Genomic DNA, 57,671 nt, shown 5'->3' on the forward strand with positions numbered 1-57,671 from the left:
CGAGGAGCACAGGAACGGGATCAAACAGCCTTGTGGAGCGCGAGCCGATTGCCGAATGCTCTGCCGCCTAATCGTCCGAGCGCGGCATTCATCAGGGGCGAGCCGGTAACCGTCACCTTCAGGCGGTTCAGAATGGGGGCGAGGGGGCGGGGGTCGACATCGCGGAGCGCCTCGGCGAGCAGGCGGACGGGTTCGGTGCAGGAGTCGTAGCGGTCACCGGGGGCCTTCGCGAGTGCCCGGTGCAGGATCGCGTCGACATCGGGCGGGATCCAGCGGTGGCGCGCGGAGAGCGCCGGAGGCGGCTCGTGCAGCTGAGCTTCGGCGGTGGCCATGAGATTCCCGCGCGAGAACGGCGTGTGACCGGTGAGCAGTTCGACGGCGGAACACGCCAGTGCGTACTGATCGGTCGCCGGGGAAACTGTCTCCGCCCGCAGCAGTTCCGGCGCGGCATACGGCACCGACACGACGACGAACCCGTTAGTGGCCAACGGCGGTTCCGGGCGATCCAGCCACCGGGCCGAGTCGAAGTCCGAGATCTTGACCGTCGCGGGCTCGTCCGTCCCGACCAGCACGTTCGCCGGTTTCACGTCGAGATGGACCACGCCGTTGGCGTGCGCGAAATCCAATCCCGCGGCGACATGCTCGAGCACATGGAGCACCCGTCGCAGGTCCGGGTACCGATGCGGCGAGCGGACCAACGTCGAACCCGTCGCGCCAGCCACGTACTCGTGGGCCGACCACAACCTGCCGTCGGTTTCCCCGTGCGTGTACATCCGCACGATGTCGGGGTGCCGCAATGCCGACAAGATGTCGAACTCGTGCACGAATCGAGCGCGCGCTTCGGGCGACCGGCTGTCCTCCGGTCCCAAGATCTTCAGTGACACCGGCCGCGACCACTCCGGATCCTCGGCCAGGTACACCTGGCTGCTGCCGCCGTGTCCCAGCGGGGCGCGGACGACGAAACCCGCAAACTGGTCACCTGGTTCGAGCAGCACCGCCTCACCATAGTGCGATGCCCTCGGTCGCACGCCGGTGTTTGCCTTCGGTGTGCTCGAGGGCACTGCGTTAGCGGAGGCGCGATGGTGCCCGCTGCTCGTCGACTCGGAGCCCGCGGGTCACGAGACTTCTCCCCGCCGGCCTGAAGGTCGTGACACGACACGCCAGGCCGGCGGGCAGGAAGGGGTGCGTCAGATGATGGTGACCTTGAGGGTGTAGCCCGCCGCCGAGCCGTCGGCGGAGGAGACGAGGATCTGGTAGTCGTTGCCGTCGGCGACGAGATCGGCATGCGGCACATCGGCGGCGACCTGCGGTCCGATCAGCGGGGCCACCGAGACGCGGGCGTTGCCCGCGACGTCGAAGCTGAGGCGCTGCCCCGGCGCCGTGGCGATGGAGTAGCTGTCGGCCTTGCCCTGCGCGACGTTGCCGCTGGCCTCGATGCTGTTCTGGCCGGGAGCGATCTGCAGGCGTTGCACGACGCCGGGAACCGAAGGAATGCCGGGCGCGGCCTGGGCGGTCGCGACCCCTCCGGCCAGGGTGAAGCTGGCGACGGCGAGCACCGCGGGCACGGTACCCACCAACGAACGAATCAGTCGAGAAGCGGTCATGGGCACCATCTTTCCTCAGCGCGTGTGCGATATCTCATGCGGCTGCGATAAACCGGTGGGAAGGCACGCTCAGCGACTGATCACGGAAGGAAACAGCGGACGAAGCGAGGCCGGAACATGTCGGTGCCCCGTGTCACACTGGCGTCGTAGTCACCTGGCCAGAGGAGAACGAATTGGCCGCCATTGATGACCGCCCCATGGTGCGATTGGTCGCGCATTGCCGTCGCTGTCACGGTTGGCTGCTGTCGCCGCAATCGGTCGCGGAAGGAATCGGCCCGACGTGTGCGATCCGTGAACGCGCGGAAATGCGCGCCCGATCCGCGCAGGAACTAACTCTTTTCGACGTCGCGGCGTAATCCGAAGCACGAGTCCACCATCGATTCGGTCCAACCAAGGCACCGCGTTCACCGCGCGGGCATGCTCCGGTCGCTCGCGAAGCCGCGTCGCGCGGAATCCGATCGGACCGTCCCGCATCGAGTCCATCGCCGTGTTGTGGCATGGGAAGCGGGACGGCCCGGGACCGATGCGATCAGGTCGTCGCGATCAGGATCTGTTCCGATTCGGCCGGTCGTAGTCCGTCGGTCCGGTCGGCGAAGTAGCGGTCGGTCAGCTCGGTGGCCGAGATGTGCCGGGCGGCGGCGAAGCCCGCGTCTTCGGCCAGCTCGACTATCTCCTCGGGACGGAAGAAGCTGAGGAACGGGGTGCCGGATCGGCGGGCGCCTTGCTCGGCGAACCGGCGCAGTACCTGTTCATCGGGGTCGACGAGTTCGAGCGGCAGCAGGAAGGTCGTGGCCACGGTGGAGCCCGGTGCGAGCGCCGACAGCTGTTGCAGGGTGGCGATATTCGCCGCGCGGGTCAGGTACATCGAGACACCGGCGGAGGCGACGAGCGCCGGGCGGGTGGGGTCGAAACCGGCCTCGATGAGCCGCTGCCACCACGCGTCCACCTCGAAATCGACCGGAACCAGCCGCAGCCACGGCGGGATGTCGAAGCCGAGTTCGGCCAAGCGCTGCCGTTTCCATGCCTGCGGTCCGGGCTGGTCGACCTCGAAGACGGTGAACCGTGCGGCGAGTTCGGGCCTGCGCTGTGCGAAGGTGTCCAGCCCCGCGCCGAGGACGACGTACTGATCCACGCCGCGCTCGGCTTGCTCGGCGAGGAGATCCTCCAGGAAGCGCGCGCGTGACACGATGCCCGCCCGCATAGGTCCGGTGGCTTGCGGATCCATATCCGGACGGTGCCGCCAGCCGTCCTCGGGGGAGGCCAAACGCAGGCCGACGCGGTCGTCGAACACGTGCGGAGGCGGGTCGTCGAGTACGTGCACGGCTCGCCACAGCGCTACCCGGACGGCGGTGCTGTCCGGCGCGATCGTCTGGTCGGCCTCGATATCCTCGGCGGTCATGCTAGCAAACTAGCATGCTAACGACATGGGTGCCAGTGTCGACCGTCGGTGATCGGGTGATGCCTGGTCGAACACATGCCATGGCACCAGAGTTCGGGTGCGACGCCGCGTGCTGCGGTTAAGATGAGCGACGCTCATTTTCAGTGGACGGGCGGGAGGAAATCATGCCGCCGAAGGCTGTCGGTCAACGTCGTCGCCCCTCTCAGGCACGCGCCAAAGCGACCAGGGAGCACATCCTGGACACGGCGGCGCGATTGTTCGGCGAGCGCGGTATCGCCAATACCTCCACGAACCGGATCGCGGCGGAAGCAGGCGTGAGCATCGGCACGGTCTACCGCTACTTCGCTGATCGAAGCGTCCTGGTCGAAGAGTTGCTCGAGCGGTTGCTGGAGACGGTGGAGCGGCGTTTCACCCAGCGCGTCTTCGACCTGTCGGGAAAAACGATGCACCAGGTAGCCGCCGACATCCTGGGAGTGATCACCGAAGAGTTGGTGGCCAACGCGAAGCTGGTGCGCGCGCTGGTCGCGGGTGTGCAGTTCTACAGCAGTGGCATCCCCGAGTTCGAGCCGCGGCTGCGCCTGCTGGTGAAGGTGATGCTGATCCAGGTGCTCGGTCCCGGCGACGATCACGAGTACGACGTGATGACGTTCGTGGTGATCAACACCGGTTTCGCGGCGGTTCTGCGCGCGTCCGCCCTCGAAGTCGACGATCCGGCGCGGGCGGAGGCGATCGACATGACGGCGCGGATGATCGGAGCGTGGGCCGAAGCCGAGGCCGCGGCGCGCGCCGCCGTGTGAGCGGGTGTGGCGCCGCGCGCAAAAAAGTGAGCACCTGACCATGTATGTGGTGTGGACGAGCTTCCCAAATCGGGCGCTTCTTCATGATCTTTCCTGATCAGCGCCCATTCCTCGGTTGCGTTTCCGGTCGCACGAAGCGGAGTAGCAGCTGAGTTGGCCTGCGGTTTACCGTTTTCCCACGGACCGAACGGCATTCAGCGCCGCGGACACCGCGAGGTAGTCACGGTCGCCGATCGCGCGCGAACCCGACGCACCCTCGGCTCCACGGCGACAAGGAGGTCACCAGTGACGATCGAGAGCATCGCCCACCTCGAAGCGAACAACGCGCGGCAGGTCACGCCGCTTTCCCCGAAAACCCACCGAACGGCCGCGAAGGTCGTCGCGCATCTCATCGATTCCGCCGCCCTGCCCGGCGGCGCGGCCGAGGCGGAAGTCGCTGCCGTGGTCGGGATGTGCTTGGAGTGGGCCGTCCAGCGATTGAACGGGCAGGCATCGACCGGACGGACCGACATCCTGCGGACCGCGGCGGCGGGATGGGCCAGGAAGGGAATCCCGATCGACGGCGTCCTCCACGCGATTCATGCCGGGTTCAAATTCGGACTTGGCATGCTGTTCGCCCACAAAGGCTCGGCGGATCGCGCCGATCTCGTGACCGGCACCGCCGTCACGCTCGAGCTGTTGAACCTGATCACCGCGACGGTCAGCAAAGCCTATGTGCGCGAGTGCAAAGCCGTGGTGGCCGAGGACCACACCGCGACGCACACTCTGACTTCGGCGCTGCTCGGCGGCCACGCGTCCTCGATGATGGCTCGCGAATGCGGAATACCGGTCGCCGACGAGTATTTCGTGCTCGCGGTCGCCGTACCGGCGCATCCCGACGAAAGTCTTCCTCATCTCGACAGCCGGGTCGTCGCCCGGCGTAAACTCCGCCGCCTCCAGTCCGGCCTCGCCGACCTCTTCGATGGCCGAGCGCTGTCGCTGCTGTCTGTCGACGGAGGAACGATCCTCATCCCCACCACCCAGCTCAGCACCCTGGATCTGGACCGCGTGGTCGAGAAGCTGTCCGCGGCGGCGCGAGTGCCGCTCACGGCCACCGTCGTGACCGCAAGACCCAGGCAGGTCTCCGCCGCCGCTGCCCAAGCCCACGAGTTGCTCGACACCGTGGAGCAACTCGGACGCGAGCCCGGGTTGTACAGATTCACCGAACTGGCGCTGCAATACCAGCTCACCCGCCCCGGTATCGGCCGCGATGTACTCGGTACCCAGGTCGCGCCGCTGATGGAGCACCCGGACCTGTTGGAGACCCTGCGGATCCACATCGACAACGACCTCAACCGTCAGCGCACGGCTCGGCAACTCCATGTGCATCCGAACACCGTCGACTACCGGCTGCGCCGAATCGCACAGCTCACCGGCCTCGATCCGGCCGATGCCAGGGGGCTGTGGTACTTGCGCTCGGCACTGATCGTCTGGACCGACGACGGTCCCCGGCGGCTTCCGGCCGATGCCCGGCGGATGGCCGACTCCCGGTAGGTAGTCCCCGTCGCACCCTCGACAATCCGCGTCGGAAGTGCGAAGAATATCCGGACGTGCGACGCACGCCGCGCGGATGCTCATGGAGGTGCATGCGGTGGCCGATCGAGTGCCCGGAGGACGTCTGTCCAGAAGCGGCAGGCTGGGCCGGTTGGCGGCGGGCCAAGCCGTGCGCGGGGTCGGAACGCGTTTGGCGATGATCGGCAGGACCGAAGAGGCCCGGCGAGTACTCGCCGAACGTTCCACACTCGCGACCGCGCAGCAGGTTGTCACGGTGCTCGGCAGCATGAAGGGCGCGGCGATGAAGCTGGGTCAGATGTTGTCGGTCCTCGACGTCGATCTCGTTCCGGAATCGCATCGGGAACTGTTCCGGACCAAGCTGGCCGAACTTCGCGATCAGGCGCCGGCCGTTCCGTTTTCGGCGATGCTGAAAGTGATCGAGGACGATCTCGGGCCGCCGGCGCGAGTCTTCGCCGACTTCGACGAGACGCCGATCGCCGCGGCATCGATCGGCCAGGTCTATCGGGCACAGCTGCACGACGGGCGCACCGTCGCGGTCAAGGTGCAATATCCCGGCGTCGACCAGGCCGTCCACGCGGACATGCGCAATCTGGAAATGCTCAGCAAGCTGTGGAAATCCATGCTGCCCAGCGCCGCCGACAGCGCCGTGCTGGAGGAGATCGCGCGCAACATCGGTAACGAACTGGACTATCCGCGGGAAGCCAGGACCCAGCATCGCGTCGCGATGCGGTATCGCGGCCATCCTTTCATCACGGTGCCCGACAGCATCGAAGAATACTGCGCGCGAAAAGTTCTCGTGACGGAGTTCGTCGAGGGTGCGACTTTTCGTCAGCTCCGGACGCTGCCCGACGCCGAACGTGATCGGCTCGGCGAGCTGATCTACCGCTTCTATATCAGTTCGTTGTTCTGCGACAACGAATTCTGCGGTGATCCTCACCCGGGAAATATTCTGCTCGCGGCCGATGGCAGGCTCGCGTTCGTCGATTTCGGTCTGTACGACCGGATGGACCCCGTCCATGTCGACTTCGAGCGCGCGTGTCTGCGGGCTGCGGGGGAACACCGCGCCCGGGACCTGTACGAGGCTTGGGTGGGACGCGGCATCATCGACCCGGATGCGGGCGTCACCGCCGAGGAATGCATGGAATACGTATGGGCCGCCGCAGGGTGGCATCTATTCGACGAGCGGATAGCGATCACCCCCGAGTTCGCGACAGGTGCGGTGATTCTCGCTGTCGACCCTCGCGCCGCGGAGTTCAAAGGCATGCGGCAACAGCAGCTTCCGTCGGAGCATGTGTTCTCACGACGCGCGGATCTGTTCACTTTCGCCGTGCTCGGTCAGCTGCGGGCCACCAACAATTGGCATCGGCTCGCGCGTGAGTGGCTCTACCAGGAACCGCCCGTCACCGAGATCGGACGGGCCATCGCAAAATGGCGGGATGGTCTGTGACATCCGGTGTCGCACGATAAATCCGTGATCGTCGCTCGCATGGACGGGCAGTTCCTGGCTCACATTTCGCTGATGCGCTGAATCCGGGGGGTCACTCCGGTACTTCACCTTTCGGATTGTCGGTTCCGGAAAGAGCGGATAGCGCGCCGCGGTGTCCCGTCCCCTCACTCCCATTCTTCCGTTCTGTGGCCGCTCATATACGGAACTGCGTCTTCGCAGTGAGCCGCCCAGAATCCATTGCTGACCAGCAGCTTTCATCGATTGCCGCTCTATCGTTACTGCCGTTCGACATGCGAGGCGCGCCTGCCGACAAGGACAACCATGCCGAAATACGGAAAGGCATTCGATGAGATCAAACGTCAGTCGGCGAATACTGCGCATCGCCGTATTCACCGTAACCGCGACCATGACAATGGGGCTGGGCGCACTGACGGTGCACGCGGCGCCGGCGGCGGAGCCGACGGAGCAGCAGTTGGCCGATTACATCGCGGCGGGGCGTAAGACCGCGCCGGTGGCGGATTCGGGGAGTGCGGGGTCGGGTTCGGCGTGTACCTCGGGGAGCGGTGCGGGGTCGGGGAACGGATCCGGTGACTGCTACGGCGGTTCGGGCAGTAGTTCGGGGTCGTCGGGCGGTTACGCCAGTGACACGGTGGGGTTCGGTCCGCCGATGACGTCATGGTTGGCGGCGTTCGGGTACGGGCTGACCCATCCGGATGTGGCGCCGCCGGGAGCGAACGACTGGAACTGTAAGCCGACGGCGGAGCATCCGCGTCCGGTGGTGTTGGTGCACGGGACGTGGATGAATGCCTACAACGGGTTCGCGTTCATGGGGCAGCCGATCAAAGATGCGGGATTCTGCACCTTCACGTTCAACTACGGGCGGTCGAATCTGTTGGAGGGCGGCGGTCTGGGATCGGTGTTGCCGGGGGTGATGGGCACCGGTTACATCCAGGACTCGGCCAAGCAATTGGCGGTGTTCGTCGATCGGGTGCTCGCGGCGACGGGGGCGTCGGAGGTGGATATCGTGGCGCACTCCCAGGGCGGGTCGATGTCGAACTGGTACACGAAGTTCGAGGGCGGTGCGGCGAAGGTGAAGAATCTGGTCACCTTCGGTGCGACGCATCATGGGACGAGTTTGGACGGGATCGGCGCGTTGGGGCGGGCGATCAACAACTTCGGGATCGATGTGCTGGGTTTCGTGGAGATCTTCGTGGGACACGCGGGAATTCAGCAGACGATCGGTTCGGACTTCGTCAACAAGCTCAACGAGCACGGTGACACGATCACCGGCGTGGACTACACCGTGGTCGGTACCCGGTACGACGAGATCACCAATCCCTACGACCTGACGTTCCTGAAGGCGGCGTCCGGGGTGTCGGTGCAGAACATCACGTTGCAGGACGGGTGCGAGCAGGATGTGTCGGACCATCTGACGATGATGTATTCGCCGCGAGCGCTGTCGATCGCGCTGCGGGCGTTGGACCCGGTGGGTCACCCGAATCTGGAGTGCACGTTCAACCCGTGGCTGCTGGGCGGCGGCGGCTCACTCTGACCGCCTTCGCAGACGTGCGCCGGAGACGGCGGCTTTCGCGGAGCTTTGCCCCGGCTCCGGCGCACTCCCGCCGCGTAGCGCGAGCACCGAAACGTTGCCCCGTGCGGTGGCTCGCGCCGCGGCGAAGTGCCCATCGAGCGACCTGGACCCTCGCTCGATGGGCACACCTTTGGGATCAGCCGAGATGCTTCGGCCGCGAGGGGAGCGACGCATTCCGCGACCGGCTCAGACCGCAGCCTCCCAAGCGAACCCGTCCGGGTCGACGAAGGGACCGAGATTGCCGCGGATGGCGATCCGATGCGAACCGGTGCCTTCCGGTGCGATGCCCGCGTCCTTGGCCGCGGCGCGGCGCCCATACAGCGCCAGTTTGACCGAAGCGGCCGGGGTGGTGAACTCCACGTACTTGCTGCCGAAGCTCTTCCCGACGGCCAAGCCGCGATCGACGTAGAACTGCTTGGTCGCTTTGACGTTGTCGACCCCGAGGAGCACCACGAAATCGTCTACTTCCCGGGTGGCCGGTCCGGTGTCCTTCTTCGACGACGTCGCCACCTTCCAGAGGGCGCCGTCCGGCGCCTGGACCACGCCTCCGTAACCCCAGAAGCTCTTCTTGACCGGCTTCAGCGTCGTCGCTCCCGCGTCGACCGCGCTGCCGATGAGGCTGTCGACGGTGCTCGGCTGCGACACCACCAGCGACAGCACGTAGCCCCGGAAACCGCTCGTCGGAGCCTCGGAGGCGCGCAAGCGCAGCCTGTCGCCGAGTCCGAACGCGGCGGCGTAGAAGGCTTCGGCGGCGGCCGGGTCGGCCACCTCGAGGACAACGGAGTCGATCGCGGCCTGATCAGTGGTGAGGTTCATGACGCCAACGCTAGGCGTCGCGCGGCGAGCGACGCTTCTCGATTCCTGACCGGTCGATTCCGGCGGCCCGGGACTCGGCTCGAGAACAGCCGCTGCCGACGTCATAGAAGTCGCGCTCGCCGGATGCGTCATACGTTCCATTTCGATCTGTTGTGCCGCCTCCGGGGCGGGAACCCCGAACTCGCGCAGGGGATCGCGGTCGGGGTTCCGTCGCCGGCTCTCGGCAGTTCACCCCATGGGGGCGGTGACCAGTGTGCGGATGGTCATCGGCTCGGCGAGCACGAGTTCGAGCACTTGCTTCACGTGTCGGAAGTGCGCGGTGGTGAGGTGGCGGGCAAGGGATTGCGCGCTGGTCCACTCCTCGACGATCACCATCCGGCCGGCGTGGTTCGGGTCGAGGTAGGGGCGGTAAGCCAGGCAGCCGGGCTCCTCCAGCGAAGGCTCGATCATCGCTTCCAGCGCGGTGCGCAGCCTATCCTCCTGTCCGGGCGCGGCCAGGCACTCGGCGATGACGGTGAGCGACATGATGATCTCCTGCGCGGTCGAGGTTTTCACGGCTTCGTGGGGCCGGTGCCCGCGCCGGAGTCGGTGATCGCCGCGGCGATCTCGGCCAGGTCCGACGGCGTCAGAGCCACCGAGTCCGCGCCGATCCACCCGTCGACCTGGTCGGACTTGCGCGCACCGACGATGGCTCCGGTGATACCGGGCCAAGCCAGCACCCAGGCGATGGCCACCTCGGCGACGGTCACGCCGTGTCGTGCGGCGATGGGGCGCAGCGCGTCCGCCAACCGGAGGTTGGCGGTCAGGCCGGTGGTGAAGTCGTGGTGAGCGGTCCGCCAGTCCTCGGCGGGCAGACCGGCCACACGCTCGGCCGAAAAAGTGCCGGTCAGCAAGCCGGACTGCAACGGCGAGTAGACGATCACGCCGGTCTCGTGCGTGTGTGCCCAGGCGATCTCGGCGGCGGACGACCGATTGATCGCCGAGAACGGCGGCTGGATGACGTCGACATGAGCGATCCGCTCGGCGGCGTCGAGCAGGTCGGGCGTGTGGTTCGACAATCCGATAGCCCGGACCTTGCCCTCGGCCTTCAGGTCGGCCATGACCTGCCAGTACTCCTCCAGCGGAGTGGCGTTGGGCGACACCGCCCCGAAGCCGCCGCCAGCGTACTCCAGCGATTCGCCGGTGTCGGGATAGTGCACCTGGTACAGGTCGATGTGATCGACCCCCAGCCGCCGCAGGGAGTCTTCGACCTCGCGGCGCACGCTGGCGGGTTTCATGATCCGCCGAGGCGCGGCCGACGGGTTCTCCGGGTCCCAGACCAGGCCGACCTTGGTGAAGATGTACGGGCGGTCGGCTTGCGGCAGGCCGGCGATGGCCTTGCCGACCAGTTCCTCCGAATGGCCGAGGCCGTACACGGCGGCGGTATCGATCCAGTTGACGCCCGCATCGAGCGCGTGGCGGATCGCGGCGACCGATTCGGCGTCGTCCGTGGCGCCCCAGCTGAAGGTCCAGCCCGATCCTGAAACGGCCCACGAACCGAAGCCGAGCCGGGTGATGTCCATACCGGTGGCGCCGAGGGGGACGGTGGTCAGGGTAGTCATTGCGCAGTGCTCTTCTCTTGTCGGTGTTTGTTTCCGGTGCCTCCAACCTTGGCGGCCATGTGCCGGGCTACCCAGTGCCAGCCGGAGCCTGGGCACCGCATGACCAGGCTCGCTTCCGGCGGGCGCGGGGATACTGGCCGCATGCCATTGGACAGACGGGCGGAACTAGGCGAATTCCTGCGCTCCCGGCGGGCCCGCTTGCGGCCCGAGGAGCTCGGACTGCCGGACTACGGCGGTCGGCGCCGCGTTCCTGGGCTGCGCCGGGAGGAGCTCGCACAGCTCGCCGGAGTGAGCGTCGACCACTACGTGCGGCTGGAACAGGGGCGCACCCTGCACTTCTCCGAAGCCGTACTGGATGCGGTCGCCCGGGCGCTGCGCCTGAACGACGTCGAGCGGCAACACCTCTACCGGCTCGCACGACCTTGGTCGGAAGGCGACCGCGCGGATGCGCCGCAGCGGGTCCGGCCGGGGTTGCGGCGGCTGCTGGACTCGGCCGCCGACGTGCCCGCGTACATCGTCGGCCGCAACACCGATGTGCTGGCCTGGAACCGACTCGCCGCCGCGCTGATCACGGACTTCGGCGCACTGCCACCCGCGCAGCGGAACCTGGCCCGTCTCGTCTTCCTGGACGAAGGCATGCGCAGCCTCTACGCTGATTGGCCGGAAAAGACGCGCGACGTGGCCGCCTACCTCCGACTCGACGCCGGGCGTCACCCGGACGACCCGGAAACGGCGGCGTTGCTCGACGAGCTTTCAACGCGCAGCGCGGAATTCCGGAAAGCGTGGGCAGAGCACCAGATCAAGGACAAGACCCACGGCCGGTACGTCTACCGGCACCCAGTGGTCGGCGAACTGGACCTCGGCTTCGAAACCCTGCGCTTCCCGGACGACCCGGACCAAGCGCTGATCGCGCACACAGTCGAAGACGGATCGGCCTCGCAAACCGCCTTGCGGTTACTCGCGAGCTGGGCTGAGGAAACGCGGCCGGTGAGCTGAGACCACTCGCGTCATCGCGAGTTCCCCCCGTCGAGCAGCGCGCCACCACCGCCGTCGGGAGTCGATGGCACGCCGGATCTTGCGCACCGTGGGTACCTGTGTGAGCAGGTGTAGCTGAAATCGCCAAGGCATTTGTGGCCCGTGCCGAGCCGCCATCGCATAGGCGAACCGCACGGGGCTGCGGTCGAGATACCGGTCGGCATGTTCGAACCAGATCATGCTGGTACGGGCGGCCGCCTGTATCGGGCGCAGCGCGGCGCGCCGCTGTGCATCGTAGGTCTCCAGCGCGTCGGCGACCTCGGCATGCTCGTACAGGTTCTGTGCGAGCACGACGGCGTCGACGATAGCCAACCGGGTGCCGGAACCGATGGTGAAGTGCGTCGTATGCGCCGCGTCGCCGAGCAGCACCACGTTGTCGTGATACCAGGTCTTGTTGGTCACCTCGGGAAAGCGGCTCCACCTTGCGGCTTCGCCTCGTGTCGTGCTGAGCAGGGAGTGACCGTCGAGAAGGCGCGAGAATATGGTTTCCAAAACACGCAAGCTCTCCGCGTTGTCCAGGGAATCGAATCCCAGCCCATGCCAAGTCCGCGGTTGGCACTCGACGATGCAGGTGCTGATTTTTCCGGCAACCGACGGGTAGGCATGGAACCAGATCCATCCGGCCGAGGTGTGTTCGAAGGCGAAGGTGAAGCGGGTGAAGACCTTGTCCGTACCGAGCCAGACATATCGATTGTCGCCCAGTGTTACGGACGTGCCGAAATGATCGCTACTCAGCCGCCGTATCCGGCTGCTCGCGCCGTCGGAGGCGACGATGAGATCGATGTCGCCGAAGCCGGACAGATCGTGCACCTCTCGCCCGTGCTGGACATCGACGCCCAGGTCGCTCGCCCGCCGGGAAAGTACGTCCAGCAATGCCGCGCGCCCCATGCTGAACCCGTAGCCCCCGAAATACGCGGCTCGGTCGTCGCGCACATGAATTTCCTGCTCACGCCATAGAACCGACCCGGCACGCACCGCCTGGGCGCTGTCGGGGTCGTTCCGATACAGAATGTCGAGCAGGTCGTCCCAATACACGACGCCCCAGCCGTAGGTGGACCCGGTGGGATCGCGGTCGATCACCGTGATGTCATGAGCCGGGTCGCGCCGCTTCATCGAAATCGCGAAGTACAGCCCGGACGGCCCGCCACCGACGCACACAATCTTCATCTCGTCACCAGCTCCAGCACGGTCGGTCGAACTCGGGCTTCACATGAGCCGTGCTCGATGCGACCGAGCCCGGCACGCTGTACGTGTCCGGGCTCGGTCACCGGCGCTAGAAGCTGCCCCAGCCACCCCAGCCGGGGTTCCACCACCCCCAGCCACCGTTACCCCAGCCACCGCCCCAACCCCAACCCCAACCGCCGCGGCCCCAGCCGCCGCCGCCCCACCCCCAGCCGCCGCGGCCCCAGCCGCCGCCGCCCCAACCCCAGCCGCCGCCGTGACCCCAACCAGGGCTGTCGACGAGCTGGGTCGCAGACGTGGGCGTCGTTGCGCGGGCGGTAGGCGCTTGCGCCGCGGCTGCGACGACCGGAACTGCGGCAACTGCGGCTATACCGGCGGCGGCCGCTAACCGGGCGAACTTTGTATGTGAATTCTTTCTGTCGAACATGATAGGGCTCCAGGGACAGTCCCGACCTGCCCGAATTGTACGCGTTTTCGCACAATTGTAGAAGTTGTCGCTTCCACTGATCTATAATGCCCGCCGCATTCCCCGCTGTAAGCCAAATCCGAGGGTGCCTGCGTGCCCCGTGGCGCTAGTGCATCGACATCGCCGTCGAGATTTGCCTCTTGGCCGGAACGGAACCCGGCAGTTCCCTTCCCACCCTCCGTCATGGCAGTCCATCTGGATCTGGACCGGCAGTACTCCGGCCTCCGGGCGGGTCGGTTCCAGATGAGGTCCCAGGGCGGCGTCGGACCACAGCGGTGAAGGCGAGCTGGTCGAGATCGCGACCTTCGTCGCCGACAGTGCGGACTCGGTAGACGACGTCATCGTCGAGGGGACGGACCACGCGGTTCGTGACCTGCGGTCTGTGAACACGTTCCTGCAACGGCGACTGTGGCGGGATGACCGGCGCGATCACGGCTGATCACCACCGCCAGCAAACTTTTCGCAGAAGGCGGATGTGTCGCGATCCGGCACTTGTGGCATGGATCGCAGCAGGTCAGAGCGTGTTCAGCTGGTCGGCTCCGTGTGGGCGCGTGTGCTCCCACACGCTGCTCGGGAAGGTGTCACGTATGACGTGAATCTGTGCGCGAGAGGGGACTTGGCCACCGAAATACGCCGTGTTTGACGCAGATTCGTGTTGGAGTGGCATCTAATGCGTGCCGCTAGAGCATAGCACAGGCTCGATAATGATGGGGTGTGTGTCTGTATTCTGTTGAACTGCAGCCAGTTTCAGGAATTTCGCGAAGGTAGCTGAATGCTTAGCGGTCGTCGTGGGCCGCCCTCGGTTCGGATGGTTGTGTCTCGGTCATTGCGTCAAAGGTGTTGGGGCGTGCGTCGGATCAGCTATCGCGTGCAGCGTGTGGTGGTGCCGGTCGCTGCAATCTGGCGACCGGCACCACGTTCACTGGTGTGTGGGGGAGGGTGCGTGGTTGGGTTGGTTGGTGAGTAGTAGTGGGTGGGGTTCTCGGGTGAGTGCGGAGAGTGCCGCGGCGATTTCGTAGAGATTGGCTTTGACGTAGGTGGCGGTGGTGCCGTGAGTTCGCGTGTGGTGGCCGGCGTATGCGCGGGCGGTGGCGTAGCCGAAGGTGCGTTCTACCCAGGTGAGGGTGGTGTGGCGCAGCCAGTGGGTGCTGATGTGTTGGGTGGCGACCCAGGGGAGGTGTTCACCGAGGCGGTTCCAGAGGTGGTCGTAGCGGCGGGCGGTGATGGGTTTGCCGTTGCGGTAGCGCAGGAGTTGCCCGTCGCGTGGGCTGCCGCGTTGTTCGGCGTGGCGGAGTAGGTGTCGCATGAGTGTGGGGGAGATGGGTTGCCACCGGTCGATTCCGCTTTTCTCACGCAACAGGATCAGGCAGTGGTGTGGGTCGAGGTCGCAGGGGCGTAGGCGGAGGGCGCCGTCGCGGCGGCAGGCGGTTTCGATGTGTAGCCGCAGTATCAAGGTGCCGAGTTCGCGGTCGTTGCCGGTGAGGGAGGCGACTTGGCAGATCTCAGCGAGGAGCGGGGAGGAGATCGCCTGTCGGTGTGACGGTGGTCGTGTGGGTATTGCCAGGTGGCGAGCGGGGTTTCGGGTGGGGTGGATCCAGTTGTTGTCTTCGGCGTAGCGGTAGAGGCAGCGAACAGCGCTGATGAAGTGTTCTCGTGCGCTGGTGCCGTTGCGGCTGCCGCGGCTGGCGACTTGTACCGCTCGGGCTTTCTCGTCGAGGTCGGCTTTGGTTACCGCGTCGAGTGGGTGGTTGTGCCAGGTGTTTTCGAGGTTGTTGAGGTGGGTGTTATAGGTGCGCAGGGTGCCTGGGGTGAGGGTGGCGCGGAGTTTCGGGATGATTTGGCCGAAGGTTGGTGCTGCGGCGGTGTCGGTGAGTAGGTCGATGGCTGTGATGCCGATCTGCGACAACAGGATTCGTGTGACGTCGATGGTCGTTGGATTCGCGACGGTGCGAACAATCGATGTCATTGGCTACGACTCCAGCGCACGTACGTGGTGGCCGAAGAACGCGTGCAGTACTGGTGGTGGGTAGATCGCGAGTTGCCGCCGGGTTGGGTCGGCGACGAGGAGGACTTTGTCGCCGATGTTGAGGTCGACTTGGCGTCGTTGCCGGAAGGGGATGCGGAAGTAGCCGCCGGTGACGTGTGCTGTGCCGTGGTCGGTTCGGTGGGCGAGCAGATCCCGTCATTGCCGCTGCGGATCCCGAGTCGGGTGTCGGTGGGCCAGTCGAGAGTGTCGAGGACTGCTCGGTCGTGGATGCGTCCGGCGGCGCCGACGGTGCACATGCTGTAGACGATGCCGGGATCTATGGGTGCGGCGACCGGTCGTGGCGTGGTGCGCATAGCTTCGATGAGCTCGTGCAGAGCTGTCTACGGTGGGATGACTGGTGCGATCAGCACGAGGGCCACCGCCCTGCGGTCCTACCCGGGTGTTCGGGTTTGGAGTACTCGACTTCATTGTGGGCCAAGGGTTTACCTCCGCGTCGGGGCACCCGACCGCACGGACCCGGTGCGATCAGCCGCACCGCTGGGCGCGTGAACGATGTCGGGAAGCATTCGACCACGCGGGCGAGGGGGTGCCGCGTGTGCATGCGTCCGCCGCAGGTTCGTGCCCTCGGCGGAGCTCCGTACAGATTAGAATCGTGCCGATCAAACTGATTTTGCGCTTACGGACGGTTTCTGGGTCTCGTGCCCCACACCCAGCAACTCGACGACCACCCTCGTCGCGGCCCACTCCAGCTCGAGTCTGCAAGTGTTGGAGGTGGCCCGGCCACGGGGCTGGCGGACAAGAGGGCACGGATGCGTGGGCGATGCTAATTGGCAACCTCGGCATACATTCGCACCGCCCGCTCACGCAGCTCGGCCGCGTCCTTCCTCCTCGACGACACGACTCCTTCCTCTCCGGCAGATGATGAAGCCTCCCGGACGCTTCGCCGCCAACTCCGCGTGGGTGCTCTGCGCCGCGATCGCCCACAACCTGCTACGCGCCGCAGGAACTCTAGCCGGCGGCCCGCACACCCGTGCTCGCGGCGCCACCCTGCGCCGCAAACTCGTCAACATCCCCGCCCGGCTCGCGCGGCCGCAACGCCGCCCCGTCCTGCACTCGCCCGCCCGATGGCCCTGGGCCGATTCCTGGCTTGCCTTGTGGCACAACATTATCGGCCACACACCACCACAAGCCGTCGCCGCCTGACCACCCACCCCGAACGGGCCGAACCGACACCGAAGTGGAAAAGCTGGGCAGACCAGCGGCTACCCCCTACCCATACTCCGGTTGTCCGCACGCCACAGGCGCGCGGACAACCGACAACCTCACTCCACGGATCGAGGCTTAGGGTGCGGCCGGGCAATCCGCTGAGAAGATTTACTGCCCAACCCATCTGAAGCCTGTCGGAGTCGTGCCGGCCGGTTGCGCCTGCTTGATGGTCAGGCATACGCAGCGCTATGAGCTGTGATGTCCCGAGCGCGCAAGCCTATGTTCGAGGTCGGTGAGGTACAGCTCCAGATTGGAAGAAATCTTGCCCAGCACCTTTGGGGCGTAAGCAGCAATTTCCTCGAACGACGACTCAGCCGAGACTGGCCTGCCATGGTACTGCCGAAGATACCGCGCAATGTCCTCGCGTTCCTCCTGCGGCAGGCCATGAAACGGGTCGCGCGAGTGGTAGTCGTGCAGATTTGACAGGTGGATGAAGCTGCAACCGAAGCGGTACACGAGTTGAGTCCACCCATCATGAAGGTTCTGTGCAAGTTCGACCATGTCCCGGTCTGTCACCCTTCTCGACCTGCCATTGCTCGTGGGCAGCGTCCATATCTCGCCAGAGACGGATTGTCGTAGAAGCTGCGCCCGTAGCCGGGGATCGTGTTGTTTCAGAAGGAAGATGACTCGGACCATGGAGTCCAGCTCCTGGCGCAAGATCCCGACAGCGATGGACAACCATGTCCGTTGAGCCGCAACGGACATGGCTTCCTCGTGCTCCTGCGACCGTGCGCGCACCTGTCGGCAAAACCAAGCCACATCGTCGGCAGACGCTTCCTCGCCCATGTAGTGACGATAACGTTCAGCCCATGATTAGCGGAACGCGAATCCCGGGGCCCAGTCATCAGCACAAGCGGTTTCATTTCGGCCAACATCCAGGACGGAGCCGCCCAGGCAGCCGACATCGGCGCTAGGTCGACAAACGTCGTGGTGGACCAGCACACCAAGGTTGTCGTAGAACCACGCGAGGTCTCGGACCATTGCGCTTGGCGGATAGCGGCGCCTGGTCAGCTCCCGTCGTAAGCAACCTGCACTCGTATGGTGCCCTTGGCCGTGTGCAGGAAGGCGTCGCCCTGTCCGGCCAGAGCTTCGGCGCCGGTCTCGTCCAGAATGATGCGGCTGTCGGTCGCGGTCTTGACCCGCAGGGCGAGTTGGGCGGGGAAGTTGGAGCGGATGGTGGTCGAGATAACGTCCGCGCTGGGGCGCTGCGTGGCTGCGATGACGTGGATGCCCGCAGCGCGGGCCTTCTGCGTGAGGCGCTTGAGTAGCGCTTCGATTTGCTTTTTCTCCTCGGGATCGCTTGTGAGGTCGGCGTACTCGTCGAGGACGATGACGATCCAGGGCTTTCGGTCTGCTTTGTCTACCTTGGCGTTGTACTCGACGAGCTTGCGTGTGCGGATTGCCTTCATCTCCCTATAGCGCACAGCCATCTCTTCGACGGTTTCCTTGAGAATCTCGATGGCGTCGGCGGCATCCATGCCGATCATGCCATCGAGGTGAGGGTCGTCCTCGAAGTCGATGAGCTCGGTGCCCTTGGGATCGACGAGGCGAAGTCGCAGGGTGTTCTTGTCGTACCGGACCAAGCCCTTAAGGATCGTGTCTAAGGCGACGGACTTTCCTGATCCAGTCGTGCCAGCCACCAGCAAGTGCGGTGAGTCCGCAGAGGACAGGTCGATGGTGACCGGGTTGCCTTCGATGTCGGTGCCCAGCGGGACGACGAGGCTCTCGGGATCGGTCGGGCACCGCTGCCACAGTGCCTTGGCGTCGACCCCGTACTTCTCGTCGTCGATCTTGGGGATCTCGAAGAGCACGGAGCCGCGGTCGCTGCGGGTGCGGATGCTGAACCCGGATGGCAGTGCCAGAGCGAGGAAGATCTCGTCGCGTCGATTGGTCAGCTTGTCCACGGTGACCCCCGGATTGGGAATGAACCGGAAGATGTAGAAGCCGGGTCCTTCCTGCCACTTGCCGACCTTCGGAGCGGCGACCCCGACCTTGTGGCGGGCGAAGACGTCGACGACCTTGTTGTATCTAAGCCTCATCTCCTCCTCTGGGAGCCCACCGCGGCGAGTCTTCAGAGAGACAGGGTCTACCTCTGCTTTAGGAGGATGCTCAACTACCGCTCGCGGCGCAGTTGTGGGCGCTGTCGCTCCGAAATCCGCGACAGGTGCAGTCGGCACTTCCGCTGTGGACAGTTCGGCGGATATGCCTCTTGAGGAGGTCTTGGCGACAGTATCAGGAACCTCCACGGTCCCCCTGAGGTTCCTGCCAACAACAAGGGGGTCGGCATTGGTGGGGTCATGGTTGGCGCGCAGAGCGCCGATGAGGTTCAGCAACTCGTGCTTGTTCAGCCTCACCAAAGTGTGCTTACCGAGGCTTCCGACTGCCGGGGCTGGCTGATGGTCCTCGGCGGAGATGGCCACGGCGACGCCGGTGACTTGACCAAGTAGGACATCCTCGGAGCGCAGGGCGTCAAGGACCTTTGCCTCGACTTGACGGCTGTCGTCGTTGCCGATAACGGTACGGGCTGGAAGATCCGCGGCCTGTACGGTGCTTCCACTGGTCTGGGTGATCGCGGCGGCGAGCTCGTCCAGCCAGAAGGGACGGTCATCGCGGGCCTCGCCGTCCGAGCGGAAGGCATCCGCACACAGGTCGGTGGTACGATTGAGCTGTTCCTCGGCCGATCCGACGTCGAAGGTCTGGCGGAACTTGGACTCGGCGACCAGGATATCCAGTTGGACCGTGCCGTCGTCCTGGACGGTCAGCACGAACCGGCCTAGATCGGCACGGGTTTTATGCCCGCGGCCGAACCAGCGGTGGTGCTCATCGAAGCTGATCCAGGTGACCAGGCCCATTCGCTGCCGAGGGACTGGAAACTGCTGGTCGATGACAAACCGTGTGGCGACCAAGCCGACGACTTCGTTGACTGTGGTGCCGATACCGAGAGAGCGCAGCACGGCGCCAGGAGCCACATTGCGACCGACCTCGTAGATGCGCTTGGCGGTGCCTTCGGAATCCTGCGGGGTGACGACCCCGATCTGCTCCAGTCGGCGCCGCAGTCGCTGGACAACGAACTGCTGACCGGTCTGCGAGCTGACAATAAGGGTGTAGGACTCGTTCTTGCCGACACTGGGCTTGACGAGGATCACGTCAGGGCGGTTACGCAGGGCATCGATCTGCTCACGGCCGATGAAGCTGTCGAGGGTGACGACCCAGTGGGCTACGCTGTGCAGGGTGGCGAACAAGTCCTGGTGCTGGTCGAACTGCACCTGCATCTCGAAGTAGTCGATTCCGTCAACGCTTTCCCGGGAGACCGGGGAACGGCGGTCGTAGCGCACGCACAAGGTGGACCAGGACTCGAGAGTCTCGTCAGCGGTTTCGGGCAGCAGTGCTCTTACGACGTTCTCGCTGGTCTGCGCCAGGTTGTGTGAGGCTGGGTGTTTCCATGAGTTGAATGCGCCGGACAGGGATTCCTTCTTGGTGCTCTCCTTGATAGTGGTCTGGGTGCCGAACAGCGCCGGAGCCAGAGCGAGGTCGATGGTGTTCTCCAGCTCTGACAGGTCTGCTTCCTGGTCGGGCTCCCATGCCTGCAGGATGAGTTGGACGTCGGGCAGGAAGCTGTCCTCGGACATCTCCGCGCTGGAGAACTGTAGGTCGAAACCCTGAATGATCTCGTGATGGGTGGCTTGGGGAGCCAGCACGACCAGATCAACCTTCAGGCGAGGGTTCTTGACCCGCATCTGCATTGCCACGCGCATGGGCAGGACAGGGTCGCCGTTGCGGTCCAGAAGCAGTACGCGTAGACCGTCGAGCTTGTGGGGGTAGGTCGTTAGGTAGTCGGTGATGACGCGGATCATCTCGTCGATCGCAGTCTCGTCCACGCTGGAGAGCCAGTCCTTGGACTCGTTGCCGCCGTAGCGGACCGGCGCGTATTCCTCGTGCCCGGCCGATTCCCGCATCGGAATGGCGATCGTGCCGCCGGGCCCTACGAGGACCGCTGGTGTCCCATGTGGGGAGATACGGTCGATGGCGTCGAAGAAGAGGTCCTCGTTTTCCTGGTTGAGGCTGAGACCTCCCTCCGTGTTCAGAGCGGTCTCGATGCTGCCGGCGGTCTCGGCGTAGTTCTTTGCCAGCCAGCGCAGCTTCAGCGGGTGGGTGGCCAGCATCATCATGCGGTGATCGGCCAGTCCGACGACATCGGTCAGGACGACTGCCTCGAGGTCTGCGTTCGGAGCGTTGTTGGGAACCAAGGTGGTGCGAGCTTCGCGGAGTATGCGTTCCCACTCGCGTACGTAATCGTTGATTTTCCCCGCGTCAAGCCCGTCGGAGAACCGATCGAAGTGCTCGAGCTTGAGGCGCTCCAGCTGGCCGGCGAAATGTGTTGCGGGGACAGGCACACGTTCGAATACCTGCCACAGGCGGGGGTCATTGAACTTCGAGAGGAAGGTGTCGAAGGTCAGATTGCTGCCATGGCCAGGTGGGTATCGCCAGCTGTGGATGAGGGCCGCCAGGGCGATCTGCCCGGGGATGCCCAGGGGGTCCCAGCGGAAACGTCGCTGGGCGACGCCATCCATCTCGACCAGGATGCGCAGCGGCGCCCACTCGGTGTTTGGGTCGAATGGCTCGTCCTCCGCGGGCAGGGGCGGCTTGGCCAAGTCCAGCAGGCAGTCCTTGACCTCCAGGGTCAGGCGAAGTCCGGTAGAGTCCTGGACATCACGCAGGGTGCGTGCGTACAGGAATGCGAAAAGCCAGCGGCTCCACCGCCCTGCTTCCTGGTTTCCTTCAATCCCGACGACAACGGAGCCCTCTTCTTCGTCGGCGAAGTAGGTCAGCTCGCGCAGCAGGGCCCGCAGGGGGTCCTGGACGAACTGAGAGTCCGGGAAGGCAAGCTTCTCGACTTTCCGACGCGACCGCTTGGACAGCAGGTCGGCCAGAGGTTCGGCCCCACTGGCGGGAGCCTCGTCAAGGAAGCGCTGTGCGGATTCCTGGTCTCCGTGGTCGAGTGCGTCTTCGATCAGCATGGCGTCGAACTCGTCGATCCGCTCCGCGCTGATCCTCTCGATCTCCTGCCGGAGCTGCTGACCCAGGCCGATCTTCTTGGATTTCTGCTCAAAGACTTCGAGCCAGAGTGTCAGGTCCTGCTCGCAGCGCAGCTGACGAGAATCCTGTGGGGTAGAACCACTGCGATTGAGGTCGAGTACGAGGGTGCGCATGCGTGCTTTGGCAGTCTCGGAGTCCGTACCGATGTATTCCAGGGACTCCTCGCTGAACTCGGTCGTGGCGATGCGGTCAATCAAGTCGTCTTCGGTGATCTCCTTGCCGGTGGGCAGTTTGAAGGCACTGACCGAGACGTTCTTCTTGATCCGGGCGGGCAGCGCGGCGGGCTTGATGAAGAGTCCTCGGTCCGGGAAGAGGTCAAGAGCGGGCAGAGCTGCGGAGATCTCGGGGTAGATCGCGTCAGGGGTGTGGATCTCAGTTGCTGCGACCTTTTTCGAGGTCTCGACCAGGAAAGCTGCCCAGCGGTGCAAGGACCGGGGCTCCTCATCGGTAATGGCACGCCAGATCTCCGGCAGAGAGGTGACCATGGGGGCTGGAACAGTGCCGATGCCACCCGCCTCCCGCCATGCTTCCGCCATCAACCTGTCGAACCCGCGCTCGCCGGCGGAGTCGTGGTAGTCGCCCAGTATTGCAGCATCGTCAAGGGCGTTCATGGCCGCCAGACCCTGTGCGTCTGGCGATTCCCCCCACTCGAAAAGCAACACCGCCGTGCCCTGTCCTGAGTTTCGCCATTTGGTCAGCTGGTCCTGCGGATCCAGCAGGTATTCGACAGGCACGCCCTCGATCGGTCCTGAAGTGCCGACTTTGACGACAACCTCGAGGTCCGGCGACTCCAACAGACGCTGGGCGATGCGACGGAGAGCCTCGGTCACGGTCGACCGATCGAACCCGCTGACTCGCAGGACAGCACGGGCTCCGCTGATTTCAGTGACCTTGCGGAGTGCTTCGTCCGCGACGAACCGGCCAAGTGCTCGGACACTGCTGTCGGTCACCGGGGTTCCCCTCGAACCATACTGGTTGCATCTGAATACTGCGTGAGCAAACCGATAGCGGCCAGTTTCTCCCGGAACGCTTTGCCGTTGTGGTCTAGGAATGATTGGTCGACCTCGTAGGCCAACGGGCTCGTGGCCGCGACCTTGTTCTCCACCACGAGCCCGTATTTTTCGTACAGCAGTGTGCAGAACTGATCGAACTCCATCTCCGTGCCCTGTGGGACGGTGGCAGATACCAGGCCCTCGAGCATTGGGGGCTTCATGGTGAAGTGTCGGCGCCCGACTGTCGCATTCAGGGCTCCCACAGCGGCGAGTGTCTCGCTGAAGAACGCTCGGGGCGAGGCGATCGCCTTGCCGGCATCCCTGGTGAATCTCTCATATCGGCGCTTCTTGGCCTCGTCGCCTTCAATTTCGCTGATCATCTCCCGAGCCTGGACATTGATCGCGTTGACGATGTCATTGCGGCAGCCAGTAAGGTTTTTCTGCGACTCTCTGCGCAGCGGGGTTGCCTCGTTGCCGAAGTCCAACAGGATCGACTCGCGATCGGTAACACCGAGCTTCGTACGTGCCAGGTGCAGCTGATGGCGTGCCAAGCAGTAGGGTACCCAGTGCATGAGGCTCTCGGTGCGCTTGGCCCTAGGTACCGTCGTAATCCGGGCGACGACGTTGCAGGTCCCCTCCCGCAGTAGATCGGGCCACGGGCTGAGATCTTCGTGCAGCTCGATTCCTGCGTCTGAGCCCTCCACGGGCGCTTCGTCGTAGTCGAAGTCGTGCGCACTCAGGGCCTTGGCAAGGTTGCCGAGCGCGGTGCAGCTGTCCTGCACGAGGTCGGTCAAACCCTGTCGGGTCACCTCCTTGCGGTCAGGATCAGGGTCGCGGCGTAGGACTTTGTAGGCCCAGCCCCCACCATCGCGGAAGAGGTAGCGCTCGATACTTGGAGCATTGATGCCAACAGCGACCTTGCTGGCCTGCGCGCGCTTTTTGGCGCTCTTCCTGAGAGAAACATCGCTTTGCTTGATTCGTCGCTCGACTGCGTCGTAATGGATGAGCTCACCGACGAACGGGTAGATGTGCGCACCGAACCAACTGGGCTGGGTACGACGCCCAGGAATCTCGACCAAGAGGGACGAGAACAGGGCGTGGAGCGTTTCCAACGTCTCGGAAGTATCCAATTCGACGGCCTTGCCGAGTTCCTCGTCGCCCTCGACGATGCGAGTCTTGGTCGCAATCCGCCGGGCCAGGTCGTGCGAGGTCCGCTTGTAGGGTGTCTCGGCCCCATCGTCCAGGAGCTCTGCGAACCTTACCGGATCTTCCTGATGTGCCAGGTAGACGCCGCGGGCGATCGCGAGCATCTCGAGTGTTACGTAGAATCCGCGGCCCTGCTGTTCGAGATTCACTCCGAACAGGCGAGAAACGACCTCGGCCTTGGAACGATCAGCCATCACGCACGCACCGATCTGATCTTGTCGCCGACGTCGATCATGAGCTTTCTCATGACGTTGCCCACCAGAACCTGGATCTCGTCGTCCTTGTTCGACGAGTCAGCCAGCTCTGCCAGTGATCCACTCAGGCCGCGGATCTCTGCTTCATGCTGGACCTCGCTACGCAGGCCCGCGGCCCAACGTGTCAGCAACTCGAAGCGCAGAAGGTCCGCTTCCACCGAGACTGCGCCATCGTCAGGGTCGACGGCCGGGATACGGATGTAGATTGCCCGATTAAGCCACTCGACGGCGTCCTGCATCTCGGGGGTGACACCCGTCCCCACTTCCTCCTGCCACTGGGTGACCTGGTCGACCACCTCGACGCCTTTGCTTGGCACTCGCCGAGAGATCACAGCCGCACGGGCGCGGTGGGTGAAGAAGGCCGGGTCAAGTATGAAGAAGTCAGGGTTGCTTCCCGCTCGGTGGATGCCCTGGACGGCTTCCAGGCCCTTGAGGAAGCGGTCTCGCACCCTGGTGTCCGCCAGGTCCCGGTTCTTGTCCTGAACACTGACGAAGTCGTCGCCAGCCTGCAGCCCCATGCGGGCGAACCGGTCCTTATCGTCGTCGCTGTTGAAGAAGTCAGCTCGTCGCAGGAATGTGTACAAGCCCCGTAATTGTTCGGCCTGCTTCTGAACGTCCCGACTCCTACGGACCTTCTGCAGGTAGCTGCTCGCGTCCACGGGAGGGAAGTCGCTGGCCGTGTCCGGGTCCAGTCGGTCATCGACCTGGCGACGAGAGACTTTGCCCGGGTCCAGCTTCCGTATCGCAAAGAAAGCGGGAACCGAATGACGCTGTTGCTGTGTAAGCCGGTCACCGAAGAGAGCCTGGTGGTACAAGTGGGGAGCTTGCCACAACTTGTTTGAGTGCGACCGCCGGTACCTGGCATGGACGTCCTCGCAGGACAGGCCGCCCGTAAGCATGTAGCTGGTCACCGACAGCGCCTGTCGGGTGGTGATTACGGCACCCGTGCGCTCGGCCGCGGCGAACACGTCCCGAATCGCTGCACGGCGCTGAGGACCGCGGGTGGGATCGTTTAGTTCGTTACGGTTGGCCAGGATCGGGCAGACTTTCTCTGCATCGCAGGTCTCGCAGGACTTCCACCGTGACCATTGCGTTGTCGTCCACTGCTTCAGGACCCAAGGGATGAGTCCGCCGTTGGGGCTGTCGGCCGCTACGGACTGGTAGTTGAGGTTGATGACAGTGACCGTGCCATTGGGGTCGCTGACTTGCCCGCGGTCGATGCCCTCCGCGAGAGTTGTTACCAGAATCTTGGCGCGCCCAGTGCCGCCTTTGGCGAGATTGTCGTCTTCAGCGACGCATTTGCGTAGCTGGCCCTCGTTTGCGCAGATGATCGCGACGCCCGCGTCCGGAGGATCAAGCAGTTCCACGAGCTTTTGAGCGCCCGTCGGCACACTGAGCTCGCTGAGATCTCTGATGATGTACAGCGGGCGTCCGTTCCGGGTCTGGCCGATAGGGCGGCTGGCGTTGCCGGCCTCGGACAGCTCGCGGAAAACCGCCTTCCGGACATCTGGGGTGACCGCCTCGGCATCGGTCCGCAGGTCGGTGAGAAGGCTGGCGCACAGGCTCGTCTTGCCATGCCCGGCGTCCCCGGTCAGGACGATGGTTTTCGCAGTCGGCCGCTCGATGACCTTCAGCAGATAGTCGAGCGTTACGACACGGAACAGTGGCTGCGTCCGGTCTGTCTGCAGCTCGTAGATCATCTCAGAGGTGTCGACGTCGAACGGCTGGTAACGACGTATGCGTTGGACGTGTTTGTTGACCTCTAGCGGCATGCTGCTGTCCTTCGTCGACCGAACCGGGAGCGCTGCGAAATTCTAGCTGTCAACGCACATGACGGAAGATCAAATTCGCTGTCAGAGAGCTGAACTGAGTGTCGCCGAGCAGCGGTGTGCCATGACCGACATGGTTCTGGCGTCTCGATGATGTAGCAACACCAGAGCAGCTGCAACGATCGCGCTGATCCTCCACGGGCGCACACTCATATGCCGAATGAATACTTCGGTTCGATTCGACCTTTGGCGGATGATGCCGATTCGTGCGCCCAAATAAATGCTCGCAGTGGAAATTACATACCGACCAGTGCCCTTGTCTGGACAAAGTTCGGGGATAGCGCTGTGACCTGGGCCGTTGAAAGTCGAGTTGAATAGTCGCCCGCTGTGCGGTCATACTGTCGGACTCGGCATGGCCGGGTGGCTGCGGGGTGGTCTGTGCAGTCTTGTTCAGTTTGTTTTCCTCTGGAGAGGTGCTGTCCATGACGAGCCAGCTGCGGGATCTGGCAGGTATGCTGCAAGGTAAGGCCGAGGAGTGGGCGAAAGAGCTTATTCAGCTCGACAGCCGTAACAGTCTGTTGAATTTCAGGATCACGAAGACAGCGACGCTGGATCTCACGTCGAGTCCGGAAAGAGCTGTGGGACGGTTGCTCTCGGGTGAGGCGGTGAGGTTGGGGGAGTTGTTCGGCGACGAGCAGGGGTACCGAGAGGCATGTACCCGCACCCGCAACCTGGTGCGCATGATCCGGAGTTTCAGTGAAGAGCAGGGCGTCGATGTCGGACGCTTGGTTTTTGGTCGCGTGTCCAGCGATGGGGGCAAGCGTGGAGGTGCGCGGGCACCGATTGCGTTGCGCGCGCCGCTGCTGCTGTATCAGATCGCGATTCAAGCCCGAACCGCCTCGGAGAATGATTTTTCGTTGCAGGTCACCGCTGAGCCAGAGCTGAACCCGGTTCTTCGGCACTGTTTGGAGCGCGAATACGGTGTGCGGGTCGACAGTTCGGTACTCGACGAACTGACGACTGGTGGTGACCTCGAATCCGGCCCGCATGGGTTGGCCGAGCGTGTATTTCGTGTGATCGCCGACGCCGCTGGTGAGCAGGGAGTCTCCCTCGATCTGGCGGCCATGGTTGCGGTCGGCATCTGCAACTACGCGAAACTACCTATGGTGGACGACCTGATGTCCGCGGCACCCTTGCTCGCCGAACACGACCTGATCGTGGCGCTGGCCAGTGGTGGGCTCAGTGGTGTGGATGCGGGTGCAGGGGGTCGCTATACGCCTGCCGCGCCTGACACTGTTCGGCCGCAAGATGACTATTTGGTGTTGGATGCGGATTCGTCTCAGTACCGTGCGGTAGCAACGGCTCTGGCCGATCGCCATGTGGTGATCGATGGGCCGCCAGGGACCGGGAAGAGTCAGACTATCGCCAACTTGATCGCGGCGGGGGCTGCGGCCGGTTCGAAGATCTTGTTCGTGGCGGAGAAGCGGGCCGCGATCGAAGCGGTGACCAATCGGCTCACCGAGATCGGCTTGGGTGGTTTGGTGCTGGATCTGCACCAGTCCAAAGTCACTGGTCGTGCGGTGGCGGCGCAGTTGGCCGAAAGCTTCGAGCAGTTGGTTCGCGTTCCGGTTGCCGCAGGCGTGGAGCTGGATCGGGAGTTGGAGCACAGTCGTGGGAAGTTGAACGACTTTGTGCAGGCTGTGCACACGTGCCGTGCACCGTGGCAGCTGAGCCCGTATCAGGTGCGGGAGGCGCTGGTGCGGTCACGCGGCGGCATCGAGACGGCCATCCGGTTTGGCAACTTGGCGCATTTCACCCCGGAGGTGCGTCTGGCCGTCGAAGAGGATCTTCGGCATTTCGTGGCCAACGGTGGCTTGCGACTGATCCGTCGAGAGACACCTTGGTGGAAGGCGCGTGTGGCGACGGTCGAGGACGCACGCCAGGTGCTGGCGCAGCTGGAGGAGGTTACCACTCGCACGCTGAGTCGCAGCCAGACGAGCATGCGGGAACTGGTCTCGCAGGTGGGATTGCCCGAGCCGCGCGATTTCCAGGGATGGGACCGCACTCTGAACCTGCTGAGCGCTATGTCGGACAGTGCGGCGACATTGGGCGGCGATATCTTCGCGCGCCCGCTGATCGAGTATCAGATAGCGACGACATCGTGGCGTGGGCGCCGCAGTAGAGAACCGAAACTGGGGTGGCGGCGCCGATCAGCATTGCTGAAGGAGCTGCGGCTCAACCGTGCCGGTATCACCGACAAGTCCGCTCTGCGGGTCGAGGTCACCAAGGTCATTGACCAGCTCGAACAATGGCGGCGGATGTCCGGCGCCGGCACCGGACCAGCAGATATAGGTGACTTCCGGGCGGTCGGCCATCAGTACGGGCGTTTGAGAGACCAGCTGGCTGCAATCGCGATGTGCGCGAATGTGGCATTGGACCAACAGCCACTCGACGAGATCGAACGAGAACTTCAGGTGCTGGCTGGAGACCGCGTGATGGTTCCGTTCCTGCCCGATCTCACCGCGCAGTGGGCGCGACTCCGGAACGCTGGGCTGGAGGCCCTTCTGAACGAAATCGCCACTCGCGCTGTCGATCCCGAACAGTCGGTGGCGTTGTTCCGGCATGCGCTGATGCACTCGCTCGATGAAGAGTTCATCCTCACCTCCCAGCCGTTGCGCGAGTTCCGAGCCGACTCACACAACCGACTGGTGCAGCAGTTCCAACAGACCGATCAGGACCATCGCGACCTTGCGGTGCGTCGAATACTGCGCCACGTCGCACGCGCCGCCCAGCAGGTGAGTATCGACCACCCCACCGAGCACGCGCTGTTGCGCAGCGAGGCCAAGAAGAAGAGGAGCCACCGCAAACTCCGCAAACTGGTTTCCGACGCGCCGAATGTCATGCTGGCGGTGCGGCCGTGCTGGGCGATGTCGCCGCTGGTGGTCAGCCAAGCGCTGCCCCCGAAACAGCTTTTCGATCTGGTCATTTTCGATGAAGCGAGCCAGGTGCAGCCCCACGACGCGATCACCTCGATCATGCGCGGCCGACGCCTCGTGGTCGCTGGCGATGACAAACAGCTGCCGCCGACGACCTTCTTCGACCGCTCCGACACCGATGACGGTGAGCCTGAGGACGGCGAGAATGTCGAACTGCGCGACTACGAGTCGATCCTCACCACACTCCAGCCGTTGATCGCCAACCGTTGCCGCCTGCAATGGCACTACCGCAGCCAGGACGAACGGCTGATCCAGTTCTCCAACGAAGAAATCTACAACCGCGAACTGGTCACCTTCCCCGGAGCCCACACCGACCCACCAGTGCGACTCGACGTTGTCGACGGTCGAGTGCCACCTGGTGAACGCGGATCCGCTGACGCGGAGATAGACCGAGTTATCGAGCTGGTCCTCGAACATGCCGCGGACCGGCCACATGAGAGTCTCGGTGTCATCACTCTCGGGGTCACCCATCAGAAGAAACTCGACATGGCGTTGCGGCGGGCACGTGAGCGCAGGCCGGAACTGGACGAGTTCTTCGCCGAGGACCGCGGCCCCACCCAACGCTTCTTCATCAAGAACATCGAAACCGTCCAGGGCGACGAACGCGACGCGATCATCCTCAGTGTCGGGGTCGCCAAGAACGCCACCGGTGGTGTCCACAGGCAGGGCTTCTCCGTGCTGAACCAGGAAGGAACCGAACGACGCGTCAACGTCGCGGTCACCCGCGCCAAACGGCGTATGACCGTTGTCTGCTCGTTCCCACCTGGCGCTCTGCAACCCGATGGCCGGACGACCGGCACCGAAATGCTGCGCCGCTATCTGGAAGCTGCAAGCCACCATGGTCGCACTGATCCAGTGGGCCGCACGAGCGCCACCGACCTCAACGGCTTCGAACAGGCGATCCTCGACGGGCTGACCGGACACGGCGTCCTGGTGATCCCGCAGTGGGGAGTCTCGGGCTACCGCATCGACTTCGCACTCGCTCACCCCGACGAGCCGGGCCGCATGGTCCTGGCTGTGGAAGCCGACGGCGACAGCTACCACCGCACCGCCAGCGCTAGGGACCGCGACCGGCTGCGCCAACAGCACCTCGAACGACTCGGCTGGCGATTCCACCGCGTCTGGGCATCGGCCTGGTTCGCCGACCCAGAACAAGAACTGCGCCGCATCATCGAAGCCTGGGAACACGCCGTAAAACTTTGTGACGCCGAACCCGCGCCCGAAACCATCGGGCCGCAGCGCTCTGTTCCTGAATTCCCGACACACGCCCGCCCGACCCTGCGGCGACCCGACGTTCACCCAGGACTCCAGATCGACAGCTATTCCCACCAGCAGGTCGTCGAAATGTTCCTGTGGCGCATGTCGGATGGACTGTTACTCGACGGTGAGGAACGGACACGGCAGATCCGCACCGATCTGGGATTCAAACGCCGCGGCCGCAAGATCGACGCCCGTTTGAGCAGCGCGCTGGACGAGGCTCAGCGCATACGAGACAAGGAAGAATCGTAAATGGCCACTCTTGACCCCAAGACCGTGGAACGACTGGCGCGGATCATCATCGACCTTGACGGCCCGTACGCACGAACCGGCCGCCAACTCGAATCGCTACTTGCACAAGCCGGTTGGCAGAATCCCCCTGAATACGACGGAACGCCCCGGATCCCTTGGCTCATTGAGCAACTCGATGAACGCGAGGATCCCGATCGTGATCTCGAACGTCTGTTGTGCCGGGTCTGCGACCCCCTCGAATATGATGAAGGGCACACGGCAGCAGAGATATTCCGCGACGCCGTCAATGCCGTCCTCGCCGGCGAAGGGCTCATCATCCTCGACACCGGCGGCCGACCCGTGATTGCTGAGCTCGGCGGCAACGGAACCGGAGCCTTCAACGCCGAACCCCACGACCTGGATACCCGCATACGTCGGCTCATCGGCGACCAGCACACTGCGGAAACGCTCATCAAACGAGCCGGCGAAGCCCGAATCTGCCAACGTAACGGCGCATACACCATGGCTGTCATCGCGATCGGCAGCTTCGTCGAAGGCCTGCTCCTGACAATGCTCACTGAACGCGACGACCGCTGCCGCAACAACAAATTCGTCGACAGCAAGGGGAAGTTCGCGACCAACCCACACCCCAACCTCGCCTCACTGATCGACACCGCCCACGCCTGCGGATGGATACAACTCGACGCCAAGACCTTCATGCACACTGTCCGCAACTTCCGCAACTACATCCACCCCGGCAAAGAACTCGCCGACAACCCCGACTTCGACAACGACAGCGTCGGACTCTGCTGGGCGCCCCTACAAGCAATGCTCAACGACCTCGAACAAAAATTCCAGGTGGAGGAGGTAGTCTGAGCGCCCCGAGACAGAGCTGAAGATCGCGGAGGCGAGGGTGTTGACGCTGTCGAGTTCGGCGGCACCGGCATCGGCGTCCTCGCTGTCCTGCCTGAACTGTCGGAAGCTGTGCCGACGCTCGCGTCTAGCGAGAAGCTGGACCGCGCGCTCCCGGGAGGCCGTCTCGGCGATGCGGTCGAGCGTTGCAGGTGAGCCACGGCTGCCCGTCGGCGTTCCGGGTCTACGAGTTTCCTTCGCGGTATCGTTCAAAGCCGCCTTTTTCAGCTCCGCCTCAGCCAGTAGTCATTTCAAGGTGGCATTTCATGGCCCAGAAGGGGAATGGCTCGGAACACGGTTGGCCAGTTGCGGGACCGCCGAGCACCTACGATCTGCTTGTCCAAATAGACCTGTTTCCGTAGTCCTGGACAAGCAGCGATATCTGTTCGAGGTGGTGATCGATGAACGTGTCCAGTGGGAACACGCCGCCCCATTCGCCGATGTCTTCAGTGGTGAGGCTGCTTGGGAAATGAATCGACGCTTCATGCACCGCATCGGCGGGCGAGGTTGGGTCCATAGCGAATTCGTGGGTGAGGTAGTGGATTCCCCAGAAGCGAAGCAACTGGAGGTCTAGCGGGTGCGTCTCGCCTCTCTGTATGTGCCAGGAGATCGGATCTCGATATACGATCCGGGTGAGTGCGCCGAGATGCGGTACCTGTATGCCGTTCCATCGCAGTTCTCCGCGGAGGAAGTATGTGGCGGCATGCCCGTCACGGGCTTTCGCTACGCCGAGGACGAGAGGGCTGTACTTCTTCAACTGGTCAGGCAGCCCGTAAACGAGGGTGGTGATTATGTCGCAGGGGTTGTAGATATGCAGATGGACGTCGTATTCCTCGGCCTTTTGCGCCAGCCAGTCGAGCCAGTTGCCGACGAGTTCAGTCCAGTCGTCGTTCTGGGACAGGCATGTCATCACTGCCTTTCTAAATTCGCGCCATTGTCCGATGATTTTGTTGCTGGCGCTGCCTTTGTACTGAACCTTCGCCTCACCCTCGTGGCCGCGGAGAGCTCTGACGATGTCATCGTCGTCGTACAAGCCTGTGGCGAAAGCGCCAGTGGTGTGAATCTTGCTGATCGTCCAGTTCTCTTCGTTGGTGATCTGCGTGAATTTATCTGGCCCTGCGCTTTCCTTATCATCCGAACGTATGGTGGCGCACACATGTGTCAGTGCATCGTATTCGTCGGGATATACGTACTCGGCGCGTTCTTCATCGTCGAGGACTCCGTGACGACACAAATGCGCACGCGGCGACTCACCGTCGCGGTTATCGATGCGGCCGAAGGCCAAGTAGAGGGCGTGCGGATAGATGACGATGTCGGAAGTGCCGTCGTAGTCGAGATGGACACCAACGAGATCGATCGCGTGTGCGTCTGCTGCCGATCGCACGGTCCACTGCCAGCAGGCATCCCGTTTGGCTGAATCGTCGAACAGGAAGATGACATGCGCTGAGGTGAGCCTCTGTTCGACCGGCTCACTGAGCAGCTCGACCCTCCGCGCTGCTGTCGGGACGCCATCGTTATCCACGGTCAAGCTGTAGCCGCGTAGATCGTGGTCCCACTTTCGAGCAAGGTTGCTCAGGGGCGCCAGAAGTTCCCGCCACTGCGGCTCCAGCGCGACGGCCATCGTTCGAATCCGATGCTGCGGTAGCCCTTTCTCACGACGCAGCAGTTCGGCATACTTCGTAAGCTCTTGTGCTGTCTCGCGGGCTGACCTGTTCGCCCGTTTCAGCTCGATTACTACCCACATCTGGTGCTGGTCGCGAGCAAGAATATCGATCCGACCGCCAGTCCCGTTGGAGTTCGGCAGCCGGTACTCCTGATCGACAAGGCGCAGGCCACGTTCCAGGATGTCGAGTCGGTGCGCAAGGAACTCCCGGATGCGCGATTCATGAGGATCTGCTGGCACATCGGATCTCCTGCTTGTCGATTCGTGGCTCACAGTTCGCATCGATTCAGCTGGCTTCGATCCAACCGGTTTCATATTTCGTAAGCAGAGGCATAGTGGAGCCCACCTCGCTGGACTGCGCCACGTGTTGCGCGACCGCTCGCTGCCGCTGCAACCAGCCTCTGAAACCGGACCGTTGATGGACAGCAGCTTCTGCTTGCTCCCATTCACGACTATCCGGACACCACAGACCCTCGTACTGTTGGCTGCGTTGTGCGAGCTCGGCCGCCAACTCACTGAAAGAGATGCCGCCTGGGTTGTCTAGGCGATGCACCCTCCCAAGGGTCCTTGAACGATGCTCTTGCAGAACGAAGTTCAGCTCCAGACAGAAGTCACCATGGATGTTGTCGTCGGTCAGCACGGTGGCGCTGAACGCGAGGAACTCGTGGATTCTGTCCAGGGTGTCGTCATCGAGCTCGTAGGGTTCGGGGCGATGCGCGATGTGAAGCAGCACCAGGCGGGAGCACGTCATGGCATCGGCACGCTGCGGGATGCTGATATCGGCAGGTCGCAGGCGCCGCAGTGGGTGCACGCGAAGACGAATAATGTCATGCAAGCCACGAAGTTCTAGAGTTTCGCAGATCTTTCTGAGGTTGGTGTCCTCGCGGTCTCGATGCCAGTACCCGCCGTCGTATTCGATGACGAGCGGGTGTTCGCGAGCGCCCACCAGAAACATCAGGTCGGCTCGTAGTTCGTAGCGTCCGGCCACCCGATAGTGGCGAACGCCGTTGCCGAGCACAAAGTTCAGGATCGCGAAGATGTCACCTTCGATCACCGACTCACCAGGCGGACTGTCACCGGGTCTCAGAAATCGTCCCGCGCCATACCAACTCACCATACCGACGATAGCGACAACCACCGACATTCCCTGTCACCGCTCGTCATCCAGCATTGATAGTGTACGACAGGTTGTAGTTGTCGCCCATCGAAGCACAAGCGATGGCTGCGGTCTTCGGCGCCGACCGGCCAGCCGACCGGCCATGTTTGATCGGGTCCTCGAAGGCGAACGTCGGACATCTCGAAGCCGGCGCGGGCATCGTCGGACTCATCAAGGCAACAATGGCTATCAAGAAGGGCCACGTCGGCCAGCGGCGGCCGAAGCCCACGGGCGTACCCCCCCTCTGCGGCCAGTCGCGGTTCGGCTGCTCGGCTGTCGTCGGTGGCGCTTGTGCCAGTTGCATGGCCACTGGGTTCGCGCGCGTCGATCCGGGTCGGAGTCATGACAACGAACCCACCGTCTTCCCCAGCTGCAGATGCCGAGAAGGACTGGAATGTACCAGTTCGTCCAAGCAATCTGCTATTTCATCGAGGGTGACCGATACGAGCGGCAGATTGTCGGTTCGCAGGGGCTTGCCGAGTTGCTGCCGTTGACACCCGTTCCCTCGGAAGTGCTCACGAAAGGACTGCGGCAAGCGCTGAATCGCGAGCGTAGCAATGTCGGGCGCAGAGCATACGCCGACCGCGTTAAGGCCATCCTCAAGGAGCGTCGAACAGCTGGCGTCGCTCGGGGGCTCGCCGATGATCTGGCTGCGTTCACTACCGGTGGCATGCACGACGAGCTGGGCTGGAATGACATCGCCCTCCATGCCTGCCGAGTGCTGGCTACGCACGAGAAGGTTGTCTTCGTGTCCCGTAGCGACCTGGAATTCGGTGCCGCTCAGCTGGATTACGCGCGCGACGAGGGCTTCCGGCTGGTCCTTGTCCCCCACAACATCGCCGACCGGATCGGAAATCTCACCGACTTCGAGGGCGAACCTCTTTACGACCTCGACGGCTACCGCGATGCCTGGAACGACAGCTTCACCTTCATTTTCGTCGATCCGGCCCGCCTGACTCCAGATGAACGACAGGTCTACTCACTGACCGGCCCCCTACTCGCGGCGCTTGGCGTCGTACCCACACGCATCGGAGTCTCCGAGATCCTGATCTCGGAGACCATGCGCCTCAACAGCATCGGACACAAATTCTCGGCGTCTACGAACCAGCTACCAAACGCATCATCATCCGCCGCGACCAACTCACCGCACCCGCCGACTTCTGCGGCACCCTTCTGCACGAACTCACGCACACCGGCACCGGCACAACCGACGGCACACTCGCGTTCGAGAGCGCGCTCACCCAGCAGCTCGGCGCACTGGCAGTGGCGTTGCTGCGCAATACCCGTCGGTAGCCACTCGTCGCCATTCCCAGGACACGGTCGGCCGCCGAACGGTACAAGATAGCCGGTCTCGGTCCGCGCGCCACGGACGTCGGCACATGCTCGGCCGGATGGGTTTCCCCTCAACGGAAGGTATATACGGATTTGGGTTCGACGACTCGTCGCCGCCGAACCGGGACAGAGCGAGCCGGTCGTGTCGTTCGCTTGCGTGTTCAGAGCGAGCTGTAGCGCCCTCGATGCATCGTCATTCGGAAATGACCTGGATCCGTGTCCTCGAATCCGCACTGGCAGTGATGGTGGTGTCCAGGATCGGGCCCTGACCTGCCGTAAGCCTTCGCGATAGCGGAGGCTGTGGCCAATCTGCCGATTAGTGATTCGGTGTGTGTCGCAGAGTTGGGTTTGCCGTGCCGCCGGGGGTCGTGCGCTGCGTGCTGGATTCGGTGCAGCGTGTCATAACCAACTACTGTCTACGCGTTCCTCGGCAAGTCGCCTTCGACCGTAAAGCCGCGCCGCTGTGACTATTCCCCTTCACCCCGCATCAGACGCAGCCTCGCCTCTGCCACTACTCGGGCTGGCCATACGTGATCTCCAGCGAATGCTCTTCCAGGCTGCGGAGCGTCAGTTGGTCGTCTCGGACCTGGTTGAGCAGGAAGAGTTCCCTCGTGTGGCATTTGTCGCACAGGCTGACGACCGCAAACGGCCACAGGTCGACCGGAGCTCCGTAGGGGGCACTGTCCACGTAGATGCGGTCGGGACGCAGCGGCCGAGTGCTCGATCGATCGAACGGCTCCCAGTTCGGATGACTGCCTCTCAGTCGGAACCCGACGATCCGATACTGGCCCTCGTCGAGGTACTCACACCGTTCGACCCAATCCCAGTGGGTTCCGGAAAGCCATCTGACTGCACTGATCGCCCCCACGATGTGTGGTTCCAGCCGTTCGACGTCTTCCGCCAGTTGGTGGCTGGCGCGGACGCCGTGCGCGTGGTGCGAGGTGTTCCTGAAGTCCTTGATGCGGCCCAGGAGGGCGCGTGCGTTGCCTCGGTCGCTTAGGGTGGTGAGCTGTTGGATGCGGGGCACGATTTCCTCAGTCTCCAGCCGGTCGAGGAACCAGAGCCAGGTACCGAAGGTGGCGCCGGTCCGGAACTGCTTGCGCAGGTTCCGGGAGAATCCGCTCGACGCGGCGAGTTCGGTGAGCGCCAGCACGCCCAGCACACGGGCCAGACCCTCTCCCAGCTTGAGCAGTCCGTCTTTCTGCTCTGCCGGGTGCGTGCTGATTCGGTACCGACGGGACAGTGCGGCCGCGTGGTACGGAAAGCTCCACTCGGCGCGCGAGATAAGATCGTCCAGGGGCCGCACGAGTTCACCGATCAGGCGTGCCTCATGGGCGGCGAACCGGATTTCGTTCCGAACCCCCTGGACGTCCCGCTCGCCGCTGCTGAAGACGTTGGGCAGTATTCCCGACGTCGTATTCCGCAGTGCGCGCCGCCCCTCTTGTACGGTTCTCAGGAGGCCCTCCACCTCGCGGTCGGTCACCAGGTCGACGGGGACGTGCGTATCCAGCAGGTCGCGAGCGCTGGGATACTGACCGTTGTCTTTACGGGAGTTCAACCACTCGCATAGCGCCTGGCCACAGCCGCGCAGCGGCTGCAGCACAAACAGCGAGGTGGCCGCCTCGCCGAAGCCGTTCGGAAGTAGACGCCAGTTCCCCGGCCGCCCGACGAGCATGCCGCCCGAACAGAGAGTCAACGGCGCCCCGTCCTCCGGTGCATCGGGCAGGTCAGCGGCAGAGTCCGCATCGTGAAGGTCTTGGGCGCGCAGATGCTTGGGCTGGTCAACGCCCTCCTTCTGCTCCTCACCGCGCCGCGGCGGGTGGACCCGAGTGGTCTCCAATCGGACAAGGTTGCGCAGCAATTCAAATTCGCCGTCGAGTTCCGGTCGATAGAAGAGCGAGGGTGGGATCTCGCAACCCACCCGTGTCCTGCTGTCATCGATCCAGGCATCCGGAGCACTCTGGTGCACTTCGCGTTGGAGGTGGTCGCTCGGATCCACATGAAGCGGCAGACTGACCGACTCACGTAGCTCGGGATCCGGCTCGTAAGCATCCCCCGTCCGCTGCGGCTCCCCTTCGCCGTCGCGCACACCTATGGCCTTGCGGACCGCCACCTCGAAGACCTTCCCCCGTGGCCAGCTTACGCCAGCCGAGGTGACTGCCCGGCGCAACGCCGTGATGGCTTCCTGGCACTTGGTCCACGTCGAGCCGACCAACGGACGCAGGGCGGCCACCAGACCGGCAGGATCACGGGTCTTCTTTATCGCACGCGATTCGGCGAGCCGAGTCAGGGCCTCCTCGGACAGCTCGTACCGGAGCCGCAGCGGTTGATCGATCGTGACGTGCTGGTACATCAGTTCGTGGGTGGAGACGATGCGGACCCGGTCGTCTGGCCGCTGGGCAGGGTCGGCGGACAGGGTGTCCAGGTAGAGCCCGGTGATCTCGGCAATCTGGTCCGGTGTGATGTAGTTGCGCTTCGAGCCGATGGAGCGGCGCATCGGCTGGTACTGGTCCTGCGCGTTCAGTAGCAGCACCTGACGCCTGCGCTGTGCCGGCTTGCGGTTGCTGAGGACCCACAGGTAGGTGCTGATGCCGGTGTTGTGGAAGAGTCGGTCGGGCAGCGCGACCAAGGCCTCAAGCCAGTCGTTCTCCAAGATCCACCGCCGGATCTCTGATTCGCCGGACCCAGCGGCGCCGGCGTACATTGGGGAGGCGTTGAAGATGACCGCGATCCGGCTGCCGCCCTCACCCGAGGGGCCCACTGGCTTCATCTTCGCCAGCATGTGCTGTAGGAAGAGTAGCGAGCCGTCGTTGATCCGGGGAAGACCGGCCCCGAAACGGCCCGCGAAACTATGCTGCTCGTGCTCCCACCGGACTGTGGATTCGATCGTCTTCCAGCCAACGCCGAACGGTGGATTGGCGAGGAGATAGTCGAAGGCGATTCCTTGGTGCCCATCTTCAGCGAGGACGTTCCCAAAGGCGATCGTCGAGGCCGGACGGCCGCTGATCATCATGTTGGCACAGGAAATCGCCCATGACTCCCGGTTGATCTCCTGGCCGTACACCATGACGTCCGCCCTCGGGTTCATCGACGTGATGAACGAGGCCGCCTCGGTCAGCAAGCCGGCCGCTCCACAAGCCGGGTCCAGGATGGTGCGAACGGCGTGTGGCGACGTCAGCAGGTCCGAGTCGGCGGAGATGAGGAGCGAGGTCATCAGGTGGGCGAGGTCCCGGGGGGTGTAATGCTCCCCGCTCGTCTCGTTGTTGCTCTCCGCGAACCGTCGGACTAGCTCCTCGAAGAGGTTCTCCATGTGGTCGCCAGTGATCATCTGTCCCAGGTCGATCGAGGCGAACTGCCTGACTACGGGGTAGAGAAGCTCTGCCTCATGCAGGCAGATGACGGTCCGCTCAAACTCGAAGCCGTCCAGTATTTCCCTGACGTTGCAGGAGTACCCGCGAACATAATCCAAGAGCACCCGGTCGGCGTTCGAAGGATCATTGAGCACACTCTGGAAGGAGAACCGGCTCAGATTGTAAAAGGGCCAACCCGAGGCTGCCTTAAGGCGCTGCTCCTGCTCCTGTTCGCTGTCGGTGCGCTCGGCTTCGTCGAGCACCGCTTGCCGGCTCGGTGCCAGCAGGGAGTCGAGTCGGCGCAACACCGTGAACGGCAGGATCACCCGTCCGTACTCGGAAGGCTTGAAGTCGCCGCGCAGCAGGTCAGCCACCGACCAGACGAAGCTGGACAGGTGTCCGATGTTGCCACTCAAATTGCCCCCGCGCAGGCCAGCGCCTTCCATAGGACTGATCATCCCATGGCTACGGCCGGGGCCAGGGCCCAGTTCCATCATCGACATCGAAAATCGTCTCCGAACGTCCTCGACCATGGTTGACGCAACGAAACACCATTGCACCTCAGTACTTTTCGGTTACACAAATACTGCTGATCGAGTCCACCGACGAATATGGCAGACCGAACCACAACAACAACACCGACGACCCTGCTACGAACCGTCACCGCCGACGCGAGGCCGACATCGCCGAGGTGACAGCCGAGGTGACATACGAGTGGAAACAGGCCGGTGCGGTCGACCTGTAAACGTGTCGATCAGTGGTTTCGGCTTCCGCGCTGCGGAACGGGTTCATCGTGCCATCGGGTTCGTGCACTGTGTGTTGGATTCCGGTGCAGCACAGGACCGTGACCGCAACGGCGCGCCGACCAGGGCGGGTGTGACCGCGACGGAATCCGGGGACGACAGTCGCCGCTGTCCCGACGATGTCGACCGCGATCCTCGCCTTGTCGGCCACGGGTGGGTGATCGACTTGGGCGCGGGTGGGTTAGCCGTGTGGTGGCGGTGCCGCCCGTTCCTATGAGCGAGTGTCGACGGCCTTCGACAGAGAATTGTGTGACCGGTTGGTATTGAGGTGGGTGCGGGCTTCTGGAGATTGTCGGAGTCGGAACGGCCTGTGGTGTAAGGGTTTTCGGTATTGCTTACCGCAGCGGCGACGTGTAACGGCACGTCAGCGAGTATCGCCGCTCTGCGTGGGTTGCCGCTCGGGGTGCCGTACAACAAGGGTTGCTGTCGCGTGGCTGATTCGAGTATCGGCCGAAGTCGACACGCCGGTTCGTGGCCGGCCCTTGGGGGAGCGCCTCGAACGAGCGATGACCGCGTGGTGTCCGGCGATGTGCTCGCGTCGGCCCGCGGTGCCGGAGTGAGTGCTGTTCCGCGTGCACGAGGAGGTCCTCGTGCACGGTTGCCGCGCGGTCGCGCCGAGCCCGGGTGGTAGAGGAGCGTGAGATGATCACCCGAGCGCACGGGGACGTCATCCGTGGTGCTGATATGTGCCTCGAGCAGCGGCTTCGGCGGGTATTCGACATCGCGGAGTGCTGCGGGCGAGCGAGAGGGTGGATGAGCGAGCGCTCTTGCGCGTATCCCCGTCACGCGTGACGGGGATACGTGTGCAAGTAATGCGCGAGAGGGGACTTGATCACAGGGTTCCGACAGACTTGACGCGAATTAGTGCTGGAGTGATATCAAAGCTAGATCGCTACTGGATAGCTGTCAACCCCCGCCGTAGGGGTCGAAGTCGTAAACTGTTGCGCTGAGGCATTATTCGTTAGCGCATCGCGGTAACCAAGCCATGGTGGGTTGGGTGTCTGACGTGTATGGCGGTGTGGTGTAAGCACCCGAGGATGAGATCCGTCTGCCGCCGAAGAACCGCCCATAATTCACCGCTTCCGGTCATCACGTCACCACTGCCATGGCTGAACAGCTAGCCCGAACCGGACAACATCAACTCGTCGCCCCACGTAGGAGAACTTGAGCGACGTAATGACCGATGGCGAGTGCGACCTCGGCTGGTCGGCGTCCAGGTCGACGGGAGTCGCAAGGCTACGACGACTGCCTCTGCTCCACACACCATGCTGCGATCTGGACTCGTGAGTTGAATGAGGGTTTGGTGAGGAGATGCTCAACGTATCCCTGCGTGGTGCGCTTGGCGATCACTTAATCGCGCGGCCTGACCCGGAATCATCTCCAGGGCGGCCGACAAAGCTTGTCGAGGACGCCCTCCCGCCCCCACGGTGGACATGCCATAGACGATGTTCTCGGCTGCGATGCGGACAGCGGGGTCTGCGATGGCCATGTCGGTACTGGTGAAAGCGGAGCCACCCATACACAACTGGCCAGGAGGCCGTGTCGTTGCGCGAGCGGTCCGCGAATGTTGCTCGTTGTCTCGGTTGTTGTCGGAGGAGCTTGCTATTGTCATTTGCGCGCACCAAGGCGGGGGCGTCAGGGTGGGAAGTCTTGGGTATCAACGGGATACGGCTCCACCAAGGCGCGGCGCACCTTACCGCAGCTTGTTGCTTGGACTCAGTAGTTAGAAGGGAAGTCGTCGATGATGAGCCGAACCAGTCGGATCGTCTCATGGCAACTGTCGCGCGTACCTGTCCTACTGACACACCTGCGCCCATCATGCGGGTGGATCACGGCGGGCTCGGCCGTCTCCGCACCTGCTGGAATCATCCATCTTGAAGTTCGGAGTAGCTAAGTATGACCAGTCCCGCATCCCTCGTGGAGAACCTGACAGCTGCGCGCAAGCCGCTGACTGCACTCATCAATAAGGACTGTCAGCCGGTCGGGGGTATCTATCGGCTCGACTACGACTCGGCGGTCGTCCTCACTGACGATTTCAAGAAGAAGCAGGCCGGCGGCGTTCCGCGCGGCGGTTTTCTCCTAGCCGCGGCGGGTCGGGCAACCGACACGGTGTTCGTGCTGGATGAGCAGGAGGTCATCCTGCTGCGTGTACGCGGCACAGCAGGCCTGCCGCACGAGGCCGAGCTCGTGCAGACCCGTATGGCCGTCGTCCGGGACGCGGGTGCCTCAGGGGTGAGTTATGACGATGTGCAGGACCCGTTGACACGCATCGAGCTTGAGCAGTCGGCGTTCGATTGTGAGGTGCTGGGCACCTTCTACACCGAGACCGACGACCGGACAGCGGCGATACTGTTTGGGGCGGACATCGATAACGTGATGGCCTCGGCGAAATACCAAGTTTTTCTGCCTTCCCCGGAAGTATTGTCATGGTTGGCGTCCTACCCGGTGCCGGAGAACGACTCGGATCGCCTGACGATCGGCGCGGTGCGCTTTGCTGCGACGCGACGCAAAGCAATGCTTGCGGGTACCGACCAGTCCTCCGTGAAAATCCATGTCTCGGACTTCGTCGGCCGCAAGACAGCAGTGTTCGGAATGACTCGGACCGGTAAGTCAAACACCATCAAAACCCTGGTGACTGCAGTCCATCAATACGGTTCGGAGCACGGCGAGAAGATCGGTCAGGTGATCTTCGATCCCCAGGGCGAATACGCGAACGTGCAGGACCAGGACAAAACAGGACTGCGATTACTGGGTGACGACGCTGACTCCGTGTGCATATACAAGATCTCTCCCGATCGGTCTGACAGCAGGGAAAAGCCGCTGCGGATCAACTTCTTCGACACCGCCGTCCTGGACCTTGTGTGGTCATTGGTGCAGAACCAGGTATTGAAGGGAGTCTCGGCGAGCGCGCAGTACCTCGCAGGGTTCCGGACGGTGCCCATGGATAAACCTCCGGCCAACGATCCTAGGGCAATGGCGTATCACGAACGCTATCGGCTCGCGGCATATGCCTTGCTGCACAAGGCAGGCATCAAGGGACCTCTGACCGATGGAACCCGTAACTCGATCTCGGTGACGCTCAACGCTGTTGCCGCAGATCAAGCCCTCGCGGCGATTGATACGTTGAAGAAGGGCTACAAAGCTCACATCGTGGAGGTCTCCGACTCTCAGACCGCGTCCGACCTGCTTGATTGGGTGAGCAAGCACCAAGCGGACAAGTGGCCAGACGGACCGGGCAGTCCGAAACCGAAGAAGGCTGGCGACAAACTGCTCCAGTCATGGGTAGACGACGGTCCATTCAACGACCTGCTGACGGGCATCTACGGTGGCCGCGGCGCAGCCGCAGCAGTCAAAGGAATCCGAGAGTTCCACTCAAGCGCGGCCTCTGGAAACGTGATGGATCAGGTTTGGGACGACATGGTCCAAGGGCGGCTGTCCATCATCGATCTCTCGGCTGGTAACGACGAGGTCGCCAAAATCATGTCCGAGCGTATCGTACTCAATCTACTGAATCAGGCGAGCGACAGATTCCGGAGCGGCCTGCTTCCGATCAAGATGCAAGTCATCGTCGAGGAGGCGCACAACCTCTTCGAACGCGGTGGCAAGCAGGTATCCGAAGATCCGTGGGTCCGGCTGTCGAAGGAAGCCGCGAAGTACAAAATGGGACTCATCTATGCGACGCAGGAGGTCACCTCGGTCGACAAGCGTATCTTGTCGAATACATCGAACTGGCTTATCGCTCACCTGAATTCCGATCACGAAACCAAAGAACTGTCGCACTATTACGACTTTGCCGTATGGGCACCGAGCATCATCAAGGTCGAAGATGTCGGCTTCGTCCGCATGAAGACCTACTCCGGTAAGTACATCGTTCCCGTTCAGGTACGGATGTTCGACCACGCCATGGTGAACTCTGCTCGACAGGCTGCGGGACTCGCCCCTATTGACCTGGAGACCACGACGAACGGGAACCTTATCTAGCCATGCCGTACCAGGATGAGCGCGCATCACGACTCGGTCATGTGGCGACCGTCAACAACAAAGCGGTGCGTGACGCAATGCAGCGATGGACGATCACCTCACGGCGGCCCGATAGTAAATCGCTTATTAAACCCTACTGCCGCCCGCTGGAGAGTCTGGAAGAACACGGATCGTTCAATGATGTCGAGTTTTCAATCACCGTCGACGGCTCCGATTCGGAAGTCGAGACGACACGTGACCACCCGACCGTCAAAGTGGGGTACGTGCGCGTCGCTGCTTCTGTGGTCTTTCTCGACACCTACCGACGCCTTGGGAACGAGCAGTACATCGACCCCCAGGTCTTTCGCAAGATCCATAAGGAGTGTGCATTCGACGTGGCTCTGCCGGGTGCGCAACTGCAACTGCCCGGCATGAGCGGCGTCGACACCTGGCGTAGCGAACTCGACCGCTTCTTCGCGGACTCACGCTTCGACTCAAACACAACGATGACTCTGGCGGATGGGCTGCTCACCGTATTCGGAGCCACGGGAGCACCAGCTAGAGAGATTGAGCTCAGGGTGTGTCCGTCGTGCCCATACCGAAGCGGTTCCGGAAGCGGGCGACTGGTCGTCACCTCGAGTGGCGGTGCTTGTCCCCGGTGTCGAAATGCGCTGTACCTGACCGACATTCTCCGAACCCACGAGGAATACAACATCGAGGGCTCGAACTTCTCGCCTCTGACTCGCGTAATGAACGTCACCGAGCGGCTCATGACCTTGTGCTACCTGGAACACTTTGCGCGGACCTTGCCTGACGCTCTTCGGCATACATTGTTTATCACCGACGGCCCGCTTGCCTTGCACGGGACTGTCGCACCGATACATACACGGTTTCAACAGTATTTGGCGAGCTTCCCGTACACGGAGCGCCATCCCGGTCCGCTGATGGTCGGTATCGAGAAGAACAAGACCTTTGTGGAACACGCCGAGCTCATAAAGGATTACATCGAGCCCGGTCATGTCATGATGCTGACTAATGAGTACATCAACCGAATCACGGGAAGGCCGCCGAAAAACCAGTATGGCATTGACGAATTTTACGGGCGGCGATTCATCTATCGCACGCAAGCTGGCGACCCGCTCGTAATCACCGTGCTGCCACGCCCTGGCGTCGAACCATATGGTCACCCGGAATCAGAGAACCTGTCATCCTATCCCACGCTCCGGGTGATATGCGAAGTGCTCGATTCGCTTCGGACCCGGATGTACCGGCACGCGGTTGTGCCGGTTGCGTTGGCACACTCGGCAGCGTCCTTCCCGCTGGGTGTCGGTCACTCCGTACTCACGATGATGGCGCAACAGAACATTGCCGGACTTAAGGTTGACAACCAGGCAGTAAAACAGCCAGCCTACCCGAAATAGGGCAACACAGCATGCACTATGCTGTTCGATAACACAGCGGAAGTTGGCGGTCTACGGAGATCGGGGCCGCCACCTACAGACGGATGGCGGCACCAATGGACGTCGACGACGGGTTCGTCTGCGAAGATGCGGCGGTGCCCACACCGTCCGCGACTACGACGCCACCCACCATTGCGGGCCAAGCGAATGCAAGACGCGCTGAGTGTCGCGTTGCGCCTAGACATATCGGTTACGCGCCGCGGAAGTTGATAGCGCGCCCAGAGCTTGTCGAGCACGCCGTCGCGTCGGCTCGACACCAATCACCGCTACGCTATCCGGGTGCGAAGTCGGCCCTTACTCCTACCATTGGCCGCATTTTGCGTGCGGCCAAACAGTCTCCGAGTGTCCGAGATATCGAATTGTTAGTCGAGCCGTTCGCTGGCGGTGCCTCCACATCGTTGAGAATGGCCGGAGAGGGCATTGTCAATCGAATACTTCTCGCGGACGCGGACCCGCTAATAGCTGCATTCTGGCAGGTCGCCGCATCGGACACCGATCGGCTGATCGATCGCGCCCGCGATGAGTGGACCCGATACGTCACGCGTGGTGGGTCGACTGCGGTTGCGCGATGGGACTACTGGAAAAACTGGGCACCGCCGGCCGGATCGACTGAGCGATCCGCGCGCTTCGACGCGGCGATGCGGTGTCTCTTCCTGAATCGGACAACTTTCTCCGGGATTCTTCACGGCAAGGCCGGTCCGATCGGCGGGCGCACGCAAAAATCACAATACAAGCTGGGCTGTCGATGGAACGTCGATGACATCGAACAACGACTCGGTTACGTCGGCGCATTGTACAAAGCCGGGCGTCTTGTAGACGTGTGGTGCATGGACTGGCGTCAAACGCTTGATGAGATTCCGGAACGCTACTCGCAACTCATCCCGTCGCGTGTTATCGCCTATCTCGACCCGCCGTACATCGAGAAGTCGGCGACGTTGTATCGCCGGTCTTTCGACCCGCGGGGAGGCTATGCCGCAGGCCCTGTCGACGATCTCGACTGGAATGAGCAATTGCCTCACGAAAAACTCGCTTCGTACCTCACTAAGAAAGCGCAGTTCAGGTGGTTGCTTAGTTACGACGCGCACCCGATGCTGACCGAGTGTGCACTCTATTACGCCGCAGGGCGAATGTCGCCGTCCAAAGAAGACAAGGAAGCGCTGGGAATACATAGTTGGCAGATCTCAAAGAGGCTGATTGGAACGAAGTATAGCGCTTACTCCCGGACCGGGCGTCGTCTCGCTGACGAACTGCTGATCACCACTCTTCCGCCCGGTACGGTCCCGCAGGACAACGAGTTGCGGCCGCTTTAAGAATTGTGACGCGCCTTGGCAGAGCTGCCCGTCCGCCCTTGCTCGAAGTAGTAAGGAAGTCGCCCTGCGTTAGATGCTATCGGTGTCGGCCGTGTCTCGCGGGGCGTTTAGGCGGAGTATCATTGTGGTAGATCGCGATATGCATCGAAGTTCGAGATTGGTGTCATAGCGCTTCCGTTCCGGTCCTCTTACGGGTATCGGCTATCGGCGTAGATATTTCATGTGGAGGTGCGAGGGGGTGTGCCTCGTCGGTCAGTGCGGCTAAGGCTGTTGCGACTTCTTCGACGGATGCTCGGACGTATGTGAAGGTGGCCCCGTCTTGGCCGGTTGGTCCGGCGTGGGCCGCGAACGCGCGGGCGGTGGCGTATCCGAAGTTGCGTTCGACCCAGGTGAGGGTGGTGTATCGGAGCCAGTGAGTTGTTATCTGCTGGTTGGCGACCCAGGATAGGTGGCGACCGATTCGATTCCAGAGATGGTCGTAGCGGCGCCGTGTGATCGGGCGGCCGTGTCGGTATCGCAACAGCTGGAGTCCTGGATCGGGGCTTCGTTCGCCGTGGTCGATCAATCGGGTCATCAGGGTGGGGGAAACCGGCTGCCAGTGCAGGGTTCCGCCCTTGCCGGACAGGCGGATCACGTATTGCTCGGGGTCGAGGTCTTCTGGGCGAAGTTTGAGGGCGCTGCCTGTGCGGCAGGCGGTTTCGAGGTGTAGTCGAAGTAGGAGGGTATCGAGTTCTGGATCGTCTCCTGTGGTTGCGGCGACATTGTTGATTTGTTCGAGTTGGCCGGTGGACAGTGCGCGGCGTGTGCTGGGTTGCCGTCGTGGCTTCTCCAGATGCGCGGACGGGTTGGTGGAGGCGGAAATGTGCCCGTCGTTGCTGGCGTAACGGTAGAGGCAGCGAATCGCGCAGACCATATGCTCGGCGGCGGATCGCCCTCCGCGGTTGTTGCGGCGCAGGACGGCGGTCCGTCGGGTTTGCTCGACGAGTTCCTGTAGTTCGAGGTGCGTCGGTTGGTCGATTGGACGGTCGGGCCAGCGCCGACTGAGTTGACGCCAGTAGGGAAGGTAGGTGCGTCGGGCTCCGGCGGAGACCGCCTCGGCGACTCGCGGTACGTACTCAGCGAAGGTTGGCGTTCGGCTGGCGGGGGTTGTCGTGCGCAGTAGTTCTTTCCGGGTGGATTCCCAAACGCTCCAGAAACAGCCGGGCAACCTCGCGGTCGTCGGGGATCATGCCGCACCGTGGAGGAGTGCTAAAGCAGATGACAGGGCCTCGTACACGATCGGCGCCGGCACGATGGCGACGACATCGGCATTGGGTATGGCGATGAGAAGGAGGGGATCGCCGAGAACGATGCCGGTGGCGCGCCGTGTCGCTGCGGGCAGTCGTATCTGTCCTAGTCGGCTGATCCGATGGCGGGTTTCGTGGGGATGGGCCGACCGGATGGCGATGAGATGTCCAGCGACGGTATAGGTGATGGGTTGGCCTGCTGGCCAACGTAGTTCAGCGAATATGCGGCGGCCGGATAGTCGCGCACGGTCGTTGATGATGGATACCGCGATCGTCGAAGGCCCTACTTGGCGCTTGCGTGTGGCGAAGGCCGGATCTGCGGGCAGAGGGAGGCCTGCACGTGGCTGAATAGACATGGACACTTTCTTTCTCGGTCCAGTCTGCCGATTCTCCCTATCTCCATGAAAGCCGATCATCGACAATCGCGCCACCGCAGCTCGAGAAGAGATCGCCCCTCGCGGAGCGTGGGGCGGCACTACGGTGGTGTCGACTGAGCTGGTCACTGTGTCGCCGGTGTGTGGGAACCGGATGGCGGTGCCGTCGATCTGTCGCGGACCCTGCCAACTGCCGTGCTGGCTCTCCACCGACCTACTTGGGGTGGCGGCTGCCCGGACCGGAGTTGCGGTGGGTCGGCGTGGTCAGCTGCCTTGTGTTCGATACTGGCTCCACTGTGTCGCTCGGTTGCCTGCGCGGATGTCATCTAGTCGTTGGCGTAGTCGCTGGGCGTATGCGGGTGAACTCGTAGCGCGGCGAAGGGGGCCGGTTAGTTGTACGAGGTCTCGCATGTCCAGCAGCAAGTTGTAGCCGGACCAGTCGGACAGGTCGTAGCCGTATTCGTCGATGAAGTTGCGGACCCAGGTGTGGTCGCGTCCGTAGCGGACCGAAGCGTGCCATGTAGGGATCAAGTCGACTTCGCGAGGGCCGATGCTTACCCAGTCCCAGTCGCCGATCTCGGACGATCCCCGGCACCTGCCCCGGCTCCCCAATGAACGCCTCTACCTCGAGCCTTAGCCACATCGGGTCGACCGCCCGAAACCACGTAACGACCATCACTGGTGCGCAATGATCGGAACAACTAACCCCTTCGCTTCCGAGCGAAAAGCGGAGCGGACCTATCTCGATATCGCAGCAAACGACCACGGCCACGAGAAAGGCATGCTCGTGCACCGCGCTCTCTCGCGCGTAGCAGGCGCCGAGCCGCACATCATCGAGATCGGCCCTGGCGGCGGTGCTGCGGTCGAATTCCTCGCTTCTCAGCTCCGTGACGAGCCCCGCGACGTTCGATTGACTCTGATAGAGGCACCCGGAATCGCATCGCAGTCGCTGACGCAGGCTGTCGACCAGTTCAACGCAGTCGGTACCTGCGAGCTGATTCATGGATGGGCCCAGAACATCGGATCAATGGTCAGCGAACCCGTCGATGTCATCAGCGCATCGGCACTGCTGCACGAGGTGTACTCCTACGGTGGTGCATACAGTGGCCTGCACACCTTGATGCGGACCTTTCCGACGGTACTGAAGTCTTATGGATTCTTCGTCTACCGTGACATCTACGCAGTCGATGCCGTATCGCTGCACGAGCGCGTCGTCCAGTCCTACAACGCCCAGTCGTGGCTGCAGTTTCTTCGTCTGTTCGTGCCGCACTATCTGCGGGAAGGCACGCATCCCTACCATCGCCACGACGACGACTTGGTCATTCGGCAGAACTCCCGCATCGTGGCGGCAGCAGAACTGGACACTCGGGTCTGCGCGGTCATCCATGCGCCGATCGGGCTTTTTCGCGAACTGCAACGTCACTACATCACGCTGCGCGATCACGTTTGGAGGTCGGGAGTCCTCGGATTCACGCCGACTCTCGACGGCCAGCTGTCGGGCGACTGGATCGACTTCCGCGCTGGACACAAACGTGTGCACTTCTCATTCACCGGTGACGGATGGTTATCGCAGAATGACCGCGCCGCCATCGAGGCGGTCAGCGAACGCTACGGCGGTCACCACGTCATCGACAGCGACATCTTCGACACTGTCACCGACGTAGCGCTCAGTCTGTTCCTCGTCGCGGTGGAGCGCGGCGACGGCGACTGCAGCCACGTATGGGGTACTTGGCTCGAGCGGGAGGGCCGAGAAACCTACGCCTATCTCACAGCAGATGAGCTTCTGACTGCGTTCGCCACCAACTCCGTGGAGGCAGAATCCAGTCCGTCCGTGCTTGTTCCTGTGCAAGCCACCGACGTGCTTGTCCGAGAGCGCCACTACTACAACCGATTTCTGCGCAAGCGTCTTGCGAACCCTTTGGTCGATGCCAAGCAGATGGTCTTGTTCCAGAACGTTCCTGTCACCGACTCCGACGCTCTGCAACAGGCGCTCGGCACGATCCGTCGACACTGCTCCAAACCCAACCTGGCCCGCGTACACACCGCCATCCATGCGAGAGGATGATCCAGCACATGCACTTGATCGAGGTCGAGCGTAAACGGGAACTTCCCGACCCTCATGTCCTTCGGCAGCGCCTCACCGAACTCGGATATCGAGAGGCCGGACACCTCACCGAGGTCGACATCTACTACAGCCGACCCGACGTCGACTACATGAAGACTGTTGAATGCCTTCGTATCCGGCGTCGCGATGGCTTCGCCGAGATGACCTACAAGCCGCCGTCTAACGCTGCTACACACAGCGCCGCCGACGTGATCGCCAAGCGCGAAACCAACGTCACCCTCAGCGGGCCGGAGCAAGCCGAGTCGGCCAGTCGGCTACTGGACGCGATCGGCATGGTCGAACTCGTCCGTGTCGAAAAGCGCAGAACCATCTATCAGCACCCGGAGCGTGACGACATCATCGTCAGCATCGATGCCGTCACCGATGCTGGAACATTCGTCGAAACGGAAATCACGGCGGCCGACACGGACGTGGCAACCATTCACCTCGGTCAGGTCGAAGGAGAACTCGGCATCGCCCATAATCCGATCACCAAGCTGCCCTACCGGGATCTGGTACTTGCGGCCACGGCTTGAGACGACCATCTTCGCCAGTAGTCGCTCTGTGGCGATAGGCGATCTACAGGTTGTCGGGCGGGATTGGGTTCCGGCCGACAACCCGTTCTAGATATGGAGGTGGAGTCGCGGGGCGACATTGCCCGCGATGCGCCGCCGTCATTGCTCGACACGTCGGCGTCGGAGAACCCCGCTCGGCGCCGCAGTCCGTACCGGGGTACCGGCCCACAGCGATGAGCGTCTGCCCGTCCATGGCCGGTCAGCAAGGAGAACACCGGCTTCCAGGCAGGTGAGCTCCGGGCAGGCTCTGTTGCTAGTCGAGGTGGCGACGGTGTGCTTGTCGAGGACGCGGCCGCGATCGCCGACAGTGCAGATTCCGTAGACGACATCACTGTCGGGGTACGAACCACGCGGTTCGTGACCTGCGGTTTGTATATGGGTTCCCGCAACGGCGAGCGCGACGGGATGACCGGCGCGATCACCGGCGATCACCTCTGTCAGCAAACTTTTCGCACGGGGCAGGTGTGTTGCCGCCCGGCAGATCTGCCTGGAATCGGAACAGGTCAGAGCGGTTTTCCGGGGTGCCTGTGTGTGTGAAGGTGTACTCCGACACGCGGCTCGGGCGAGCGTCACAACCGACGTGAATCTGTGCGCGAGAGGGGACTTGAACCCCTACGTCCGTGGACACCAGAACCTAAATCTGGCGCGTCTGCCAATTTCGCCACTCGCGCTTGATGGTACGACCGTCCAAACTCTACCGGGCCAAACGGTCATAGCGAAGCATTGGGTTGGCGTGGCGTACTCGTCAGTAACCTCACCTGGGATTATAACGATTTGGTGAACATCAATATGAGGGGCACTCATGTTTCGTACGTGTTGGTAACCCGATGGACCAGCGTGTTCAAACATGAGGCGGAGTCATGTTCACCACTATTCTGGTACGTACGTACGGAAATACTCCGAAGTAGCGGGCACGCCCGAGGGGAAACGTGAGGATTTCCTCATGATTTTGTGTCATCCTCGCCCGTATCAGGCCGATCACCCGCGATCACTCGTGAACCGGTAGGGACCGGCGTGTCGCCGAGGCATGTCGCATGGAGAAGGAAGTCGAAACGTCTTGACGATCAACGAGAGCACCAAGACCGAGGCCGGACAGAGCACGAAGGTGGTTGCCGCCGCCGGGAAGGCCGCGTCGGGCGGGGCGCGGTCGCCGCTGTTGGATCGTCTGCTCGGCGGCGTGCCGTACGCGCTCGCCTTCGGTGGGCAGGGTGCGCAGTGGCTGAGCGAGCTGGAGGAGATCGCGCGCGACAGTGCGCTGGAGCCGGAGTTGACCGCGCTGGTCAACGAGGCGGCGGCGCTGCTGGAGCCGGTCGCGGCGCAGTTGCTGGTGGTCCGTCCGGTCGGCTTCGACCCGATCGGCTGGATGCTTGAGAACGAGCTCGCCGACGGTGATGAGGGCGAGACCTCCGCGGCCCCGGCCGAATCCGTGCTGCGCTCGGCCGCGGTGTCCATGCCCGGTGTGCTGCTGACCCAGGTGGCGGCCGTGCGGGCGCTTCGGTTGCAAGGTCTGGACCCGGCCGAGCACGCGCCGGTCGCGATCGTCGGGCATTCGCAGGGTCTGCTCGCCGCCGCGGCGGTCGAGGCCGGTGGCGCCCGCGACGCGGAGCTGCTCGCGGTGGCCCAGATGATCGGCGCCGCAGCCGGATTGGTGGCGCGGCGGCGCGGGCTGATGCCGGCGGGCGAGCGCTCGCCGATGGTCGCGGTGTCCAATGTCGATCCCGAGCAGCTCGGCGCCGTGGTCGCCGAGGTGTGCGCGGGAGCCGATCCCGCTGCTGCCGTGGTCGTCTCGATCCGCAACGGACGCCGGCGCGCCGTGCTCTCCGGACCGCCCGCGCAGCTGGAGCGGGTGCGGCAGCGGTGTGCGCAAATCCACGATGAGCAGGCGCGCGAGCGCGACGCAAAGGTGCGCGGCGGCTCGGTGTTCGCTCCGGTCTTCGAAGACGTGGCCGTCGACGTGGCGTTCCACCACCCGGCGCTGGCCGACACCGTCGACCTGGTGAGCAGTTGGGCCACCCAGTGCGGCCTGGACGCGGAGCTGGCCGGCGAGCTGGCCCGGCAGATCCTGGTGGATCCGGTCGACTGGGTGGGCGTCGTCGACGGTGTGATCTCCGCGGGCGCGCAGTGGATTCTGGACCTGGGTCCCGGCGACCTGCTTTCCCGCGTCACGGGCGGCACGCTCAAGGGCACCGGCCTCGGCATCGTCGCGGCCGCCACCCGCGCCGGACAGCGCAGTCTGCTCACCCCCGGCGCAGCGCCGGAGCCCGCGGCCCCGTGGTCGGCGTTCGCGCCGCGTCCGGTGCGGCTGCCCAACGGGCGCATCGTGGTCGAGACGGCCTTCACCAAGCTGACCGGACGCTCGCCGATCCTGCTCGCGGGCATGACTCCGACCACGGTGGACGCGAAGATCGTCGCGGCCGCGGCGAACGCGGGCCACTGGGCGGAGCTCGCCGGTGGCGGTCAGGTGACCGAGCAGATCTTCGCCGACCGGGTGGCCGAGTTGCAGAAGCTGCTGCACCCGGGACGCGCGGTGCAGTTCAATTCCTTGTTCCTCGATCCCTACCTGTGGAAGCTGCAGCTGGGCGGCAAGCGGCTGGTACAGCGGGCCCGTACGGCGGGCGCCCCGTTCGACGGCGTCATCGTGACCGCGGGCATTCCGGAGCTGGAGGAGGCCGTCGCGCTGATCCAGGAGCTCACCGAGGTCGGGATCACCCACGTCGCGTTCAAGCCGGGCACCGTCGCCCAGATCCGGGCCGTGCTGCGCATCGCCGACGAGGTTCCGGACTACCCGGTGATCATGCACATCGAGGGCGGCAAGGCCGGTGGCCACCACTCCTGGGAGGACCTGGACGACCTGCTGCTGGACACCTACGCCGAGCTGCGCAACCGCGCCAACGTGGTGGTGTGCGTCGGCGGTGGCATCGGAACCCCCGAGCGCGCGACGGAGTACCTCACCGGCCAGTGGGCGGTCCGGCACGGCTACCCTGTGATGCCGCTGGACGGCGTTCTGGTCGGTACGGCGGCCATGGCCACGCTGGAGGCCACCACCGCGCCGGAGGTCAAGCAACTGCTCGTGGACACCCCCGGCACCCCCGACTGGGTCGGTGCGGGCACCGCGTCCGGCGGCATGGCCTCGGGCCGCAGCCAGCTGGGCGCCGACATCCACGAGATCGACAACGCCGCCTCGCGCACCGGCCGACTGCTGGACGAGGTGGCGGGCGACGGCGAGGCGGTCGCGGCGCGTCGTGACGAGATCATCGCGGCGCTGAACGCCACCGCCAAGCCGTACTTCGGCGACCTGGCCACCATGACCTACCAGGACTGGCTGGAGCGCTACGTCGAGCTCGCGGTCGGTCTGGACCGTCGCAAGGACTTCGACTGCGGCACCGATCTCGGCGACGCGATCGCGGAGGCCACCCGTTCGGTGTGGCTGGACATCACCTGGCGCGACCGTTTCGCGGAAATGGTGCGCCGCACCGAATCCCGGCTGCATCCGGCCGACCGCGGCGAGATCCCCACCCTGTTCGCCAGTGACGACGACTTCGAGGACCCGGTCGCGGCGCTGTGCGCCCTGAAGGACGCCTACCCCGCAACCGCGCAGACGCTGCTGCACCCGGCCGACGTCCCGTTCTTCATCTCATTGTGCAAGACCCCGGGCAAGCCGGTGAACTTCGTGCCGGTCGTGGACGCCGACGTGCGCCGCTGGTGGCGCTCGGATTCGCTGTGGCAGGCGCACGATCCGCGCTACTCGGCCGATCAGGTGTGCGTCATTCCCGGCACGGTCTCGGTCGCGGGCATCACCCGGGTCGACGAGCCGGTCGGTGAGCTGCTCGACCGCTTCGAACAGGACACCGCGTACTCCTTGGTGCGCGCGGGTGTGGCGCCGGTCCCGGTGGACGCGCGCCGCACCGCGGGCGTCACCAGCGGCCCGATCGACGCCGTGCTCGCCGCCCCGGACGTGCAGTGGGCCGGGCGCACCGCGATCAACCCGGTGCACCGGCTCGGCGACCTGTCCGAGTGGGTCGTCGACGGCAAGGGCGCGGTGCATCCGCCCAGCGGCGCGACCCTGGTCGAGACCACCGGTCCGGAGCCGGAGCACGCTTACCTGGAGCTGACCGTTCCGCTGCTGGCAGGCAACGCCGTGCGCATCCGGATCACGGTGCCCACCTCGGTCTACAACGGTGGCGCTCCGGTCGTCACCGAGGACGACGCCGACGAGGCCATGGCCGCGCTGCTCGCGGTCGCGGCGGGACAGGCTCTGCCCGAGGTCAAGGGCAAGGTCGCGCACGTGAACCTGGCCTGGACGCCGGATCTGATCGCCGATCACGCCGGAGTCACCGGTTCCGGCCTGCCCGCCGCGCTGAGCACGCTCGGCCGCACCGTGCCCGACGTGCTGGTCGGCGCGTGCTGGCCCGCCGTGTTCGCGGTGCTCGGAGCGACCCGCACCGCGAAGGACGAAAGCGTCATCGAGGGCATGCTCGACCTCGTCCACCTGGACCACCAGGTGCATCTCGCCGGTGAGCTGCCCGCCGAGACCAGTGTGCTCGCGGTGCGCGCGGAGGCGGGGGAGACCGTCGACACCGACCTGGGCCGCGTCGTCGAGGTGCACGTGCGGATCACCGCCATGCTGGACAAGCCCGAGACCGGGATGTCGATGCCGGTGCTGGCCACCCTGACCGAGCGATTCGCGATCCGCGGGCGCACCGGCGCGGGCGAACTCACCGATCCGCCGCGCGCGGCGGGCACGGTGTCCGACGCGGCCACCGACACCCCGCGCAGGCGTCGTCGCGACGTCACGATCGTGGCTCCGCGCACCATGCACGCCTTCGCCGCCGTCTCCGGCGATCACAACCCGATCCACACCAGCGACGCCGCCGCGAAGCTCGCCGGGCTCGGCGGCCCGATCGTGCACGGCATGTGGCTGTCGGCGGCCGCGCAGCACGTCGTGTCGGCGGTCGATCCCACGAGTTCGGCGCCCGCGCGGACGCTGACCGCTTGGACCACCCGGTTCCTCGGCATGGTCCGCCCTGGCGCGCAGATCGATGTGCGCGTCGAGCGTGTCGGGCTCGACGCTGGCAGCGAGATCATCGAGGTCTCCTGCCGCACCGAGGGCGAGCTGGTGATGACCGCGACCGGTCGCACCGCGGCGCCGAAGACCGTCTACGCCTTCCCCGGCCAGGGCATCCAGCGCAAGGGAATGGGACTGGACGCCCGGTCCCGGTCGAAGGCGGCCAAGGAGATCTGGGACCGCGCGGACAAGCACACCCGTGCGGCGCTCGGCTTCTCGATTCTCGCCGTGGTGCGGGACAACCCGACCTACCTGAAGGCGCGCGGCGTCGAACACCGCCACCCGGACGGCGTGCTGCACCTGACCCAGTTCACCCAGGTCGCCATGGCGACCCTCGGTGTCGCCCAGATGGCGGAACTGCGCGAGTCCGGGGCGTTCGTCGAGGGTGCGCTGCTCGCGGGCCACTCGGTGGGCGAGTACAACGCGCTCGCCGCCGTGGCCGGAGTGCTGCCGCTGGAGGCGGTGCTCGAGGTCGTGTTCCAACGTGGTTCCGCGATGCACGAGCTGGTGCCGCGGGATGCGCAGGGGCGCAGCGACTATCGGATGGCCGCGATCCGGCCTTCGCAGATCGGCGTGCCCGACGCGGAGGTCGTCGACTTCGTCAAGGAAGTCGGCGAGCGGGTCGGGGAGTTCCTCGAGGTGGTCAACCTGAACCTGCGCGGTTCGCAGTACGCGATCGCGGGCACGGTGGCAGGCCTGGAGGCACTGGAGGAGGAGATCGACCGCAGGCGTGCCGAATTCGGTGGCAAGCGGGCGTTCATCCTGGTCCCCGGCATCGACGTGCCGTTCCACTCCACGGTGCTGCGCAAGGGCGTTCCGGAATTCCGGCAGAAGCTCGAACAGCTCCTGCCGGTGGACCTGCGTCCGGAGACCCTGATCGGCCGCTACATCCCGAACCTGGTGCCGAGGCTGTTCTCGCTCGAGCGGGCGTTCATTCAGGAGATCGCGGACCTGGTGCCGTCCGAACCGCTCGCGGAGGTGCTGGCCGACTTCGACAGCTGGGCCGCCCGGCCGACAGAGCTGTGCCGCGTGGTGCTGATCGAGTTGCTCGCCTGGCAGTTCGCCAGCCCGGTGCGCTGGATCGAGACCCAGGACCTGCTGTTCACCGACCCGGCCCAGGGCGGTCTCGGTATCGAGCGGTTCGTCGAGATCGGTCTCGGCGCGACGCCGACGGTGGCCAACCTGGCCTCCCAGACGCTGAAGCTGCCCGCCTTCGGCGGCGCGAAGGTGGATGTGCTCAACATCGAGCGCGAGGCGGCGATCGTCTACGCGACCGACACCGATCCCGCCACGGTCGACGAGCCGGTGGAGGAGCCCGCCGCCGCGGCGGCTCCGGCAGCCGCCGTCGCCGCGGCCCCCGTTGCCGCGCCCGCCCCGAGTTCGGGCGGCCCGCGTCCGGACGACATCGCGTTCACCGCAGCCGACGCCACGCGCGTGCTGATCGCGCTGTGGACCAAACTGCGCCTGGACCAGATCGGCCCGGTGGACACCATCGAGGGCCTGTGCGACGGCGTGTCGTCGCGGCGCAACCAGCTGCTGGTCGACCTCGGCTCCGAGCTCTCGCTCGGCGCGATCGACGGCGCGGCCGACGCCGACATGGGTGCGCTGTCCGCGACGGTGGAGCGGCTCGCCCGCACCTACCGTCCGTTCGGCACGGTGCTCACCGACGCCATCGGCGACCATCTGCGCAAGGTGTTCGGCCCGTCCGGCAAGCGTCCGGCCGCGATCGCGGATCGGGTCAAGAAGGTCTGGGAACTCGGTGACGGGTGGGCCA

General features: G+C 63.9%; 34 protein-coding genes, 1 tRNA gene and 1 pseudogene (1 of these 36 running past the window's edge). 18 read left to right on the forward strand and 18 right to left on the reverse strand.

Annotated features, from left to right (window positions below; translation table 11 throughout):
• Positions 1-20: 20 nt before the first annotated feature.
• Both ON21_RS06530 and ON21_RS06535 read right to left on the reverse strand, forming a co-directional pair.
• Entirely contained in the window at positions 21-995 is a 975-nt protein-coding gene (locus tag ON21_RS06530; RefSeq protein WP_051020413.1) for a serine/threonine-protein kinase, read from the reverse strand.
• 192 nt (positions 996-1,187) lie between these two features.
• Positions 1,188-1,604 (reverse strand): hypothetical protein, encoded by a 417-nt coding sequence (locus ON21_RS06535; RefSeq protein WP_157170740.1) that lies wholly within the window; start codon positions 1,602-1,604, stop codon positions 1,188-1,190.
• 197 nt (positions 1,605-1,801) lie between these two features.
• Between ON21_RS06535 and ON21_RS39890 the strand changes: the two genes are divergently transcribed.
• Positions 1,802-1,960, forward strand: a complete 159-nt coding sequence (locus ON21_RS39890) for a DUF6011 domain-containing protein (RefSeq protein ID WP_245562491.1) — start codon at positions 1,802-1,804, stop codon at positions 1,958-1,960.
• A 173-nt stretch (positions 1,961-2,133) separates the two neighbouring features.
• Here ON21_RS39890 and ON21_RS06545 read toward each other — a convergent pair whose 3' ends face one another.
• A complete protein-coding gene (locus tag ON21_RS06545; protein WP_039796465.1) occupies positions 2,134-3,003 on the reverse strand; it encodes a class I SAM-dependent methyltransferase in 870 nt (289 codons plus the stop codon).
• 164 nt (positions 3,004-3,167) lie between these two features.
• On the opposite strand from ON21_RS06545, the gene ON21_RS06550 reads away from it, so the two are divergent.
• From ON21_RS06550 to ON21_RS06565, 4 genes are all read left to right on the forward strand, one after another.
• Positions 3,168-3,800, forward strand: a complete 633-nt coding sequence (locus ON21_RS06550; protein WP_039796517.1) for a TetR/AcrR family transcriptional regulator — start codon at positions 3,168-3,170, stop codon at positions 3,798-3,800.
• 285 nt (positions 3,801-4,085) lie between these two features.
• Positions 4,086-5,333, forward strand: a complete 1,248-nt coding sequence (locus tag ON21_RS06555) for a PucR family transcriptional regulator (RefSeq protein ID WP_063821024.1) — start codon at positions 4,086-4,088, stop codon at positions 5,331-5,333.
• A 97-nt stretch (positions 5,334-5,430) separates the two neighbouring features.
• A complete protein-coding gene (locus ON21_RS06560; protein WP_039796520.1) occupies positions 5,431-6,801 on the forward strand; it encodes an ABC1 kinase family protein in 1,371 nt (456 codons plus the stop codon).
• Positions 6,802-7,207: 406 nt separating this feature from the next.
• Positions 7,208-8,353 (forward strand): esterase/lipase family protein, encoded by a 1,146-nt coding sequence (locus ON21_RS06565; protein WP_051020414.1) that lies wholly within the window; start codon positions 7,208-7,210, stop codon positions 8,351-8,353.
• 225 nt (positions 8,354-8,578) lie between these two features.
• Here ON21_RS06565 and ON21_RS06570 read toward each other — a convergent pair whose 3' ends face one another.
• The 3 genes from ON21_RS06570 to ON21_RS06580 form a co-directional block, all read right to left on the reverse strand.
• On the reverse strand, positions 8,579-9,208 hold the full coding sequence (locus tag ON21_RS06570) for a VOC family protein (protein WP_039796466.1): 630 nt from the start codon (positions 9,206-9,208) through the stop codon (positions 8,579-8,581).
• A gap of 228 nt (positions 9,209-9,436) precedes the next feature.
• Positions 9,437-9,763, reverse strand: a complete 327-nt coding sequence (locus ON21_RS06575) for a putative quinol monooxygenase (RefSeq protein ID WP_245562489.1) — start codon at positions 9,761-9,763, stop codon at positions 9,437-9,439.
• Positions 9,760-10,809, reverse strand: a complete 1,050-nt coding sequence (locus ON21_RS06580) for an aldo/keto reductase (protein ID WP_039796467.1) — start codon at positions 10,807-10,809, stop codon at positions 9,760-9,762. The genes ON21_RS06575 and ON21_RS06580 overlap by 4 nt, the downstream gene beginning before the upstream one ends.
• A gap of 141 nt (positions 10,810-10,950) precedes the next feature.
• Here ON21_RS06580 and ON21_RS06585 point away from each other — a divergent pair, with 141 nt between their 5' ends.
• Positions 10,951-11,805 (forward strand): helix-turn-helix transcriptional regulator, encoded by an 855-nt coding sequence (locus ON21_RS06585; protein WP_039796468.1) that lies wholly within the window; start codon positions 10,951-10,953, stop codon positions 11,803-11,805.
• Here ON21_RS06585 and ON21_RS06590 read toward each other — a convergent pair.
• The gene (locus tag ON21_RS06590; protein ID WP_218004047.1) at positions 11,764-12,957 is read right to left on the reverse strand and encodes an FAD-dependent monooxygenase; all 1,194 of its coding nucleotides are present in this window, start codon (positions 12,955-12,957) and stop codon (positions 11,764-11,766) included. The two genes, ON21_RS06585 and ON21_RS06590, sit on opposite strands and share 42 nt — an antisense overlap.
• A 1,454-nt stretch (positions 12,958-14,411) precedes the next feature.
• Positions 14,412-15,398 (reverse strand): tyrosine-type recombinase/integrase, encoded by a 987-nt coding sequence (locus ON21_RS06595; RefSeq protein ID WP_245562490.1) that lies wholly within the window; start codon positions 15,396-15,398, stop codon positions 14,412-14,414.
• Positions 15,399-16,385: 987 nt separating this feature from the next.
• Between ON21_RS06595 and ON21_RS06605 the strand changes: the two are divergent.
• Positions 16,386-16,682 (forward strand): annotated as a pseudogene (locus ON21_RS06605) (IS1380 family transposase); the annotation flags it as partial.
• 249 nt (positions 16,683-16,931) lie between these two features.
• On the opposite strand, the gene ON21_RS06610 reads toward ON21_RS06605, so the two are convergent.
• From ON21_RS06610 to ON21_RS06625, 4 genes are all read right to left on the reverse strand, one after another.
• Positions 16,932-17,531 (reverse strand): hypothetical protein, encoded by a 600-nt coding sequence (locus ON21_RS06610; RefSeq protein WP_051020416.1) that lies wholly within the window; start codon positions 17,529-17,531, stop codon positions 16,932-16,934.
• A 221-nt stretch (positions 17,532-17,752) separates the two neighbouring features.
• Positions 17,753-22,792: an FtsK/SpoIIIE domain-containing protein gene (locus ON21_RS06615; protein ID WP_039796472.1), complete on the reverse strand. Its 5,040-nt coding sequence runs from the start codon at positions 22,790-22,792 to the stop codon at positions 17,753-17,755.
• The gene (locus tag ON21_RS06620; protein ID WP_039796473.1) at positions 22,789-24,234 is read right to left on the reverse strand and encodes a hypothetical protein; all 1,446 of its coding nucleotides are present in this window, start codon (positions 24,232-24,234) and stop codon (positions 22,789-22,791) included. Before ON21_RS06620 ends, ON21_RS06615 begins: the two co-directional genes overlap by 4 nt.
• The gene (locus tag ON21_RS06625) at positions 24,234-26,066 is read right to left on the reverse strand and encodes a hypothetical protein (RefSeq protein ID WP_039796474.1); all 1,833 of its coding nucleotides are present in this window, start codon (positions 26,064-26,066) and stop codon (positions 24,234-24,236) included. Before ON21_RS06625 ends, ON21_RS06620 begins: the two co-directional genes overlap by 1 nt.
• Before the next feature lie 479 nt (positions 26,067-26,545).
• On the opposite strand from ON21_RS06625, the gene ON21_RS06630 reads away from it, so the two are divergent.
• Both ON21_RS06630 and ON21_RS06635 read left to right on the forward strand, forming a co-directional pair.
• Complete coding sequence (locus ON21_RS06630) at positions 26,546-30,568, forward strand: PDDEXK-like endonuclease domain-containing protein (protein ID WP_039796530.1); 4,023 nt, start codon at positions 26,546-26,548, stop codon at positions 30,566-30,568.
• Positions 30,569-31,423, forward strand: coding sequence for a hypothetical protein (locus ON21_RS06635; RefSeq protein WP_039796475.1), 855 nt, complete (start codon positions 30,569-30,571; stop codon positions 31,421-31,423).
• Positions 31,424-31,784: 361 nt separating this feature from the next.
• On the opposite strand, the gene ON21_RS06640 is transcribed toward ON21_RS06635, so the two are convergent.
• Together ON21_RS06640 and ON21_RS06645 are read right to left on the reverse strand one after the other, a co-directional pair.
• A complete protein-coding gene (locus tag ON21_RS06640) occupies positions 31,785-33,362 on the reverse strand; it encodes an endonuclease NucS domain-containing protein (RefSeq protein ID WP_039796476.1) in 1,578 nt (525 codons plus the stop codon).
• 46 nt (positions 33,363-33,408) lie between these two features.
• A complete protein-coding gene (locus tag ON21_RS06645) occupies positions 33,409-34,176 on the reverse strand; it encodes a hypothetical protein (RefSeq protein WP_039796477.1) in 768 nt (255 codons plus the stop codon).
• Between the two features lie 140 nt (positions 34,177-34,316).
• On the opposite strand from ON21_RS06645, the gene ON21_RS40915 reads away from it, so the two are divergent.
• Together ON21_RS40915 and ON21_RS38220 are read left to right on the forward strand one after the other, a co-directional pair.
• Positions 34,317-34,772: a hypothetical protein gene (locus tag ON21_RS40915; protein ID WP_218004048.1), complete on the forward strand. Its 456-nt coding sequence runs from the start codon at positions 34,317-34,319 to the stop codon at positions 34,770-34,772.
• Positions 34,673-35,623, forward strand: a complete 951-nt coding sequence (locus tag ON21_RS38220; protein ID WP_157170741.1) for a hypothetical protein — start codon at positions 34,673-34,675, stop codon at positions 35,621-35,623. The genes ON21_RS40915 and ON21_RS38220 overlap by 100 nt, the downstream gene beginning before the upstream one ends.
• Before the next feature lie 498 nt (positions 35,624-36,121).
• On the opposite strand, the gene ON21_RS36480 is transcribed toward ON21_RS38220, so the two are convergent.
• Positions 36,122-39,406, reverse strand: a complete 3,285-nt coding sequence (locus tag ON21_RS36480) for a type I restriction-modification system subunit M (protein WP_083880443.1) — start codon at positions 39,404-39,406, stop codon at positions 36,122-36,124.
• Between the two features lie 2,253 nt (positions 39,407-41,659).
• Here ON21_RS36480 and ON21_RS06670 point away from each other — a divergent pair.
• The 3 genes from ON21_RS06670 (at position 41,660) to ON21_RS36795 (ending at position 46,493) form a co-directional block, all read left to right on the forward strand.
• Complete coding sequence (locus ON21_RS06670) at positions 41,660-43,744, forward strand: ATP-binding protein (RefSeq protein WP_039796481.1); 2,085 nt, start codon at positions 41,660-41,662, stop codon at positions 43,742-43,744.
• 2 nt (positions 43,745-43,746) lie between these two features.
• Positions 43,747-45,144, forward strand: coding sequence for a hypothetical protein (locus tag ON21_RS06675; protein WP_157170742.1), 1,398 nt, complete (start codon positions 43,747-43,749; stop codon positions 45,142-45,144).
• Positions 45,145-45,239: 95 nt separating this feature from the next.
• Entirely contained in the window at positions 45,240-46,493 is a 1,254-nt protein-coding gene (locus ON21_RS36795; protein ID WP_157170743.1) for a DNA adenine methylase, read from the forward strand.
• Between the two features lie 163 nt (positions 46,494-46,656).
• Here ON21_RS36795 and ON21_RS36800 read toward each other — a convergent pair whose 3' ends face one another.
• Both ON21_RS36800 and ON21_RS38225 read right to left on the reverse strand, forming a co-directional pair.
• Complete coding sequence (locus ON21_RS36800) at positions 46,657-47,700, reverse strand: tyrosine-type recombinase/integrase (protein ID WP_218004049.1); 1,044 nt, start codon at positions 47,698-47,700, stop codon at positions 46,657-46,659.
• 18 nt (positions 47,701-47,718) lie between these two features.
• Positions 47,719-48,135 carry an AbrB/MazE/SpoVT family DNA-binding domain-containing protein gene (locus tag ON21_RS38225; protein ID WP_157170744.1) on the reverse strand — a complete coding sequence of 139 codons (417 nt, stop codon included), beginning with the start codon at positions 48,133-48,135 and terminating at the stop codon, positions 47,719-47,721.
• A 706-nt stretch (positions 48,136-48,841) separates the two neighbouring features.
• Between ON21_RS38225 and ON21_RS06690 the strand changes: the two genes are divergently transcribed.
• The 3 genes from ON21_RS06690 to ON21_RS38230 all read left to right on the forward strand — a co-directional run bounded on the left by ON21_RS06690 (position 48,842) and on the right by ON21_RS38230 (position 51,369).
• Complete coding sequence (locus ON21_RS06690; protein ID WP_039796485.1) at positions 48,842-50,218, forward strand: hypothetical protein; 1,377 nt, start codon at positions 48,842-48,844, stop codon at positions 50,216-50,218.
• A gap of 8 nt (positions 50,219-50,226) precedes the next feature.
• A complete protein-coding gene (cyaB, locus tag ON21_RS06695; RefSeq protein WP_086006379.1) occupies positions 50,227-50,793 on the forward strand; it encodes a class IV adenylate cyclase in 567 nt (188 codons plus the stop codon).
• 312 nt (positions 50,794-51,105) lie between these two features.
• The gene (locus ON21_RS38230; RefSeq protein WP_157170745.1) at positions 51,106-51,369 is read left to right on the forward strand and encodes a hypothetical protein; all 264 of its coding nucleotides are present in this window, start codon (positions 51,106-51,108) and stop codon (positions 51,367-51,369) included.
• A gap of 52 nt (positions 51,370-51,421) precedes the next feature.
• On the opposite strand, the gene ON21_RS06700 is transcribed toward ON21_RS38230, so the two are convergent.
• Positions 51,422-51,503, reverse strand: a tRNA-Leu gene (locus ON21_RS06700).
• 386 nt (positions 51,504-51,889) lie between these two features.
• Between ON21_RS06700 and ON21_RS06705 the strand changes: the two genes are divergently transcribed.
• Positions 51,890-57,671, forward strand: the 5' portion of a protein-coding gene (locus tag ON21_RS06705; RefSeq protein ID WP_039796488.1) for a type I polyketide synthase. It continues 3,536 nt past the right edge of the window; only the first 5,782 of its 9,318 coding nucleotides appear in the window; it begins with the start codon at positions 51,890-51,892; its stop codon lies beyond the right edge, outside the window.

Source organism: Nocardia araoensis NBRC 100135, assembly GCF_000308435.1.
Taxonomy (GTDB): domain Bacteria; phylum Actinomycetota; class Actinomycetes; order Mycobacteriales; family Mycobacteriaceae; genus Nocardia; species Nocardia araoensis.

Excerpts from the sequence above, each read along its gene's own strand:
- ON21_RS06535 (WP_157170740.1), bottom strand. The coding sequence starts at position 1,604 with ATGACCGCTTCTCGACTGATTCGTTCGTTGGTGGGTACCGTGCCCGCG.
- ON21_RS39890 (WP_245562491.1), top strand. The coding sequence starts at position 1,802 with ATGGTGCGATTGGTCGCGCATTGCCGTCGCTGTCACGGTTGGCTGCTG.
- ON21_RS06545 (WP_039796465.1), bottom strand. The coding sequence starts at position 3,003 with ATGACCGCCGAGGATATCGAGGCCGACCAGACGATCGCGCCGGACAGC.
- ON21_RS06550 (WP_039796517.1), top strand. The coding sequence starts at position 3,168 with ATGCCGCCGAAGGCTGTCGGTCAACGTCGTCGCCCCTCTCAGGCACGC.
- ON21_RS06565 (WP_051020414.1), top strand. The coding sequence starts at position 7,208 with ATGACAATGGGGCTGGGCGCACTGACGGTGCACGCGGCGCCGGCGGCG.
- ON21_RS06570 (WP_039796466.1), bottom strand. The coding sequence starts at position 9,208 with ATGAACCTCACCACTGATCAGGCCGCGATCGACTCCGTTGTCCTCGAG.
- ON21_RS06580 (WP_039796467.1), bottom strand. The coding sequence starts at position 10,809 with ATGACTACCCTGACCACCGTCCCCCTCGGCGCCACCGGTATGGACATC.
- ON21_RS06585 (WP_039796468.1), top strand. The coding sequence starts at position 10,951 with ATGCCATTGGACAGACGGGCGGAACTAGGCGAATTCCTGCGCTCCCGG.
- ON21_RS06590 (WP_218004047.1), bottom strand. The coding sequence starts at position 12,957 with ATGAAGCGGCGCGACCCGGCTCATGACATCACGGTGATCGACCGCGAT.
- ON21_RS06610 (WP_051020416.1), bottom strand. The coding sequence starts at position 17,531 with ATGGGCGAGGAAGCGTCTGCCGACGATGTGGCTTGGTTTTGCCGACAG.
- ON21_RS06620 (WP_039796473.1), bottom strand. The coding sequence starts at position 24,234 with ATGGCTGATCGTTCCAAGGCCGAGGTCGTTTCTCGCCTGTTCGGAGTG.
- ON21_RS06625 (WP_039796474.1), bottom strand. The coding sequence starts at position 26,066 with ATGCCGCTAGAGGTCAACAAACACGTCCAACGCATACGTCGTTACCAG.
- ON21_RS06630 (WP_039796530.1), top strand. The coding sequence starts at position 26,546 with ATGACGAGCCAGCTGCGGGATCTGGCAGGTATGCTGCAAGGTAAGGCC.
- ON21_RS06635 (WP_039796475.1), top strand. The coding sequence starts at position 30,569 with ATGGCCACTCTTGACCCCAAGACCGTGGAACGACTGGCGCGGATCATC.
- ON21_RS38220 (WP_157170741.1), top strand. The coding sequence starts at position 34,673 with ATGTACCAGTTCGTCCAAGCAATCTGCTATTTCATCGAGGGTGACCGA.
- ON21_RS36480 (WP_083880443.1), bottom strand. The coding sequence starts at position 39,406 with ATGGAAGGCGCTGGCCTGCGCGGGGGCAATTTGAGTGGCAACATCGGA.
- ON21_RS06670 (WP_039796481.1), top strand. The coding sequence starts at position 41,660 with ATGACCAGTCCCGCATCCCTCGTGGAGAACCTGACAGCTGCGCGCAAG.
- ON21_RS06675 (WP_157170742.1), top strand. The coding sequence starts at position 43,747 with ATGCCGTACCAGGATGAGCGCGCATCACGACTCGGTCATGTGGCGACC.
- ON21_RS36795 (WP_157170743.1), top strand. The coding sequence starts at position 45,240 with ATGGACGTCGACGACGGGTTCGTCTGCGAAGATGCGGCGGTGCCCACA.
- ON21_RS38225 (WP_157170744.1), bottom strand. The coding sequence starts at position 48,135 with ATGTCTATTCAGCCACGTGCAGGCCTCCCTCTGCCCGCAGATCCGGCC.
- ON21_RS06690 (WP_039796485.1), top strand. The coding sequence starts at position 48,842 with ATGATCGGAACAACTAACCCCTTCGCTTCCGAGCGAAAAGCGGAGCGG.
- cyaB (WP_086006379.1), top strand. The coding sequence starts at position 50,227 with ATGCACTTGATCGAGGTCGAGCGTAAACGGGAACTTCCCGACCCTCAT.